The organism is Clostridium sulfidigenes, assembly GCF_000732635.1.
GTDB lineage: Bacteria > Bacillota > Clostridia > Clostridiales > Clostridiaceae > Clostridium_J > Clostridium_J sulfidigenes.
This window is the reverse complement of sequence record NZ_JPMD01000014.1, coordinates 1-57,671: the sequence shown is the minus strand read 5'-3', so window position 1 is coordinate 57,671 and position 57,671 is coordinate 1. Positions and strand designations below refer to the sequence as shown.

Here is a 57,671-nt window from a genome sequence, read left to right as displayed (position 1 = left end):
TAATATTGAGAACTTATCTACTCTTTTAATAGATAATATAGAAGCCTCAAAGAAAGAAGTTAAGGAGCAGGTGCAAGAGTCATTAAGTAAACTTATCAGAGAAACTCTGGTTGAAAAAAATGGTGATGAATTTGTATTTTTAACAATTCAGGAACAAGAGGTAAATAAAGAGATAAAAAATATGACAATTGATAGTGGAGAGATTGCTCAAAGGATAGGTGAGATAGTTTTTGAACATATATATGAAAATTCTAAGTTTGTCTATTCTAAAATTTATTCTTTTAGTTTTAATAAGCTAATAGATGAAAAGGTAAGAGGGTCTAAAAAAAATCCTATAGGAATTAGGATTATAACTGCTAATTATAATTTAGTAGAAGGGGTTAATAAAAATTATCTTAAAGAATTATCTGATAGGGAAAATAATGTGATAATTGATATAGCAAACCAGGATAATTATATAGAGGAAATTGAAAATATACTTAAAATAGAGGGATATTTAAGGCTTAAAGGTACCCTAATATCAACTATTCACATGGAGGATATTAAGACTAAAAAAACTAAGGAAAGAGAACTAAGGTTAAAAAGGGCTAAATTCTTAGTAGAAGAAGCTTTAAGGTGGTCAGATATATATGTAAGTGGCTCCCTCATAAATATTAAGGTAAAAGCTGTGGTGAGTAGAATCAATGAGGGATTAAGAGCCCTTATAGATTCAAGGTTTAACAAAATAAACTATATTACAGAGTTTATAGATAATAGTATTGAACTATATAATATAGTGGAAGCTGATACTCGTCAAAGAACTATAGAAGATAATGAGGTAAATAAATTAGCCTTGGAGGAAGTAAATAATTATATATTAACTAGTAACATGAGAAGTATTAAATTAACTGTGAAAAGCATATTAGCTAGATTTACAAGTCCCCCCTATGGTTGGAAGGAGCTAGATATTCAAGGTATACTCCTGAAGCTATTTAAAAAGCAATATATAAGTATTATATATGCTAAGGAGGTAGTGTCTTCTAATAACAAAGATATAGTAGATTATCTAGTTAAGGGAGAGTATGAAGAAAAGGTTATAGTTATTAGTAGAGAAAAGGTACCTAGTAAATATATAGATTCAGCTAGGGAGTTAATTAAAGAACTCTTTGGAGGAGGCTCTATACCTAATGATGAAGAACTTCTAATGAAGTATTTCAAAGAATTAGGCAAAGAAGAACTTAAGAAAATTAAGGATATGACTTTTAATTATTCAATAAATAAAGGTTATCCTGGAAAAGAAATAGTATTTCTAGGTGAAAAGTTATTTCAAAGTATACTTAATATAGATGATATCCAAGAATTTTTTAAGTATGTCTATGATTTAGGAGAAGAATTCCTAGACTATATAGATTATATTGATAATATAAAGGGATTTTTTTATAGAAAAGAAAACAATACAGTTGACTTAAATGAAAAGGGAGAGCAGAGAATAATCTTTGATGCTGCTATAGACATCCTTAATTCCTTTGAAGAAAATAAGGAATTTATATATGATTCTGAAATAGAAGGACTAGTAGAAGAACTATATGGTATTTTAAGGATGAAAGAGCCTTATAACAGGATTCCTCAGCTACCACCACTTATAGAAAAGTATAATAATAGGGTGTTAGATCTATTAAATAAAGATATAACTCCAGCAATAGAATTTATTAAAGCTTGTAAGGATGAAGTGATAGAAAACTTGAAGGGCTATGATTTCTATAATGAATTTGAAGGTAAAATCAATGAAAGCTTCGAAAACCTTACTAAGAAAACTCTATGTTCAAAGAGTTTTTCAGTTATATTATCAATGTATAAACTTGGAGAGAAACTAAAGTTAAGGTGGTTAAATGAAATTACTTTAGAAACTGGAATAGGAAATGTTGCTAAAGTACTTAGTGTTAGGGAATTGGTTAAGGATGAAAAGAGTATAAAAAATCATGAGGACATAGAATTATTATTAGAAAACTTAAGAAAGCGATTAAATGAAGAGTTAAAGGAAGATATAACAATAAGATTAGTTTAAACCATAAGAAAAGCTGAGGAAATTTCCTCAGCTTTATTTTATCTATGACACTTATTAGCCTGTGAGCAGCCTGAGCAGCCACAGCCACAACCGTCACCTTGAGATTGTTTCTTAAATTGTTTTACTGATACTAATATCATAGCACCTATAACTACAGCACCGATTAAAAATGTTGCCATAGTAACACCTCCTTTATAAAAAGATTAAGCGTCCAACTTGATATATAATTAAGGAAACCACATAGGCTAAACCTGTTTGATATCCTATAGCGATAAATGTCCATTCCCAAGAACCCATTTCACGTTTAATAGCGCCTATAGCCGCAAAGCATGGAGCAGCTAGTAGGGTGAATGCCATGAAAGAGTAAGCACTAACTACATTAAATAGTTGTCCCATAGTTGAAACTAGGTTAGGGTCACTTTCTGTTAGTTCAGCACCAAGTCCGAATAGGACACCAAAGGTAGCAACTACATTTTCTTTAGCTAAGAATCCTGTTACAGTAGCAACGGCAGATTGCCAGTTACCAAAGCCTAGAGGTGCAAATATCGGAGCTATTACATTTCCAATGGAAGCTAATATACTATCTTGTGCGTCTACCATTTGTAAAGACCAGCTAAAGGATTGTAAAAACCAGATAAGACCTGAAGCTACAAATATAATAGTACCAGCTTTTATGATAAAGGCTTTTCCTCTGTCCCACATGTGGATAAGAAGTCCTTTTAAGCTAGGTATTCTGTATTGTGGCAGTTCCATAACAAAAGGAGCTGGATCACCTTTAAATAGCTTAGTTTTCTTAAGGATTATTCCTGAAAGTATAACCATGGCTATACCTAAGAAGTACATTGATGGTGCTGCCCAAGGTTGACTAGGGAAGAAGGCACCAGCTAGTAGTGCAAATACTGGTAGTTTAGCACTACATGGAATAAACGGAGTAAGCATTATAGTCATTTTTCTATCTCTATCATTTTCAATGGTTCTACTTGCCATAACAGCAGGAACACTACAACCAGAACCTATTAACATAGGTATGAAAGATTTTCCAGATAGACCAAATCTACGGAAGATTCTGTCCATGATAAAGGCTACACGAGCCATATAACCACAGTCTTCTAGTAAAGATATTAAGAAGAATAAAACCATTATTTGTGGTACAAATCCAAGAACGGCACCAACACCACCGATAATACCATCTACAATTAGTCCATGTAACCAGTCAGCTACCTGCATATTCATTAACCAATCAGAAACATTTCCTTGAATGAGCTCAGCAAAAAGGGTGTCATTAACCCAATCAGTGGCTATGGTTCCAATGGTAGTAACAGCAATATAATATATACCTAGCATTACTAGTGCAAAAATTGGAAGGGCAAGCCATCTGTTAGTCACAACTTTATCTATTTTATCTGAAGTAGATAAATTAGAATTATTTTTCTTCTTAACACAGGAGGTAATTATTTTACCTATGTAGTCATAACGTTCAGTAGTAATAATACTTTCTGCATCGTCATCAAGAGATTCCTCATAGTTATTAATTAAATTATCTAATTTATCTTTTGTATTGTTATCTAGTTTTAAATATTCTAGAACTTTTTCATCTCTTTCAAAGAGTTTAATATAAAACCAACGTGGATTTTTTATTAAAGAATTTCCTTTTAATAGTTTTTCTATGTTACTTATAACTTCTTCTGTATCCTTACTAAAGGTATTTAATAAGGTAACCTTTGGAGTACTTTTACCAATTTCTACAGCCTTATCAGATAATTCCTTTAGACCTTTTCCCTTAAGGGCAGAGGTTTCTAATACTTCACATCCAAGTGACTTAGAAAGCTTTGAAGTGTTTATTATGTCTCCATTTTTATTTACTACGTCCATCATATTTAAGGCTATAACTACAGGAATTCCAAGTTCTACGAGTTGAGTTGTTAAATAAAGATTTCTTTCAATATTTGATCCATCAACTATATTAATAATCACATCTGGTCTTTCCTCAATTAAGAAGTTACGAGTAACAACTTCTTCTAAGGTATAAGGTGATAATGAATAAATCCCTGGTAAATCAACGATAGTTACATCCTTATGTCCTTTTAATTTTCCTTCTTTCTTTTCTACAGTTACTCCAGGCCAGTTTCCTACATATTGGGAACTCCCTGTAAGTTCATTGAAAATTGTGGTCTTACCACAGTTTGGGTTTCCAGCAAGAGCTATTTTTATACCCATTTTAATCCCCCCTAAATGTTAGCCAATGCTAACTTGCTAATGAAAAATATACAGAGATTTAACTCTGTGGAAATTTTAGATTTAAAAACTATTCAACTAATATTTTTTCAGCATCAGATTTTCTAATAGAAAGTTCATATCCTCGAATAGTTATCTCAATAGGATCTCCTAAGGGAGCTATCTTCCTAAGATGAATAGAAGAGCCTTTAGTAACTCCCATGTCCATAATCCTACGTTTTACAGCACCTTCACCTTGAATTTTAAGTACTGTAACAGTCTGTCCTGGCTTTACATCCTTTAATGTATTCATAATTACCTCCTAAAATAATTCCTATATAATAATCCTATTTGCCATAGATTTATCTATAGCAATACGGCTATCTTTAACATTAATAATTATATTTCCACCTAACTCTGAAATAAGAGTTATACTTTCGCCTACAATAAATCCTAGGCTTTTTAAAAATCTCACCGTTTCTTCTTTACCATTAATTTTCTTTATAAAAACTTTTTCTCCAGATTTGGCCATAGTAAGTGGCATATAAATCCCTCCTTTAAGTATGCACAAGCTAACTAATATTGAAAACGTAAGTTAGCTTTAACTAACCTATATTTTGAGTTTACTATAAATGATTTATGATGTCAACTGAAAATGAGAATAATTTTCATATATTGGGTTATTTTAAATAAGTAAAGAATAATTTTGGAAAGTTGAATGAAAATTTAACCTATGATAAAATAGGTTAAAAGAAACTATACAGGAGATTATTATGAAAATACATGAATCCGGAGAAAATTATTTAGAAACTATTTTATTGCTTCAGAGAAAAAAGGGCTCTGTACGTTCTATAGATATAGCAAATGAATTAGGTTATACAAAGGCTAGCATTAGCAGAGCCATGGGCATACTGAAAAAAGCTGAGTTTATAACCATGGAACAAGGAGGGGAGATAACTCTCACAGAAAAAGGCATGAAAAAGGCCAGTGAAATATATGAAAGACATACTCTCATCACTAAATATCTCATGGACACTTTAAAAGTATCTAAAGAAGTAGCTGATGGAGATGCCTGCCGCATAGAACACATTCTAAGTAATGAAGCCTTTGAAAAAATGAAGGAATTATATAAATAAAAAAATTGAGCATCCACTTATATTAAAGTGCATGCTCAATTTTTGTGAGAGATAAATTAATCTAGTAGGAAGTTTCATAGAGATAGTGTTTTTAAAAGTCTCTATGAAATATTTCAGTTTTGTTTTCATCTTTGTAATCTTCTATGGTGAATATGCCAATGGCATCTAAGATTCCATTCATTACTGGGCTATCGTAGGCAACTTTATATTTAGAGTTATCTGCAAAGGTATCTACGGCTATTTTAGAATTATCTTTAGGGACAATAGCTTTTGGCCCACCAACGCATCCACCTACACATCCCATCCCTTCAATGAAGTTTCCTTTTATAATACCTTTTTGAAGGTCTTGTAATATTTCCTTACATTCTTTTATTCCGTTACCTTGAATAGGAGTTACAAGTTTATATTTTTCAGGGAACATTCTTTCTATGCAATCTTCAATGGCAATTGAAACTCCACCGGTACGTGCATAAAGCCTTCCACCTCGTGAGGCATATTCCATGGAGGTTGTGCCTTCAAGGGTTTCTGGAACTACATTAAAGGCTTCAAAAATTTCTTGTAATTCTGCAAAAGTAAGAACAAAATCAATGTCACCAATCAAGTCAGGAGATTTAACTTCTGCCTTTTTTGCTACACATGGTCCTATAAATACTACCTTTACATCTGGGTTTAATTTTTTTAACACCCTACCAGCTGCAATCATTGGAGATACAGTAGGAGATGTATGTGGCAATAAATCCTTATATACTTTTTTTATCATGCCAACCCACATAGGACAGCAGCAAGATGTAATCATAAAATCTGATTTAGTTTTAACGTGAGCATCAAATTCAATGGTTTCTTTAAGGGTAAGCATATCTGCAAAGAATGCTACTTCCACCATATCAGTAAATCCAAGAGATTTAAAAGCAGTTCTAAGTTGTTCAATGGTACTATCTCCAAATTGACCCATTATAGCAGGGGCTACTGCAGCTACTACAGGAGTGTTTTCCTTTAAAAGTTTAGCAAGAGGCATAAATTCAACAGTATCTAGAATGCTTCCAGTTGGACATCCTTCTACACAGAATCCACAATCGGTACATTTATCATTATCTATATAAGTACACTTAGTTTTTTCATCATATAAAATGGCATCAAAGGGGCAGCTTTCTTGACATTTTGTCTTTCCATCACAATCTACCTTACACTCCATTTTACATAGTTTAATTTTATTAACAATTTTATGATCTGATTCATAATTATTTATGGCTTTTTTTAAATCTTCTATGTAATTATTACTAAAGGACAAATTCACTCCACAGAGAGAAGAAATTTCTGCAGCTAAGACTTCTTTATCAACTGTGTTATCCTTTAATAATTCTTCAATAACATTCTCTAATTTATCATTATAGTAGGCATTGATAAGGGTTTTAAATAATTCACTATGTTGTTTTTTCATAACAGCACATCCAATCTTAAAATATTTTATCCGATGACTACCAGCTCTAATACTCCCATCTTATTTAAATTGTGAGTGTAAGAGCTGTTACGTTCCTGGATAACGATTTCTAAAGCTTCATAGAAGCTAAGAACTCTGTTTAGTCTTCATATATTTTATAATAATCATCACCCCAATATTTTGCTATAAACTCATCTCTTCCAGATATACTTCTATCCTTTTTATATTCTGTTGGATGGGTTTTATAAAATTCTTGATGATATTCTTCTGCTTCATAGAAGTTTGATGCTGGAAGAATCCTAGTAACTACTTCTTTAGGGAATCTACCTGAATGGTTTAGAGCTTTTTTAGATTTTTCGGCAATTATTCTTTGATTCTCATCCATGTAGAAGATAGCAGCAATGTAGGAAGAGCCTCTATCTTGAAATTGACCTTCATCATCCGTTGGATCTATCTGTCTCCAAAAGGCATCTAGGAGCTTTTCATAGGAGATGATAGTAGAATCATATATAATTTTAATAGCTTCATAATGACCTGTACCTTGAGATTTTACATCTTTATAGGTAGGGCTTTTAAGTTCACCTCCAGTATACCCAGAAGTAACACTTATAATTCCATCTAATACATCAAAAGGGGATACCATGCACCAAAAGCAGCCACCAGCAAATATAGCAGTTTTGTAATTTTCACTATTAATATTCTGCATTTTCAATTGCCTCCTAAATTTTGTTTTTAATTATATATTACCATATTTTAAAGAAATATATAGTAATTATAATCCATATGAAATATAAATAATATGACAATATATGAAAGTTAATCATTTATTAATTTAGATTTATACCCATATATGGTAAAATTGAATATGGATGCGTAGGGCTTATCTTATGTTTAGGAGGAAATATGGATTACAACAAATTTAACATAGAAGAAAAGTATGACAATTATAATAATATAACCAAGGTAGAAGCTGAAAAGATACTGTTAAAATTAGATAGTGTGATAGATCATGATAAAGGATATGATTATTACATATTAAAGGGAAAGATGCTCCTTAAGCTGGATAGAATGAAGGATGCTTTTCATGCTTTAGAAAAGGCTATGACCTTTAATAAAACTGATGAAGTATATGACCTTTTATCCTTTGCCTATTATGAGGAAGAAGATTATGAAAAAGCACTTTATTATATAAATTTATCCTTTGGAATAACAGTAGATGAATATATTTATAATCATAAAGGAAAAACTTTAGAAAGATTAGACAGGTTTGAAGAAGCTTTTGAAGCCTATTATGAAGGACTTAATTATGCTCTCTCTAGTTATAGTAGTTATGGAGATGTAGAGATATTTGGTGAAAACTTAGCTAGACTAGGTGGAATTTTAAAAAATCAATATTTAGATAACATAAAGAAATTTATAAATTTAAGAGATTATTATAATCTTTATGAAAACTATATGAAACTTCTTCAAGTTATTCTTAAGGAAGAAGAAAACGATCACTATCATAGTAGTTCTGAATATGTAAGTGTAAAATATCTAGAGTTAGTTGAAGAAGGAAAATATATTTTAATTGATAATGATTACTTTTTAGAGATGATTAATATTTATAAAATTCTATATCAAATAGAAAATAATTCAGAGTATGAGGATAGGGAGTATATTAATAAAATCTATATAGACAATAAGGTGAGGGACTTTATTGATGCTGTTATGGAAAGAACTTCACTTACTAAGGATGTAGATATAATTTTAAAAGTTTTAAATGAAGTTATAGGCATTAAAAATAGAGATTACTATGACTACTTGTATCATAAAGGTTTTATTTTTATGAAACTAAAAAGATATGATGAGGCATTAGAGGTATTAAGTAGCATAACTAGTGATAAGAAATCACCTTATAATATAAAAGTTCAAAGCTATGAGTGTATAATTAAAAAAATGTATGAAGCTGAAGATATATATAAGGGAAATTATAATGAGTATAAAAAAAGTATGTCAGATCTCCTTAGAGATGAAATTCATAGGATAAAGGAAGATGAATATTTAACTTTAGATGATAGATGTGACAGAATAATACACAACTGCAAGAGGGCTATTAATTTAGAACTAGATAATGATTTTTGGTATGATTATATAGAAGTGTTATCTTTGGAACTAGGTGAGGAGTATGAAGTTATTGTAAAAAACCAATCAGTATACAAAGTGATACAAAATTATAATAAAGCTATAAATATATATGATAGGCTCATTGAGGTGAAAAGTGATGGTCCCCATGGGTATTATAGAAAAGGAAGGGCAATTGTATTAGTATTGAGACTTTTAAATAGCTCTAAGACATCCTTAAAGGATTTAGTTGGAGTTCATAATTTAGATTGTTTTTCTTATTCAGAGGTTATATACAATCTTAATAAGGCTATTAGTTTGAAAAGTGACAATGGTAAATACTTTAACCTTTTAGCAAGAACCCATTTTGAGATTGGGGAATATGAGAAATCCATGGGATATATTGAACAAGCACTTACCCTAGCACCTAATGATTTATATATGAATTTAAATAAGGTGTGTATTTATATTAGAAGATATAAGTACACAGAAGCAGTGGATTATTTATTTAAGATGTCCTATAAAGATATGAATAGAGGTACCGTAAGAAAAACTTTTCTTTCAAGAAAGGAAATTCTTAGTTTCTTAATGGGTATATTTAATTTATATACAAGGCAAGATAAAATTTACTATATAATAGCTTATTATTTTTATGCTATAGTTGATTTTCAATATGATAAAGCCTTAACCTTTATTAATAATGCTATAGAGATGTCTGATGATGAAAGATACTACTTGCTTAAAGCTAAAATATATTTTAAAGATGGAAAGTTTAAAGAAGCATTAAAGTGTGCAGAAGAAGCTATAGTTATTGACGATCATTATGATGAAGCTTTTCTTATAAAAGAAAAATGTAATGAAAAATTAACTGATAATTAGTATGTAAATATTGTAAACACCCAGGATTAAAATAAAGCCTAGGTGTTTTTATTTATGAAGAAAATATTTTATGAAGAAAATATATATAAAGTTATAGAAAAAAATAGGAATTATTGTATAGTTATGTATTTAATGGATAACATAGTTTATGTGCATAAATTGTAACATAAATTCTTAAATCAAATAGGAAAGGAGGAATAGTGTGAATAAGAAAATTAATAGAACTAAGAAAAAGGGGTTTACCTTAATTGAGTTACTAGTAGTTTTAGGGATAATAGGTGTATTAGCCTTAGCAGTAGCACCAACAATGGTATCTAAGGTGGATGAAGCTAAAGAAAAGACAGATGTTTCAAGCGCTAAGGCCATAGCTATGGCAGTTAAAACTGAGATCATAGAAGGAAAATCAACGATTTCAGGAAAGATATCAGATACAGAATTACCAAACCTAATTAATAAATATTTTGATGGTAAAATTCCAACACCTCAATCTAAGGATGGAAATTTTATTGTAAACGTAGCTGATAATAAAGTTACTGTTACAGCTGACGGAAAAGAATTTTATCCTAATTATGTTGAAGACGATACAGTACCAGCAAGTACGCCAGTTGTAGAAGGCGGAGGCGACGGAAACTAGGAACCAGATAAATAAACAACACCTGTGGAACTTAATTACTTCTAGATAATACATAATTAATCATCTGAAACCTAATGATGAGGAAGGTTTTTATAACTTTCTATAAGATATAAATATATAAAATATAAGAGAGTGGAATTTAAACATTTTTCCTATTAACTATTCCTGAAAGTAGTTCATAGGAAGGTGAATGCAATTATTTTCTGCTCTTTTTTTATTGGCATAAGTTACGAAATTAAATCTTTATATTAAAATTTACTTATCTAATATATGTTATAATAGAATATATATTCTATTATATACTAAATTAAACTTAAGGAGAGCATACAACCTATTTGTAATTGAACTTAAGCACAGAGGAGGAATAAAAATGAATGTTATTAAAGCAGAAGATTATGAAAGTATGAGTAGAAAAGCTGCCAATATAATTTCTGCTCAAGTTATACTTTACCCAAACTCTGTATTAGGACTTGCCACTGGTTCTACTCCATTAGGAGTATACAAGCAGTTAATTGATATATACAATGATAGAGAATTGGATTTTTCAAAGGTACATAGTGTAAATTTAGATGAATACTATGGTTTGTCACCAGACCATAATCAAAGTTACCATTCTTATATGAAGGAAAATTTCTTTAAGAATATTAATATGCCGTCAAAAAATATTAATATACCTAATGGACTCGCTTCTAATATTGATTTAGAGTGTAGTAGATATGATAAATTAATTTCAGATTTTGGAGGCATTGATCTTCAGCTTTTAGGTATAGGTCATAATGGACATATAGGCTTTAATGAACCGGGAGAAGTCTTTGAAAAGAACACTCATAAGGTTAAGTTAAATAAAAGTACTATTGATGCTAATTCAAGATTCTTTAATAGTATTGAAGAAGTGCCTAAGTATGCTATTACTATGGGAATAAAGGCTATTATGCAGTCAAAACGAATTCTTTTAGTAGTAAATGGAATTAGTAAGGCGGACATTTTGTATGAAGCTCTTTTAGGAGCAATTACACCAAAAATTCCTGCTTCAATATTACAATTACATCCTAATTTAACTATTATCGCAGATAAAGATGCTCTTTCTATCATTGAAAAAAAGGCGAAAATTTAATTTATAAAAGGAGTGATTTCTTGTTTTAAATCACTCCTTTTAATATAAAAAAATGTAATATTGATTCTACTATTTTGTTATGAAAGCGTATTTTGGAAGACCATTTTCGTATTGAATTTTTGGTTCTCCCATAATTAGAGGTAGTGTATACTCATAAGCTTCTTTAGTTACATTGTTACCTTCTTCATTGATCCATTCCTTAGGGAAATATTTTATTGAGTTTGCTACTTTTGAAGTGTGCACTGCAAAGGTTTCTGATTTATATGGAGCATTAGAAACTCTCTTAATACCTATCATATAACCACTTTCACCTTCTGCAGAGTATTTTAATGCAGCAAATCCACAATTAAAGGCTTCATCAATATCAGTTTGAGAAGCAAAGTGCATTGCGCAACGTTGCATAGTTGAAAGTTCTATGGCTCTTACTTTTTTGCAAACTCCATTTTCAGTGATTACATTTTTGATATAACTACAAACCCCACCTAATTGAGCGTGACCAAATTTATCTAGACCAGTACCACCCATTTCACCAAGGAAAGTACCATCTGCTGTTCTTATTCCTTCAGAAACTACTACAATTACAGAATTTTTTTCTTCTAATTTTTTAGCCACATCTTTTAAAAACTTAGCTTCATCAAAGGCAACTTCAGGAAGATAAATTAAATCTACCACTGGTTCTCCATTTAATGTAGCAATACAAGAACTAGCAGCTAGCCATCCTGTATCACGGCCCATTGCCTCTATAACAAATACATTTTTTGCAGTATAAACACTAGCATCTAGTTTGTTTTCTAGGGCTATAGTTGATATAAACTTAGCAGCACTTCCAAAACCAGGAGTATGATCCATTACTGGAAGGTCATTATCTATGGTTTTAGGAACTCCAAAGAATTTTACAGGAAGGTTATGCTCCTTTGCATAGTTACTAAGTTTATGAACTGTATCCATGGAATCATTTCCACCAATGTAGAAGAAAGTATCAATTTCATGCTTCTTAAAAATCTCAAAAAGTTTTATGTATTCTTCTTTGTTATCTTCATAGGTTTTTAATTTGTATCTACAAGATCCAAGTCCTGAAGATGGTGTATAAATTAATCTGTTAATAACTTCACTGTCAATATGAGAAAGATTTATTATATTTTCATTTAAAATTCCCTCAATACCGTTAATTCCTGCATATACATTGTCAAAATAGTGTAGTTCTTCATTTGCTTTAAATACTCCCATTGCGCTAGCATTTATTACAGATGTAGGACCACCAGATTGAGCTACTATACAATTTTTCATATATTTAACACTCCTTTGTATTGTGTAGAGATATCTACACTTATTATTACATCTTTTTAATTATAATATAAATTATAATTACTAACAATTAGTATAATTAAATAGACATTGTATTAATAATATATAAGGTATGAGATAATAGTTTTTAAATAGTTAAATATATAGAATAGGTTATCTTTAATTAGGTTAATATAAGACTTTTTATTCGTATAAATGGTATAATATTCATATATTTAAAAAGCAAAGGAGAAAAGATTATGAAAATGTATCCCGTTGAATTAGATAATAAATATGGTTATATAGATGAAAATGGAAAAACTATAGTTCCTTTTATTTTTGATTATGCCGATGACTTTGAGGATGAAATGGGCTTTGTAGAGGTAGATGGATTATGTGGTTTTATCAATAGACAAGGAGATTACATAATAGCTCCTAAATATGATGATATAAATTATTTTAATGAAGGCATGGCTTTAGTTGAGTTAGACCATAGATATGGATATATAGACTTACAGGGCAATGAGGTAATAAAAGTAAAATATGAAGAAGGAAAAGGATTCACTGAAGGACTTGCAGCAGTGAAAATATTAGGAAAGTGGGGATATATCAATGGCCATGGCAAGATGATTATATCACCTACTTTTGATGAAGCTAATGAGTTTGAAGAGAATGGTTTGGCTATAGTTAGAAAAGGTGAGAACTATGGATATATAAATGGGGAAGGTCAGTGTATTAGTAGTTTTATATATGAATATGCTAACAACTTTAATGAAGGTTTAGCCAATGTGGGATTAGAGGGTAAAAATGTATATGTGGATGAAAACTTTAATATAAAGATAGACGGAAATTTTGATTTTACTAACGAATTTCTTAATGGCCTTGCAGCTGTATCCCAAGATAATATATGGGGATATATTAATAATGCTGGTGACTTTGTTATTGAAAAAAGATATAGCTGGGCAGATAATTTTAATACAGAATATGCAGCAGTTTCCATAGAAGATAAATATGGATTTATAGATAGAAGTGGGAACATAATAATACCTATAGAGTATGATAATGTTCTTGAGTATAGTGAAGGTCTATTTTCTGTTGAAATTAACGAGAAGTGGGGCTTTGTAGATTTAAAAGGTCATGTAGTTATAGAACCTAAATTTCATGAAGTAGATAACTTTTACAATGGAATATGTAAGGTTATAATAGATGAAAAAGAAGGATATATAAATAAAGAAGGAGAATTTATAATATAGATAATAGGGATAGAATTTTAATATTTATGGTAATGAATAATTTGTAAATTCGTAATTTAATAGAAGATATAGTCTTAGAATTAAGGGGGATATAATATGAGTATAATTGATTTGCATTGTGATACAATTTGTCATTTAATAGATAATAAGGATATGGAATTAAAGAGAAATCATCTAGCTATTGATTTAGAAAAGTTAACAAAAGGTAATTCCTTAGCACAATTTTTTGCCTTGTTTATTGATCTTAATGAGCATCCTAAGGCATTTAATAGAGCCATGGATATGCTTAATAAATTTTATGAAGAGTTAGAAAAAAATAATCATAAAATATCTGTAGCAAAAAATTATGATGATTTTGAAGTGAATAAGGAGGAGGATAAAATATCAGCTTTCTTGACCATTGAAGAAGGTGAAGCTATAGAAGGCTCTCTTAAGAATTTAAGAAATTTTTATGACCTAGGAGTTAGACTTATGACATTAACCTGGAATTATGAAAATAGTATAGGTTATCCAAATTGCAGAGAAGAGTTTCGAAATAAAGGGTTAAAAACCTTTGGATTAGAAACCCTTGAAGAAATGAATAGGCTAGGCATGATTATTGACGTTTCACACCTATCCGATGGAGGGTTCTATGATGTGGCAAGATATAGTAAGAAACCTTTTGTAGCATCACATTCAAACAGTAGAGCTGTATGTAATCACAGCAGAAATTTAACTGATGATATGATTAGAACTCTCAGTGAAAAGGGGGGCATAACTGGCATCAACTTTGAAAAATCTTTCTTAATAGAAGGCGGAAGTAAAAGTGCTGTTACAGATATGGTTAAACATATAAATCATATCTGTAATGTTGGGGGTATAGATGTATTATCCCTTGGTAGTGATTTTGATGGAATAAATCCTAAAAATCTAGAAATTAGTAATATGGGAGAGATAGATAAACTCATTACAGCATTACAAAAAGAAGGATATCATGAAAGTCATATAGAAAAAATATTATATAAGAATGCTTTGAGAGTAATAAAAGAAGTTATGTAGTACAATATAATTTATAGAAACTTTTATATTAAATTATATGACTATGGCTAAGTCCCTAGATAATAATTTATCCTTCAGAGGGAGGAAAAACTCCTTCTGAAGGAAATGTAGATAACATAAAAGGAGTGAGGTTATGGAATATGAAAAGTTACAGAACAATATTTCTAAGGGCGAAATATTGTTAAAAAAGGTAGATATAGAAGGTAATATTTGTGGAGAATTTGTTGAATTTACAATTAGCCATGTTTATGAAAATATTGGTGAAGATGATGTAAAAGGAATTTATACCTTCCCTATACCAGAAACTGCTGTTATTTCAGGTTTTGAAGCTAATATAGGTGGCATGGTTATAAAAGGTAAAGTAGAAGATAAAAAAGAAATAGAGAAAATTTATGAAAATATTGGAGAAGATTCAGGAAGTAAACTTATATTAGAAGAACTAAATAATAACTATTTTAAAATGTCAATTGGAACAATTTTAAAAGGTGAAACTGTAGTTATAAAGATCTCTTATATTGAAGAGCTAGTATATGAACATTCCAAGCTTAAGTTAATTATTCCTAAGATTGTACTTCCAGAAAATCCATATAATGAAGAACAAAGTCAACAAGAAGACTATAAATTATCTTTAAATCTATTAGTAGAGACCTTTGAAAGTGCTAAATTTTCTTGTAATACTCATAAAATCCAGGTAGAAGAAGAAGAGGATGATGATTGCAATTTATACAAAATAACACTTCATGGTGAAGATCAGATTCTGGATAGTGCTATGACAATTTATTTAGAGGAAAATTCCAGTGAAACAAGTGGAATTATATATGAGAATTATAGTGAAGACAATGGAATTGTTTATTTGAGATTTCTACCTGAAATTGAAGAGGATGTAGAAGAGAAAAATGGAAACTATATATTCCTTATAGACATATCAGAATCCATGGAAGGAGATAAGTTAAAAGAGGCTAAAACTGCTTTACACTTATGTCTTAGAAATTTATATAAAGGTGATACCTTTAACATAGTTGCTATGGGTGACACCCTAAAGCATTTTTCAGAGAGTAGAAGAGTTGAATTTAATGATGAAAATTTAAAGGAAGCATCTAAGTGGATAGATAAGTTAGCTTGTGAAAATGATGCTAATATATTTGATGGAATAAAATATGCCTTTTTAAATGAAGATAAGGGAGAAGAAAATACTATCATTTTATTTACTGATGACGTAGTGGATGATGAGAAAGATATCCTTGATTATGTAGAAAAAACTTGCGTAGGAAGCAGAATTTTTCCTTTTGGAATAGATGCCTCTGTTAATACCTATTTCATCAATAAAATAGCAAGAATTACCTTTGGAAAAGCAGAATTTATTAATAGAAGTATTAGAATAGAAGATGTAATCTTAAATCAGTTCAATAGAATAAGAGGACTACAAATAACAGATATTGAAATTGATTGGGGTGGAATGAAGGTTGAGAAAACTTACCCTAGAACCATAGAATATATGTATGATGGAGAACCATTTTCAATATTTGCTAAGATGGATGGGAATCTAGAAGGTATTGTTACTCTTAATGGTATGGTTGGAGATAGAAGAATACAACGAAGAATAGTTCTAACTAAATTAGACTTAGAGGTTAATGCAAATTTAATTGAAAAGGTTTGGTATAAGAAAAGAATAGAATCTTTAGAGAATAGAATCGTCTATGAACGTGGAGAAGTTCATGAGGCTATGAAAAATAAGATTATAGAGTTATCTACTGACATTGGAATTATAAGTGATGAAACATCCTTTATTTTAATAGAAGAAATTTATGAACCTGTACTGGGAGGAGTTATGAGAAAATTCTTACCAGTTAACATAGATTTCAATAAGGGTGATACAAATATAATTTCTCCGAAGTTCTACTATAGTCAAAGTCTAGATGAATTGCAGTTAGAAAATTTAATGGATGAGGGTATAGATAAATCAGAATTCCTACGTGTGTTAGCAACACAACAATTAGCAAGTGGTGCCTTTGGTAAATCTGTAGAGGATAATAAAATAGATAAGGTTATATATACTGCTAGAAGTATAGTAGCTTTTACTCACCACGGTGAAGGTATAGAAATATATAAAAATCTACTAACTAAAGCTGTAGTATATCTTGTGGAAAATTATGAAGAATTTGTAGAGAATGAAGATGTACTAATCTTGACATATGTTGCTCTTAAATCTTTTGCAGATAAGGTAATAGTTAAAGATAATAAAAAGACAAGGCTTTTAAATGCAATAAATTCCTTAGAAAGTCATATTGAAGAATTAAATATTGATATAAGTAAGATTAATGAGGAAATATTAAGAAGTATAGAAGGTGCAAAAGAAAAAGATCAATTAAGCAGACTTATATATAAATCAATAAAATATTAAGTTAGTCTGTGTTAAAATGCTCTAAATATTAGATAAGGGCTGAGCATGTAATATAATTATAATGCATGCTCAGTATTTTTATAGAAAAAATCTATTTAAGGAAGGTAGTACATACTTAATGATTGACACTGAAGTTAACAAAAATGATAAAGTGAATATGAGAGATTTTATAAAGAAAGATTTTTGCAGAAGACGTAAACTTAATGTGCTAAATTCTATAGATATTTTGACATTAGAAAATATTTCTAACCTTATAAATATATACGATGGTTATGTATTAAAGGGGTATTTAGTAAATGCTATACCAAAGGGTATTAAAGTATCCTTATCCAATAGGATGACTTCAAGTGCTGGAAAGACTATCTTTTCAAAAAGAGGAAGAGAATGTACCTATGAGATTAGAATAAGTAATAGAGTCATAAAAGAATATATAGAAGATAATAGAAGTAAATTTGTATGTGGAATAGAAGCTAAGGATGCACTAGAAGCTCTTATGCTTATTTTAGAGCATGAGCTTTGCCATGTCATAGAATTTAGTGAGTATGGAAGCTCTAATTGTAAAGGTGAAAGATTTAAAAATATAGCCTTTAATTTATTTGGACATACAAGTAGTTATCATGAAATATTAAAGAGTAAAGATGTCTTAAATAAGACCATAAATAACTCATTTGTTAAAGGACAAGTTGTTCAATTTAAATACAAAGGTATATTTTATGAAGGAATAATTAGCAATATTAATAAAAGAGCTACAGTGATGGTGAAGGATATAAAGGGTACATATAGAGATAACCATGGATTGAGTTATTCAAAGTGGTACATTCCGCTAAAATTACTTATAAATAAGGAGTAGAAAGATATGATTAAAGCAATACTGTTTGACCTAGATGGTACAATAATAGATACCAATGAATTAATATTAACTTCCTTTAATTATGTATTAAATAATTATTTAGGATTAAATATAGGAAAGGAGGAAATTGTAGAATCCTTTGGTATACCACTTAAAGATGTATTGAGTGAATATGATAAAGAGAGAGCTGATGAATTAGTTGATGAATACATAAGATACTGTCTTAATTGCCATGATAAATACATAAAATCTTATGATCACGTGGAAGATGGACTATTAAAGCTAAAAGATAAAGGATTAAAATTAGCAATAGTTACATCTAAAAAAAGGGGAACGGCTTTAAGAGGACTTAATTGTTTTGACTTAGAGAAATATTTTGATGTAATAATTACTCCAGAAGATAGTAGGAAACATAAGCCAGATGGTGAACCAGTGTTAAAAGCTTGTGAAGTCTTAAAGGTGAACCCTAGTGAAACTATAATGGTAGGAGATAGCCATAATGATATATTATGCGGAAAGAATGCAGGAGCAAAAACTTGCCTAGTAAATTATACTGCACTAAATATAGAAAAGATTAAAACACATAATCCTGATTATATAATAGATAAAATTGAAGACATTATAAAGTTTATTTAGTATTTTAGGTGTTTACCGCAAAAATAATCATAAGTATCATTGTCATAATTGAGAATGATAAAATAAAATAGTTTAAAATTTAAATTTAACTTATTATAATATATAAAATTAATTAGTAAATAGAAAAAAACTATTAATGTAGAATTACAAATATTTACACAAAAAAAGATTCCCTATGATTAATATTAACATAGGGAATCTTTAAAACTATCTATATATACGATTTCTTTTTTTTTCTACGTTTTTTGTTTATTTTAGATATTATTAGTATTACTAAAGATGCTATTATTATTAATACTAATAGAGCTAATACATAATAAAGGATATTACTTTTTATTATATCCATATTGGATAGTCCAGAATATATATCATATTGTTTTTCATATCCCTTTATATTAACAGTAGCTTTACCAATAGATTTATCTTTACTTAAAGTCCAAATATTTATCTTACCTACTTCAGAATTAAATTCTGGTTCTAAGTCTGTTGAATATAATGAAATATCCTCATGAATAGTAACTGGAACTTTAATCGCTTTTTTAGGTCCTATAAGAGGTAAAATTTTATATTCCATAGTAACTTCTGAAATTTCAGTGTTCTTAGCTTTGAAGACTTCTTTTTCTGCATTGAAGCCATAATTGGCTAGGTTTGTAGTATCTTCAAAAACCTGAGTGTCTACTGGAAAATTATAATCTGAGCCTAATACCACCGTTGCTAAAGTATGTCCATTCCTTTGATATAAAGCTGCTAAGCATCTTCCAGACTTTTCTGTATAACCAGTTTTTCCACCAATGTTTCCGTCTACACCTATAAGTTTATTTCTATTTTCAACTATTGATGATGGTCCATTAGTAGATTTTACTTCTGATTCCTTTTTAGACATAGTTTCTCTAATCCACTCATTACCGTAAGCTGCATTTAATAATAGGGATAAATCATATGCTGTAGTATAGTGATCATCAGTGTTATCATCAAGGCCATTAGGTGTTACAAAATTAGTATTGGTCATACCTAAAGCTTTAGCTTTTTCATTCATCATTGTAATGAACTTTTCCTTTGTTCCACCAACATTTTCAGCAACCATATAAGCAATATCATTACCTGAATAAAGAAGTAGTATGTCCATAGCATCTTTACCGGTAAATGTATCTCCAGGAGTTACTGGATGAACATTAAGTCCATAAGAATAAGGCTCTTCTTTTAAGGCTGCAGCTGGATAAGTAAGTAAATCGGTTTTACTTTTATTTTCAGCTAATAGTAAAGCAGTCATCAGCTTAGTAATACTCGCTGGTTGTTTCTTTTCATCGATATTTTTAGAATAGATTATTTCCTTTGTTTCTAAGTCCATAACAATAGCAGAAGTACCAACGATTTCAGGTTGAGTTTCTGCAATGGCTATAGTTGAGAAAGAAAAGGTAAATACTAAAGTAAAAAATACCCATAATGATAAAATTCTCTTTTTCACAAGTCATCTCTCCAATTTTATATTTTAGAATTAAATAAGTCCTATCTAGTATAACATTTACTGTAATTTTCAACAAGGACAAAGAAAAAATATGTTATTAATAATATGTTATATTTTTATTATCTAATATTGTGGTATGCTATATATAAGATATTTAGAAGGAGCAGTGAACTGATGACAAATATAAATATTGATAGAATAAATGATATTTTTAAAGATAGGGAGTCCACATCTATACAACCTATGAAAAAAGCAGCAGTGATGATTCTTTTACAGGTTATAGACGATGAGGTTTATATAATTTTTCAAGTTAGAGCTAAAAAATTAAATAGTCAGCCTGGAGATGTTTGTCTACCTGGTGGAAAGGTTGAAGAAGGAGAGTCTTTTAGAGATGCTGCAATAAGAGAAACCATGGAAGAGATGAATATTAAAAAAGAAGATTTTGAAGTTATTGGTGAAATGGATTATTTCTTATCACCATACCTCATGATAATGCGTCCCTATATCGCTAAACTTAATACAAATAATATTAAGTTTAATACAAGTGAAGTTGATCATATATTTAAGGTACCAATAAAATTTTTTATTGATACAGAACCATTACTATATAAAATGGATATTGGCCCAATAAATCAAGATGGATTTCCCTTTCATTTAATAAACGGAGGTAAGGATTATAAATTTTCAAAGGGGGTATTAGATGAATACTTTTATCAGTGGAATAATTATGTAATTTGGGGTTTTACAGCTCATATTATAAAATCTTTCATTGATATCATAAAATAGTAATTACATCCATATAAATAAGTAAAGAAAATATTTAACTGCCTTAGGAGGTGTAATATGTATGGTAAATAGAACTTCTGTAAGCATATTAATACAAGATATGATGAATAAACTTGAGGAAATTGGTATTCACAGTATTCTTGTCAGATCTAAGGAAGAAGCTAAAAATTTTATTATGTATCATATAGATATTGGAACTCAAGTAAGAATAGATGATTGTTTAGAGTTAAATGATTTAAACTTAGAAAAAGCTGTCATAGAAAAAGGTGGTACCATATTAAACAAAGAAGTAGGGGCTTTAGATTTCAAAGAGGGCAAAAAAAGATCCTCAACTATATCCCAACTAGATTTATATGGTTGTAGCCACTTATTGGACGAGTTTACTGAATTTTCTCATTATATCACTGACAATGAAGATTTGTTAAGTTGTATTTATGGAATAAAAAAAATAGCAGTCATTAATATAGGCTTAAATAATAAGATTCCTAATGAGCTACTTCCTATATATGAAAAAATAATGAATATTGATAGTGAAAAGATTATTAACCTTAAAAATCATATAGCAAAAAAAGAAAATAATAGCTTGGATATCCATAATACTCAAAGAAATGTAGGACATAAAAATATAAGTATTGACATAAGTGTAGTTTTCATAGGATAAATTTATATATATATTTTAGTAATTGTAGTACAACTCCATCATTTTTTAAAATATTATAATTATATTTTAAATATATTCGAAAATTCTTAAATATAGAAAACCTCTCAATAAATCCACTAAAAATACTTTATTTTGTGAAAATTCTCATTTATAATTTAGGGTATTAAATGTGTATTTATTGGGGGTGGTATGCTTGGTTAAGTGTGATTTTTTATCAACTTATGATGAGTATGTAGAGTGTTCAAAGGACTGTGCCCTTTATAATTGGGCTGAAAATAATAATAAGTGCCCCTTTAAAGAGCTTAGCAGCAAGGGGAGCAAAATAAAAAATCTCTATGATTATGATTTGTACAAGGAGGATAAGTCGTTGCCTATATCTCTTTTATACAAAGACAGCTACTTATAATTAAATTGTTTTTAATATGGATTTTTTATAACATAATATCTATATTAAACTCCAACCAAATTAAACTAATCCAAGTGTGTTATTTAGTATATTTCAGTAAACATATAAATCTCCTAGCCTAGGCTAGGAGATTTTTTATTAACTATTTTGATTTCATGCTACATCCTGAACATGATGTGCAATCCTTTGACTTTGATCCACATCCACCGCATCCCTTAGATTTATTAGTAAACGAAGGTGTTGCCTTTAGGTAGAGAGAATCTTTCTTCAGTACAATAATTATTTCATTAAAGTTACTAGATAAATCTTCACTATAAGCAATATTTAACCCCTGTATATCTTCAATAACATTGTAGTTAATGGTATTATCTAAAATTATATCAACCTTAGAATTTTTACAACATCCACCATTTTCAGGTTCTTTTAATGCTATACAATCATATTCATCATGAAATTCCAGTAGTTTAATAATAAAATCAAAGGCATCATTAGAAATTTTTATTTTAAGTTTCTTATTCAATAGATATCATACCCTTCATAGATAGTATATTAATATTATTCTTCATATATTGAAGAGTATTCGTGTAATAATGATTCTTTTAAATTCCATAAGTTTTTAGATAAGTCTATATAGTATTGATGAGGATTTTGTAATCTTCTTATCTCTGACCATAGACTAGCTTTTTCCTTACCACAAAATTCTCTTATCTCCATTACAGAAGGACTTTCGTAAGTACATTTACCCTTATCAAATATTTGTACCATGAGATTTTTTATATTATAATTTTTAATTCTTTTTTTCTTCCAAGTGTAGTTAGGGTCAAACAACTGCAAAGGCTTGTTATTATCAAAATTCTCATCATTTAAAGCAATTAAATCTGCAATAGCTTTATTTGTTTTCTTATCATAAACTCTATAAAGAGATTTAAACCCTGGATTTGTGATTTTTTCTACATTTTCACTTATCTTAATTTTAGGGATAATGGTTCCATTTTTTTCTATAGCAACAAGCTTATAAACGCCACCAAATACAGGCTCACTTCTTGCAGTGATCAATCTTTCACCAACACCAAAACTATCTATTTTAGCACCATTTTCAAGAACAGCTTTAATTATAAATTCATCTAAGGAATTTGAAATTGTGATTTTTACATCCTCATAGCCAGCTTCATCTAGCATTTTTCTAGTTTCTATAGAAAGATATGCAATATCGCCACTATCAATTCTTACAGCCTTAGGTCTTTTACCCATAGGTTTTAAGATTTCATCAAAAACCTTTATAGCATTTGGAATACCTGATTTTAGAACATTATATGTATCTACTAAAAGTACAGTATTATCTGGATAAGTTTTAGCCCATGCAGCAAAAGCTTCATATTCACTATCAAAAAGCTGAATCCAAGAGTGTGCCATAGTTCCAGTTACAGGCACATTGAATAATTCATCTGCCATAGTACAAGCAGTAGCATTACATCCACCAATAATTGCAGCTCTAGCTCCATACAAGGCACCATCATAGCCTTGAGCTCGTCTAGAACCAAACTCCATTACAGGTCTACCACTAGCAGCTTCACAAATTCTTGCAGCTTTAGTAGCAATTAGAGTTTGATGATTTATTGTTAGTAGTATCATAGTTTCTATAAACTGAGCTTCCATCACTGGACCCCTTACAGTTACAAGTGGTTCATTAGGGAATACTGGGGTACCTTCTGGAATAGCCCATACATCACAACTAAACTTAAAGTTAGCTAAATAATTTAAAAATTCTTTACTAAATATAGCTTTACTTCTTAGATATTCTATATCTTCATCAGTAAACTTAAGATTAGTTAAATATTCAATCAATTGTTGAACTCCTGCCATTATGCAGTAGCCACCACCATCAGGAATTTTCCTAAAAAACATGTCAAAATAAGCTATGGTATCATCTGCTTCCGTATTTAAATAACCATTAGCCATTGTAAGCTCATAAAAATCTACTAACATGGTAAGATTTCTTTGGCTTCTTAGGTCAAGTCTAGTAATTGTATCCATTTTTAGTTCTCCTCACTTATATAAACCATAAACAGAGTTATTTGCTTCAGGGGGAGTTTTTTACTCCCACTGAAGCTTAGAAATCGTTATCCAGGGACGTATCAGCTCTTTACTCCCACTTTAAAGAAGATGAGAGTATTAGAGCTGGTAGTCATCGGATAAAATTTTATAAAATCTCCATAGGTTAACATTTACATCCTATATATCGTACCATAAGAAAACTTTCATTTCTATAGTATATGGACAAATAATATGGTAATATTATTAAATTGAAAGTATGTAAAAGGAAAGATTTATATTATGATAAGAAACAAAAATAACACTTTAAGTGAAGAACAGTTAACAGCCATTAACTGTACAAATGAAAATATAATAGTCAGTGCAGGTCCCGGAAGTGGGAAAACTGTAGTTATTGTAAATAGAGTTTATGAGCTTATAAATCATAAAAACATATCACCTAAAAATATAGTTATAATAACCTTCACCAAGGCAGCAGCAACTAATATGAGAAATAGGTTCCTAGCCATAGATAAAAATAAGGTAAGTCCTTTCTTTGGAACCTTTCATGGACTTTGCTATAAAATACTAAAATCCTATTATGGAGAAATTAATATAATAGAGCCCTTTGAAAGTTATAAAGTAGTAAAAAACTTTTTAACTGCCTATGTGGAGGATGTTAGTGAAGATAGAGTTAAGGAATATGTAAATGCCATATCTATCTATAAATGCAAGGGAGAATATAATAGAGATGGAAATAATCAAATCGATAAAGAACTTTTAAAAAACTGTGTAAATTTCTATGAATCCTATAAAAAGGAAAAATCCCTCCTTGACTTTGAAGATCTACAGTTAATGTGTAGAGATTTATTTATTAAGAATAGTGCCATATTAAATTCATATCAAAATCAATTTAAACATATATTAGTTGATGAATTTCAAGATAGTGATGATGTACAAGTGGACATATTAAAGCTTTTAAATAAGGGAAATAACTTATTTGTAGTAGGGGATGAGGACCAATGCATATATAGTTTTAGAGGAGCTAATCCAACCTATATAGTAAACTTTAAAGATATATTTAAACAAGGTAAAACCTTATATCTATCTACAAATTATAGGTCAAAGCAGAATATAGTAAGATTATCAATGAAGTCTATAAAAAATAATAAGATTAGAACCTCAAAGGATATCAGAGCCAACAAAACTGATGATGGAATAATAAAAGCTCAAGGGGTTCGTGATGAAACAGCTCAAGGTACATATATAAGTGATTATATTCTCAAGGTAAAGGAAAGTGAAGATAATAACTTTAATAACTTTGCAGTGCTTTATAGAACTAATATAGAAAGTAGAAGTATAATTGATAGTTTTATTAGAAAGAAAATTCCCTTTACCTTGCTAGATAGACAATATAATTTTTTCTCTCACTTCATATGCCAAGACATATTAGCTTATCTAAAGTTAAGCATATATCCTCTAAGCATGGATAGCTTTACTAGAATAATAAATAAACCCTATAGGTATATAAGTAAAAATAGTATAGAAGAAGTTAAAAAGAGCAATAGCTTAGGCAGTATCTTTACTAAATTAAAAAACTTAGATAGTACTCCAGTGTTTCAATTAAAAATATTAGATAAACTTGAAAGGGATATTTCTAGCTTAAATAGAATTTCACTACCTTCTGCCGTAGAATTTATTATAGGAGACTTGATGTATCATAAACATCTAGTGGAATATGCACAGAAATATAAATTTTCCATAGAAGATCTAGAAAATGTGTTAAATGAGTTTAAAGAAAGCGTGAAGGGGTTTAAAACTATTAAAGACTTCTTAGAACATGTAAATACTGTAGAAGAGGAGACAAAGAAAGCTAGCTCTAGAAATAAGGATAAAAATGAAGGCGTAATTCTTAGTACTATTCACGGTGTTAAAGGAATGGAATTTGATACGGTATTTATGATTAACACAGTAGATGGAGCTATTCCCTATAAGAATAATGATATAGAGGAAGAGAGACGACTATTCTATGTGGGCGTTACTAGAGCTATTAACAACTTAATATTTCTTTTCCCCCAATTTATAAGAGGTGAAAAGAAAAATAAATCTCAATTTCTATGTGAGTGCCAGTTAGAAGAAGAGATACTAGAAAGAGTTAAATTTAAGGTTGGAACAACTGTAACCCATAAATTCTATGGAACAGGAACAATAACAGCCTTAGAAGAAAGTAATATCTCTATTAAATTCTCTGATTTGGAGAGAAAATTTGACTTTGATGTCCTTGTAACCAATGGGCTTATAGAGGTTTTTAAGGAATAGTTCATCCTTTTCTAGTGTATATAGACATAGTTTCAGTGAAAAAAATAAATTATAGTAATAATATATTTTTTTGTAATTTCATGTATGTAATATGAACTTTTAGGAATTTTAATATATTTTGCATGATAAAATATATTAAATATATCAGGAGGTATTTCATGCAAAACAAATATGAGCCCTTAAACTTTATTCAGACCTGTATTATAGCTTTTTTTTCTTATTTTCTATCCAATAAAATAATTAGTTTTATAGAATCAATATGTAAATCTAGTATCAATTATACCCTCATGTCTTATATAGTTACAATTGCAACATTTGTTATTATGTTTCAATTAGGTACAGTGATTATAAGAAAATTTAAGAGAGATAAAAGCAATGACTAAATATATATAAATTTACTTTAAAATAATTTTACTGTTGTTAAGAATTTTAGCTTATAGCTAAATAATAGCTTTAGATATAACAGATTATACCATATAAGGAGTGATGTATTATATGAATATGAAAAAAGATTATAAGGATTACCTAAAGATATTTCTTGTATTTGTTTTAGTAATTATGATAAGAGTCTTTGTCATTGATGTAATAACAGTAGAAGGAATATCAATGTACCCAACATTAAATGAATACCATGATAAGGTTATATTAGAAAAATACAAACAATTTACTGATAATTATGACAGAGGTGATATTGTAGTTGTAAAATTGGAGAACAGAAATATTATTAAGAGAGTAATCGGATTGCCTAATGAAACAATTGAGATTAAGAATAGTGATGTATATATAAATGGTGACCTATTTGAAGAACCTTATTTAGATGATAGTATAAAAACATATCCTGATATGACTATTAAAATACCTAGTGATTCTATATTTGTCATGGGAGACAATAGAGAAAATAGTTTAGATAGCAGAAGTATTGGAGCTATTAAAATAGATGATATTATGGGTAAGAGTGTTTATAGATTTAATTTAAAGAAAATGATATTTAATGACTTAAATTAAACCTTTTTAAAAACTTAATAAACCCCAAAGCCTGACTATGAGTACAACTAGTTAACTAGTTAAATAGTTCTATAGTTTAATATTAATATAGGTATATATTTAACTAGTTTCCTAGTGATAATTATTCATAGGCATATATATATAATGTTACATATATTCATAGTTATAGACTATAAGAAGGATTACAAATTAATTGACATATATTGTTGAGAATGACCCATAAGATTTTACTTAGCTGAAACATATTTTACTACAATATTGAAAGGAAAGCTTTTCTGTTATATAATGGTTTGAAGTACAATATAGTTAAGACTTCTCTTAAATAGACTTCAAGTCTATTATTTTTTTGTATATTTGTATATAATATATAATTATCAGTAAGGAGGTTTCAGATGAACTTTATCCATGAAGCTAAACAAATAAGTGAAGAATTAATTTATATAAGAAGAGAATTCCATGAAAATCCAGAGTTAGATTTTGATTTATATAAAACTTCTGATAGAATAAAAAATTTCTTGAGGAATGAGAATATAGAATTTTATTCTTGCGCAGGTACAGGTGTTGTAGCTACTATATATGGGGAAGCAGGTAATAGTAATGGAAAAACTATAGCTATAAGATGTGATATGGATGCACTACCTCTCCATGAAAAAAATAGTCACTGCTATGCTTCTAAAATTCATGGAAAAATGCATGCCTGTGGCCATGATGCTCATATGACAATGGTACTTGGAGCAGCTAAACTTTTAAATAACCGTAGAAAAGAGTTAAAAGGAAACGTAAAGTTTATTTTTGAACCTGCAGAAGAAACTACTGGTGGAGCTAAGATTATGATAGAAGAAGGAGCATTAGAAGCTCCTCATGTGGATGCAATAATTGGATGTCACGTAGATGAAAGTCTTGAGGTGGGAACTATTGGACTTAAGCAAGGAGTAGCTTATGCTGCTTCAAATCCTTTTACCATTACTATTTGTGGTAAAAGTTCTCATGGTGCAAGTCCTCATAAAGGTATAGACCCTATAGTAATTGCAGCTCAGGTTATAAATTCTTTACAATTATTGGTAAGTAGAGAGACTAGTCCAGTATCACCAGGTGTAATAACTATAGGAACTATAAATGGAGGTACAGCAGCCAATATTATACCAGATAAGGTCACTATAACTGGTATAATTAGAACTATGAACCTAGAGGATAGGGAATACATGAAAAAAAGATTAAAAGAATTGGTAACCATGCAGGTAGAAAGTTTAAGAGGCGCCTGTGAAATTGCTATTGATGAAAGTTATCCATGTTTATATAATGACGACGCTATGTATAATATATTTTACGATAATAGTGTAGCTCTATTAGGAAAAGATAAGGTAAAAATATTAAGAGAACCTACTATGGGTGTAGAAAGTTTTGCATACTTTTCCCTTAAGGTTCCAGCTATGTTTTATCAATTAGGATGTGGAAACCTTGAAAAAGGAATAATATATCCTCTGCATAGTAGTAAATTTAATATAGATGAGGAATGTCTACAAATAGGAGTAGCAGTTCATTGTAATATGGCTGTAAACTATCTTAACAAACTATAAGAAAGAAATATTGGAGGACAATATGAATAATATACAAATAGGTTCAAATGAAGCCGGTCAAAGATGCGATAAATTCCTTAGAAAGTTACTGAAGGATGTACCTTTAAGTGCTATATATAAGGCATTTAGAAAAGGTGATATTAGAGTAAATGGTAAAAAAATAAAAGAACAATATGTTTTAGAAGAGGGAGACACCATAGAAATAAGATATATAAAAACTAGTGGTGAAAAAAAGAAATTTGAAAGAATAGAAAATAATCTTAAAATTACCTATGAAGATGAAAATATACTTATGGTAGAAAAGTGGCCTAATTTATTAGTTCATAGTGATACAAAAAATGGAGAACCAACTTTAACAGACTATGCCTTATCTTATCTCTATGACAAGGGTGATTATGAACCCGAAAAAGAAGTAACTTTTACTCCTGCTCCATGCAATAGGTTGGATAGAAATACCTCTGGGGTAGTTATATTCGGAAAAAACTTCAAATATCTAAAGGCTCTTAATGAAGCTATAAGAGAAAGAAGTATTGAAAAATACTATATGGCTCTAGTACAAGGAAGAATAAAGGACGGAACCTATACAGGATATATCTTAAAAAATGAAGATGCAAATATTTCTAAGGTATATAGGACTGAAGTTCCAAACAGTAAAGAAATTGCTATGGAAGTTAAAACTATTCAAAGTTGTGGTACTTTTTCCCTAATAGAAATTAACTTACTTACTGGAAGAAGTCATCAATTAAGAGCTCACTTATCAGAACTAGGAAATCCTATAGTTGGAGATTCTAAATATGGAGATAAAAAGCTTAACAGCTTCTTTGTAAATAGGTATGGTTTAGATTATCAATTCTTATATGCGTATAAAGTAATATTTAAATCAAACTCAGAGGAGCTTGAATATATGAAAAATAAAACTATAGCAGAATCTTTACCACCAGTATTAAAGAAGATAAAGAATGATGTGTTTAAGTTTTAATGGAGGGGTAATATGAATGACAGAACTGAGGGGGCTCAGCACTCTGTAGCTAAAGGCTTTATGGTACTCACCATATCTATGATGTCAGTAAAGGTGTTATCTGTAGTTTATACACCTTTACTTAGGCAGATTTTAGGATCAACGGGTTGGTCAGTATACTATTCTACATATACAATTTTTTCTTATATATACATTATAGCTAATGCGGGTATACCTGTAGCCATTGCAAAGTTAGTATCGGAACTTGAAGCAAAGGGAAACTACAAAGATGCAATAAAAACCTTTAGAGCATCTAGGACTTTGCTTTTACTCTTGGGGCTTATCCTATCGGTATTTATGTTTATATGGGCAAAACCCTTAAGTATGGCTTTTAATAGTCCTGAATCAATATTAGCTACTAGATGGCTTGCACCGGCATTATTATTTACATCAATAATGGGTGCATACAAAGGTTATTTTCAGGGTATTGGAAATATGACTACCACTGCTGTATCCCAAGTAGGCGAACAAATTCTAAATATAATATTTAGTTTATTATTTGCTTACTTACTCATGGGAAAAGGTGTATCCTATGGAGCTGCTGGAGGAACTATAGGTACAGTGGTAGGAGCTATTGGAGCATCTTTATACTTTATATTAGCATATAAAATGTATGGATCTAATCACGCCCCCAAAAAGAACAAACCGGGGGTAAGTAGATTAAGCAATAAAACTATTATTAAATCCATATTAAAATATGCATTTCCAATTACTATAGCTTCTGCACTGCAAAACTCAGGAACTATAGTAGACTTAAAAATTGTAAAGTCTAGACTTTTATCTACAGGATTAAGTCAGAAAACTGTTGATATTCAATGGGGATATTTAGGTCTTTACAACACTCTTATGTCAATTCCTATGGCAATTATTGGAGCTTTAGCTATTGCTCTTGTTCCTGCCATATCTAGAATCCATGCCCTAGATAATAAAAAAGGTCTTAGATTTAATATTAAATCTTCCTATAGGGTTACTTTTATGATAGCTATACCTTGTGCTGTGGGATTAGGAGTTCTATCTATGCCTATTTTAAGAATCCTAGGCTATGATAAAGAGGTATCACCCTTATTAATATGGGGAGCTTGGGTTTTAATCTTATATGCTATCACATTAGTTCAAACTTCTATTTTACAGGGAATGGGTAAGGTAAACGTAGTAACTATATTTTCTGTAGTTGGAATTTTAGCTAAAGTTGTTGTGAATTATATATTAATAGCAATGCCTTCCTTTGGAATCCTTGGAGCTATTTGGGGTAATGCAGCCTGTTATTTAGTAATGCTTATATTATTCCAGTGGCAAATAAATGACTCTATTGATGGAAGGATACACTTGATTCCTTGTTATATAAAACCTTTAATAGCTGGATTAGCTATGGGGATAGTAACATTTTTCTCATATAAGATATTTAATGGAATTCTAGGATTAATTTTCGGTGGTTACATATTAAACTTATTTGCATCATTAATAAGTATAGCATTATCTGCTGGAGCCTACGGATTAGTGCTAGTAACTATAGGTGGTGTTAAAAAGTCCGATTTAAATTCACTGCCAAATAAAATTACAAAACTTATACCTAGAAGAATATATAAAAAGTTAAAATAAATATTATTAATTTATTTTAAAATAGAACCTAGAACTTAGTATCTAAAAAACTAAGTCCTAGGTTCTATTTTATGAGCTTTTTCGTATTAAAAAACTTGATACAAAGAATAATGAAAAAGCAACTACAATGATAGTTATAATTTTAGGAATGATAAAGGTATTAGGAATTATAGAACTTATGATGGTTGTTACTAAGTATACTAAAACTGTTAGTAACACTAGGATTAATATTTCCCAAATAGGAAAAGATAGCTCTATCACTTGTCCAATATAATACAGATTTATTAAAAGGCCTATAATAGAGGTTACAATTAAGGAAATTCCATATCCATAGATATTTATGCTAGGAATACCTATAAGTATAAATATTAGAACTAATTCAATCAAAGCTGTAGCAATGGAGCTTAAAAGGATAACTTTTTGTTTCCCTATACCATTTAAAATACTATAGGTACAGTAGTGACAATACATAAATGGAGCCGCAAGGGAAGCTATCTTTATAAAGCTACCTAAGTCACTTCTATCAAAAAATACTTCACCTAATAAATTAGGACATACATAGCAAATAATTACTGTAGAAACCCCTAACATAAAACAAATTTTAATTACTTCATTTACTCTAGAATTTATATTAGAAAAATCCTTTTGACTTATTTTTTTAGATATATCTGGAATTATTACTGTAGACAAAGATACAACTATAACTAATGGGAAGTATACGATAGCAAGAGCCATACCATTAAATTTACCTATTATCTCAAGAGCACCTATGTGATCAAAACCAGCAGCCACTAACCTTATGGGTACTAAAAGTGTAGATACACTTTGAAGCGCTGTAGTTAAAAAACCATTTATAGCTAAAGGGACAGCAATAATTAGTATGTTAAATAACAATTGAAAGCTGTTATCTGTTCTTACACTATTGGTATAGGGAATCTTTTTAATACTTCTTTTATAGAAAATATATAGAAATACGAAACTTATTATTTCACCAATAGTAAATGAAAGATAGGTTGCCGCTACTGTATTTTCTATGGTTTTAAGAGATAAATAGTAGATTACTCCTACTAATATCACCATTCTAACAGCTTTTTCTAATATATCTATAACTGACGGGGTTATTACCTGACTTACTCCATAGAAATAACCTTTATATACGCAGGATATAGCAATAAAAACAATAGCAGGAGAAGCTATCCATAAGGAACGTATCGCTCTAGGGTCTTTAATAATATAATTACAGATTATCGGACTAAGTATAAACATAATACCTGCTATAAAAATTGACCAAAGTACTATAAAAACTAGGGAAGCATTAACAGTTTTATGTAAATCTTCAAATCTACTAGTACCCAGATAAGCAGAAGTTTCTCTTGAAATTGCAGCAATTATTCCTCCACATACTAAACAACAAAATAAATCATATATAGGCATTATCAAACCATAAAGTCCAACTCCCTCTGGACCTAACTGTCTTGATAGTATAATAGAAAACATAAATCTCAATACACCCATGGCTAAATTAGAAAGAGTTAACACAAAGGTATCTCTATAAAAAGTATCTTTACTCATCTTTATTACCTCCAATTAGGCATCTGAAAATAAATAACAAGTCAAAGATGAGAAGTATATTTTGAGTTAGACAAGGAAACAGGTTCCGCAGATAGTAGCACTATCTAAGGGTTCTGTTGACACAGTATAACACAAAATTAACAGATTTCTTAGCTTCTTCGAAGCTTAGAAATCGTTATCCAGGGACATAGCAGCTCTTTACTCCCACTTTGAAGAAGATGGGAATATTAGAGCTGGTAGTCATCGGATAAACGAGCATTCTGACTTATTTATTTTTTGAAGATGCCTTAATATAATAATACTTATGAAGGTAGATTAAAGATTATTCTCTAACCATATATTTTTATCTTATATTTCATTTAATGTAATTTAATTAAGAATATTTAAATATATATTAGTGTAAATAATATTTAAATGGAGGAACTATGAAAAAAATAATTGGATGGATTCTGCTTATAATATTAGCTATTAGTTCTTTATTAATAGTAAAAGATAAAAATAATATATATAACATAGGGGTTAAAGACTCAGAAGTTGAGATGAAAATTAGATATAAAGGATTAAAGAATGCCATAGATTTTACTAGTAATGATAGAGGATTATATGTTGCTTTTGAAAATAAAATAATTGCTATTCCATCAACTGGAAAGCCCTATACTTTAATTGAAGACAAAAACTATAACATTACCACCCTTGAATGTAATGGAGATAAACTATACTTCCTTACTAATAATGAAATACTCAGCTTGGATATAAACAATGGGAAGTTAGAACAATGCTTATCAAACCTACCTAATAAAGGAGATTATAGTAAGGTTTTAATAAGAGGATATAAGGACTATTTATTTATTTCAATTGGAGCTGCAACTAATTCAGCTGTAGTTGGAAGTGATAACCAATGGATAGATAAAAATTCAACTGGTTATGATATATCACCTTTTAATATAGTGTTAAATAAAAATGAAAAAGGAGCCTTTGTACCACAGGGAACTTCTAATGAAGACAACGAGATTATAAAGGGTGAGTCCATAGGTAATTCATCTCTGCTAATTTATAATATTAACACCAAAGCTATTGAAACCTATGCATGGGGAATAAGAAATATTGAGGGACTAGATATAACTCTTGATGGTAGAATCTTTGCTACCGTAGGAGGCTATGAAAACAGAGGATTAAGACCAGTAGAAAATGACAGTGATTATATCTATGAGCTAAAAAAAGGTTATTGGTATGGGTTCCCAGATTTTTCTGGAGGGGATCCTCTAGATTCACCAAGATTTCAAGGAGAATCTAATGTAAAAAACCCTCCATTGTTAAAAAAACATCCTATGTCACCACCAGCACCTGCTTATCAACATAATGATTTAAATAGCTTAAAATGGATAGCAATATATGATACAGGGAAAATTAATGGACAAAATACCTTGCAACTATATTTTTATGATTGTAATAAAAATAATATAATGTGTAGCTCTGTAAATGGTGTTCCAAATAAATTAATAACTTTAAAGGATAATTGCACTGTATCTAATATGAAGATTTTTAAGGATGAGCTATATATATTAGATGGTAACCATGGATTTATATTTACCTTAGCTATTAGAAAATAGGCTCCTATATATATAATTTCCATATAAATACTACATTAAATTTAATAGATAATAAAATAATATGGTTAAATTGGAGTATAATAATATATATCTCAATGATTATTTTATTATCCTTAAAGAATCGTAGGTGTATTACATGAAGAGATTGGAAAGAACTTATAATAGAACTATGACAGCATTTATAAAAGTTGCAAACCCTATAAAAAAGAGAATAAAAAAGACAGAATGTATAGTCCATAAATTTATAAATAAAGAAGCTCTTCGTTTATTAAAGCAGGAGGGTTATACTGAAGAGTATCATTTCTTTGTTAAACATTTGTTAGATTTGAATAAAGGTGTAAAATGGGCTGATGCAGATTTGAAAAGTACTAATCATTTCTATCATCATGAGAAGGGAATCGGTCTATATGGATTTTCAAATGCTAAAGTAGAATGTGTAAAGTATTATAAGGCATCTGTATTTTACGGTGCAAATTCTGATATGAATAAAGCTCTATTTTTATTAGGTGCTGCTTGTCATTTAGTACAAGACTCCACAGTGCCAGCTCATGCTATGAAAAACTTGAAAAAACATAAACCTCTGGAAAGTTTCATAATAGATAAAGTTATTAATGGATATAAAATTCCTTTAAAAGATCCTATAATCACTTATGGAAGTCCTGAAAAATATGTTATTGAAAACACAAAGTTTGCTGTTAAAACCGCTAAGTCCTTTGAAAGTATAAGAATTAAAGAAAATCGGTTTAATGAAATTGCAGATGTGATATTACTTAGAGCTTGCACAACAACAGCAGGATTACTCATTGATTTTTATAATACCTTAAAGATTATAGAATCTAAAAGTGAAGATTAGAGCTATATATAATGTAAGAACTACCACGAAAATATATTGGTAGTTCTTTTTTTTAGGTACTATAACTGTAATTTTCAACATAATCTTATTTTTTCTTATGCAATAGTAAAAATAAAGGAATTTACAAAATTAAAAAGAATATTATCAATAATATATAAATATGGAGGTGTGAAATGGAGAGCTTATTTGTAAGTTTAGAAAAAGAGGTTTTTAGAGGTAACGTATTGGATATTACTTATGGAAACCAGGGTATAATATATAAGGCTAATAAATATTATGATAATTTTATAGATGTTAATTATTTGGAGAATGAACCTTCTAAATCCTGTGATAATGAAGGGTATTATGATAGCTGTATAGTATTTTTTACCTTAAATAAAATTAAAACCCATAGACAAAAGATAAAGCTTTTTGATAATATATATAGATTAATGAAAAATAATGGATATGTTTATATTTGGGATGTGGAAAAGGAGCTATTAAAGACATTACAAAAAAATATAAGGGTATCATTGCCTGATAAAAGTATGAGGAATTTTCAAATAAACTTACTTAACCTATTTACTGATAATACTTCATCAAAAATTATGGAGGGACTAAAGAATTATTTTGATATTGTAGAAGCAGTATCTTCCAATGGTACCTTTAGGATTGTGGGCAGAAAGAAAGGATGTTAATAAAAAATGAAAGTAGTTTTAGTTGCAGTAAATTCAAAGTATATACACAGCAATTTAGCAGTAAGATATTTAAAAGCATATACAAAGGATTTAGATTATAATTGTCACACTATGGAGTTTTCTATAAATGATAGAGAAGAAAGAATAGTTGAAGAAATACTATATGAAAAACCAAATATAATAGGATTTTCCTGTTATATTTGGAATATTGAGTTTGTTAAAAAGGTATCAACTTTAATAAAGCTTATAGACAGTAATATTGAAATTATATATGGAGGCCCAGAAACTTCTTATAATCCTATTGAGTTTTTAACAGAAAATATAGGTGAATATTTAATTGAAGGAGAAGGTGAAGATACCTATAGAGAATTAATTAATTTTAAAATAAATATTGAAGTTAATGGAGATAATAATAATTGTGAAAATATTAAGGGATTATACTACAAAAGTAAGGAAGGCATCATATATGGAGGTAATAGACCATTAATGGATATGAACAATATAGTATTTCCTTATGAAGCTGAAGACGACTTAAAAAATAAAATTGTATATTATGAAGCTTCTAGAGGATGTCCTTTTAATTGTAAGTACTGTTTATCTTCAACTACCCATGGAGTAAGATTCTTAAACATAGATAGAGTGTTAAAAGAACTACAATATTTTATAGATAAAAAAGTTAAATTAGTTAAATTTGTTGATAGAACCTTTAATTGTAATAAAACTTTTGCAAATGCTATTTGGAGTTATCTAATTGAAAATGGAGAGAATACCTGTTTTCACTTTGAAGTATCTGCTGATCTATTTAGTAGTGAATCAATAAATATACTTAGTAAAGCACCTAGTGGCATGTTTCAATTTGAAGTAGGTGTTCAAACCACCAATAACGAGATATTAAGAAATATTAATAGAACTATAGAATTTTCAACTATTAAAGAAAAAGTATTAGAGCTAAATAAACTAAAGAATATTAAGCAACATCTAGATTTAATTGCAGGGTTACCTGGTGAAGACTTTAACTCCTTCAGAAAATCCTTTAATGAAGTATATGAGATTAGTCCAGAGGAGTTACAATTAGGATTTTTAAAGCTTTTAAAAGGTTCTCAAATGAGGGAAGAAAGTGAAAAATGGGGAATGGTTTATTCACCTTATCCACCTTATGAAATTCTAAAAACAAAAAATATAAGTTATGATGAATTAATTATACTAAAGAAAATTGAGCATATGGTCGATAAGTATTTAAATAGTGGTAAGTTTTATACTATATTAAATTTCTTTAAAAAAAGTAATAAATTCAAAGATATATTCGAATTCTACTATGAACTATCTAAATTTTATGATGGCAAGGGATACTTTAGACGCAGCATAGCATCTGTAGATTATTACTCTCTCTTTGTTGAATTTAATGACTTTATCAAAGCTGGTGAGAAAGAATTATTATTAGACATAATAAGATATGAGTATTTCTCATATAATAACACAAAGTGGATACCTGACTTTCTAAGAATAGAAATGAGTAAAGCTGAGGAGAGAAATATAAAAGAATACATTATGAATAAAAATTCTATAGATAATATAAATAAAATAAGTGTGTTTAAATTTAATCATAGTATACAAAGTTTTATTGAATGTGGAGAAATAAAGAAAACCTTAAATTATATTGCCTTTATAAATAATCCCATTAAGGAAAGAATATTTATACAGGAAAGTGAATTAAAAGTTCAATAAAATGTCAAGTAAAATCTTTGTTATTTTAAAAAGTACAATATATTAATTTTTTGTATTGGTATATTGTACTTTTTAAGAAAACTGATATAATAGATTTTAATATATCTTTTAAAGAGTTGAACTAACCCATGTTATAAGTTATCCAATACCACTTAATTATTATGTTTACATAAGTACAGAAAGCAGACTTAATGCAAGTGGTTATATATATAATTAATACTTAAAAGGTGGTGATATTTTGGCGCTAGAAGCAATTAGTAAAATTCAACAGGCCGAATCTACTGCAAAGGATATATTAGAGAAAGCAGTAGAAAATAGCAAACAAATAATTAGTGATGCTCAAGTTAAAGGCAATGAAGAGTACCATGCTATCATTGAAGATGCTACAGAAAAAGCAAAAAAAATGAAAGAAGATGCTCTTAATAAAGGAAATGAGGAGTCACAACCAACCTTAGCTAAAGGGGATGAAGAAGTTAAAAATATAATTAATACTTCTAAGGAAAAGATTGATTTAGCTATTAATTTAGTAATTGAGAGGATAGTGAAGTTCAATGGCAATAGTTAAAATGAATAAATTTATGCTCTTAGCCTTTGAAAATCAAAAAAAATCTTTGCTTGAGAAACTGCAATCCTTCCAAAATGTACAATTCCTAGATTTAAGTAAAAATGAAAGTAGTGAATTGAATCAATTAAAAAGTGATAGTGCAAGCAGTGAAATTTCTGAAGTAGAAGGTGAATTATCAAAAGTAAAATTTATCATTGAGCTTTTGAGCACATTTAGTGAAAAGCCTAAACTACTAAAAGACCTAAAGGAAGGAAAAAAGAGCTATAGCTATGATGTGTTAGAGCAAATTACAAGTACCTCTCATTGGCATGAGGTATATAGTGACCTAAAACAAAAAGATAATAAAATAAACATGAATCATAATTATATAACTAAATTAAAGGCCAATATAGAAGAGCTAAAACCATGGGAATCTTTAGACACCTCAGTAGAAAGCATAAATGTACTAAAAAAATCTAAGGCTATACTAGGTGAAATTCCACAAGGGAATGTAGATTCTTTAAGGCTTAAGTTAGAGGAAACAACTAAAAACTACTACTTTGAAGTTATTAGCAGCATAGGTAGAAACAGCTACATAATGGTGATAGCTCACAATGATGACTTAGCTGATATAGAACAACTGCTCAAATCTTCAAGTTTCAGTAAGATTGATATTCAATGTGATGGGGTACCTAAAGAAGTTATAAAAGAGTACAAAAAAACCATTGAATCAATAAATACAGAAAATAATTTTATTCAAGAAGGTATGAAAGAACATGTTAATAAACTAGAAGAATATAAAGTAGTTTACGAATACTACAGTTCTTTATTATTAAGATTAAAATCTACCGAAAATTTCCTGAAGAGTAAAAACATTGTGGCTATAGAAGGATACTATCCTTCCGAATTGCATAATGACTTTCAAAGCACATTGAAAAGTATTTTAGGTGATGATTATTATTTAGAATCAGAATCCGCAGAAGGTGACGATGTACCTGTTAAATTAAAAAACAATAAAGTCTTTGAATCCTTTGAAAATATTACTTCTATGTACAGTGTACCTAAGTATAAGGAGATTGATCCAACACCACTGTTAGCACCTTTTTACATATTCTTCTTTGGAATGATGCTATCAGATGCTGGATATGGCCTTGTGATGTTTGTAGGTACTTTAATTGCACTTACTACTTTTAATTTAGATGGGGACACGAGAAAATCTATAAAGATGTTTTTCTTATTAAGTATTTCTACTATATTCTGGGGCATCATGTATGGTAGTTATTTTGGGGATTTTATCAAGATAGCTCCTCTATGGATGAAACCGGATAGTAATGTTGGATTACTAATGATTGTCTCTGTAGTAATGGGACTAATTCAAATTTATGTAGGTCTTGGAATTAAAGCATACATGCAAATAAGAGATAAAGATTACTTTGGAGCCTTTGCAGACGTTGGATTATGGTATATTACCCTAACTGGTGCAATTATTTGGGCATTAAGTGCTTTTGTAGATTTAGCTTCTCTTGGAGTTCCAGCTGTAATAATTGCTATAGCAAAATATGGTACTATTGCTGGAATGGTAGGAATTGTACTTACTAACGGACGCCAAGAAAGTTCTATAGGTGGTAAGTTAGGTCAAGGATTCTATGCTCTATATGGAATAACATCCTATGTAGGTGATTTAGTTTCTTATACTAGACTTGCAGCTTTAGGACTTGCAACAGGATTTATCGCTTATGCATTTAATATTATGGTAAGTATGGTATCAACTTCATGGGCTACAATTATATTTGGTGTAGCAATATTCGTAGTAGGCCATGTATTTAACTTATTTATCAACGCATTAGGTGCCTATGTTCACACATGTAGATTACAATACCTTGAATATTTCGGAAAATTTTATGAAGGTGGAGGTACATCCTTTAAGCCTTTAAAATATAATTCTAAATATTTTAAAATATCAAAATAGATAAATTAGGAGGAAAAAATATTATGATGGATTTTTTAATGGGAAACGGTGGAATAATTATAGCAGCTATAGGAGTTGCTCTTGCAGCAGCATTACCAGGGATAGGATCAGCAAAGGGTGTTGGTATAGTTGGTGAAGCAGCAAGTGGACTTTTAGCAGAAGAACCAGAGAAGTTTGGTAAAGCCTTAATTCTTGAATTACTTCCAGGTACTCAAGGATTATATGGATTTGTTATAGCACTTTTAGTATCTTTACAATTATCACCAGATATGTCTTTTGGTCAAGGGTTTTATCTATTTGCAGCTTGTCTTCCAATAGCTATAGCAGGATGGAAATCAGCTATATCTCAAGCGAAAACAGCAGCTTCAGCAGTTCAAATTTTAGCTAAGAGACCAGAGCACAACACAAAAGGTATTATATTAACTGTTATGGTTGAAACTTATGCACTTTTAGGATTTGTAATGTCTCTTCTACTAGTAATGAGTGGTAACTTTTAATTAAGGAAGTGAATAATATGTCTAATTTGGATAATCTTACTTCTAAAATTATAAAGGATGCAGAAGTAAAAAAAATTGAAATTTTAAATGAAGCTACCGTTAAAGCTGATGAAATAATTAAAAAGAAAACAGAAGAGGCCAATAAAAAAGCTTCTTCTATTTTACAAAAAGCTGAAATGGAAAGCAAAACTATAAAAGAAAGAATTATCTCAAAAACTGATTTAGAAATAAGAAATAAAAAATTATTAGCAAAGCAACAAGTTATTGAGAAAGTGTTTGAAGCAGCTAAGGAAAAACTAAAAGCTATGAATGCAGAAGAATTCACTAAATTCATAAAGAACTCTATTATGGCTATAGACATCCATGGAGATGAAGAAATAATTATAAACCCAGTAGATAGAGATAAGCTTCCTGAAAAGTTCTTAGCCGAGGTAAATAAGGCCTTAATATCTAAGGGCAAATTAGGAAATTTAAAATTCAACGTTAAAACTCATGAAATTGATGGTGGGTTTATCCTTAGTAAAAATGGAATTGAGATAAATAATTCCTTTGATGAACTTGTGAATTCACTTAAATATGAATTAGAGTATGAAGTTGGGAAAATATTGTTTACAGAATAGTGAGGAGGTATTTAAATGGACAGAATGGATTTTACCCATGCTGTAGCTCGATTAAGGGTAATGGAAAAAAGACTCCTTGATAAAAATAAAATTGAAAGATTATTGGATAGTGATGGACCACAGGAAGTTTTAAAGATATTACAAGAAACTACTTATGGTGAACTTATTAATAATATAGATTCAGTTTATGATTATGAAAAAATCCTTAAGGAAGAGCTAGTGAATCTTTACAGCACTTTATATAAAATATCTCCTGTAAAAGAAATTATAGATATTATGAGTTTAAGATATGATTATCATAATATTAAAGTTTTATTAAAGGCAAAAGCCTTGGGCAAGGATTTATCTAATATTTTAATACCAATAGGAACAATTCCTTTAGATACTCTTAAAAACTGTATTTTATCTGATGAGCTAAAATCCTTAGATAAGCAAATTCAAAAGGTTATAACTAAGGTAGAAAAAGAGTTTGAGGTTAATTCAGATCCTCAAGTAATAGACACTCTTTTAGATAAATACATGTTTGAAGGTATGATAGAAAAAGCAAGGAATATAGATGTTCAGTATATAACTAGATATGTAAATGAATCTATAGATATTACTAATATAAAGACTATGCTTAGAGTTAAAAAGCAAAATAAAGATGGTAGATTCCTTGAAGGTGTATTAATACCTAATGGAACTATAAAGCATAACTTTTTTATAGAAGGAATAAATGAATCCCTAGAAATCTTTACTAGTAAAATATCTAGAACCCCTTACTCAAAGGTACTACATACCATCTTAGAAGAATACATGGCTACAGGTAGCATTTCATCCTTAGATGTACTCTATGATAATTATATTATGGATCATGCAAAGGAAGCTAAGAGAGTTAACTTCGGACCAGAGCCTATCATTGCATATATAATTGCTAAAGAAACTGAAATTAAAATAATTAGAATTATTATGGTAGGAAAGATTAATAAGGTTGCTACTGAAGTTATCAGAGAAAGGTTGCGTGAACTATATGTATAAGATAGGTGTAGTTGGAGATAAAGATTCAATACTAGCATTTAAGGCCTTAGGAATTGATGTTTATCCAGCAGTTGAAGCTGAAGAAGCAAGAAAAATTGTAGATAAAATGGCTTTTGAAAATTATGCTGTAATATTTTTAACTGAGCAATTAGCTCAGCATTTAGAAGAAACTATTGAAAGGTATAATAAAAAGCTTATACCTGCAATTATACTTATACCAAGCAATCAAGGCACACTAAATATTGGTAAACAAAAAATCAGCGATTATGTAGAAAAAGCTGTTGGAGTAAATATCTTATAGAAAGGTAGGTAAAAAACTTGAAGAATGGTACTATTGTTAAAGTTTCAGGTCCATTAGTAGTTGCTAAGGACATGGATAATGCTAATATATTTGACGTTGTAAAAGTTGGTGAAAAGGGACTTATTGGTGAAATCATTGAAATGAGAGGCGATAAAGCTTCCATTCAGGTTTATGAGGAAACCTCTGGTATAGGACCTGGAGACCCAGTAATTACAACAGGAGAGCCACTAAGTATAGAACTTGGACCAGGATTAATCGAAGCTATGTTTGATGGTATTCAAAGACCACTTAATGCTTTGCAAGAAGCTGCAAATTCTCATTTCCTAAAAAAAGGTGTTGCAGTTAAGTCTCTAGACAGAACAAGGGTTTGGGAATTTAATGCTACAGCAAAGGTTGGAGATGAGGTAGAAGCTGGAGATATTATTGGAACAGTTCAAGAAACTGCCGTAGTACTTCACAAGATAATGGTTCCTTATGGAGTAAAAGGAAAGATTAAAGAAATAAAATCAGGTAACTTTACTATAGTTGAAACTGTTTGTATCGTAGAAACCGAAAAGGGTGATAAAGAGTTAACCCTAATGCAAAAATGGCCAGCTAGAAAAGGAAGACCTTATGCTAGCAAGTTAAAACCTATTGAGCCAATGATTACAGGACAAAGAGTTATAGATACATTTTTCCCAGTAGCTAAAGGTGGAGCTGCAGCGGTACCAGGACCTTTCGGAGCTGGTAAAACAGTAGTTCAACACCAGATAGCTAAATGGGGAGATACTGAAATTGTTGTTTATGTTGGATGTGGTGAACGTGGTAATGAAATGACAGACGTTCTTAATGAATTCCCAGAACTTAAAGACCCAAAAACTGGTGAAAGCTTAATGAAGAGAACAGTACTTATTGCTAATACTTCAAATATGCCAGTTGCAGCCCGTGAAGCTTGTATCTACACTGGTATAACTATAGCAGAATACTTTAGAGATATGGGATACTCAGTTTCTATAATGGCAGACTCTACTTCAAGATGGGCTGAGGCTCTAAGAGAAATGTCCGGTAGACTTGAAGAGATGCCTGGTGATGAAGGATATCCAGCTTACCTAGGATCAAGACTTGCAGATTATTATGAAAGAGCTGGTAAGGTTGTATGTTTAGGAAAAGATGGTAGACAAGGAGCAGTTACTGCTATTGGAGCCGTATCTCCTCCAGGTGGAGACTTATCTGAACCAGTTACTCAATCTACTTTAAGAATAGTTAAGGTTTTCTGGGGACTAGATGCTCAATTAGCTTATAAGCGTCACTTCCCTTCAATAAACTGGTTAAGTTCATACTCATTATACTTAGATAGTATAGGTCAATGGATGGATGATGAAGTAGCATCAGATTGGTCTCAATTAAGAATTGAAGCTATGACACTACTACAAGAAGAAGCTAGCCTTGATGAAATTGTTAGATTAGTAGGTATAGATGCACTATCTGAAAAAGATAGATTAAAATTAGAAGTTGCAAAGTCTCTTAGAGAAGACTATTTACAACAAAATGCTTTCCATGAAATAGACACTTATGCTTCACTTGGCAAACAACATAAAATGCTAAAATTAATTCTATTATTTAGAAAAGAAGCTGAACGTGCTTTAGAAGCTGGAGTTTATCTAAACAATATATTAAATTTACCTATGAGAGATAAAATTGCAAGAAGTAAATATATTGCCGAAGATAATATTGACACTATCAATAACATCGCTGAGGAATTAGTAGTAGAAATTAATAGATTAATTAGCGAAGGAGGGGTTCTAGATGCTTAAAGAATACAGAACTGTTACAGAAGTTGTAGGACCTTTGATGGTTGTTGAAGGTGTTGAAGGCGTTAAATATGACGAATTAGTTGAAATAGAATTACAAACTGGAGAAAAGAGAAGAGGTAAAGTTCTAGAAGTTAATGGTTCTAAAGCAATGGTTCAACTTTTCGAAGGTTCATCTGGAATAAACTTAAAAGGTACTAAAGCTAAATTTCTAGGAAGACCTCTAGAACTTGGTGTATCTGAGGATATGTTAGGAAGAATATTTGATGGTATGGGAAATCCAAACGATGATGGTCCTAGTATTATAGCTGAAAAAAGAGTAGATATAAACGGTGAGCCAATTAACCCAGTATCAAGGGATTATCCATCTGAATTTATTCAAACTGGAATTTCTGCTATAGATGGGCTTAATACATTAGTTAGAGGTCAAAAACTACCTGTATTTTCAGGTTCAGGACTTCCACATGCACAATTGGCTGCTCAAATAGCACGTCAAGCTCAAGTTCTTAACTCAGATTCTAAGTTTGCCGTTGTATTTGGAGCTATAGGTATAACTTTTGAAGAAGCTCAATTCTTCGTAGATGAGTTTAAAAAGACTGGTGCTATAGATAAATCAGTACTATTCATGAACTTAGCTTCTGACCCAGCTATCGAGAGAATAGCTACCCCAAGAATGGCTCTTACTACAGCTGAGTATTTAGCTTATGAAAAAGGAATGCACGTACTTGTTATATTGACTGATATAACAAACTATGCAGAAGCTTTAAGAGAAGTATCCGCTGCTAGAAAGGAAGTTCCAGGTAGACGTGGATATCCAGGATATCTTTATACGGACCTATCTACTCTTTATGAAAGAGCTGGAAGATTAAAAGGTATAGAAGGATCTATCACTCAAATTCCGATTCTTACAATGCCAGAGGATGATAAAACTCACCCAATTCCAGACTTAACTGGATATATAACAGAAGGACAAATTATTCTATCTAGAGAATTATATCAAAAGGGTATAATGCCTCCAATAGATGTATTACCTTCACTATCAAGACTTAAAGATAAAGGAATAGGTAAGGGTAAAACTAGAGAAGACCATGCAGATACTATGAACCAATTATTTTCAGCATATGCACAAGGTAAGCAAGCAAAAGAATTATCAGCAATTCTAGGTGAATCTGCTCTTTCAGATGCAGATAAAAAATATGCTAAGTTTGCTGAGGCTTTTGAAAATGAATATGTTTCTCAAGGATTTAATACAAATAGAAGCATAGAAGAAACTTTATCTCTTGGATGGAAGCTTCTAACCATACTTCCTACTACAGAGCTTAAGAGAATTAGAGATGAATACCTTGAAAAGTATATGCCTAAGGGAGATGAGGCATAGCATATGGCAAGATTAAATGTCAATCCTACTAGAATGGAGCTATCCAAATTAAAGAAAAGACTAGCTACAGCAACTAGAGGGCATAAACTTCTTAAAGATAAACAAGATGAATTAATGAGAAGGTTCATAGATTTAATAAAATATAACAATAAGTTACGTGGTGAAGTTGAAGATAAGCTTCAAGGTGCCTTTAAGGATTTCCTCATGGCATCAGCAGCTATATCACCTGAGTTCTTGGAAGAAGCTATTTCTTATCCTAAGGAAAGCATATCTTTAGAGCTAGCAGAAAAAAACATAATGAGTGTAAATGTACCTGTTATGAACTTCGTACGTAAGCTAGAAGGTGATTCAGGTAGTATATATCCTTATGGATTTTACAGTACTTCCTCAGAACTTGATAATTCAATTGAACAGCTTTATTTAATTCTTCCTAAGCTTCTAGAACTTGCAGAAGTAGAAAAGTCTTGTCAGCTTATGGCCGATGAGATTGAGAAGACAAGAAGAAGGGTAAACGCTCTAGAATATATGACGATTCCTCAGCTTCAAGAAACAATTAAGTATATTAAAATGAAGCTGGATGAAAATGAAAGAGGTGCTTTAAGCCGTCTAATGAAGGTAAAAGATATGATGGAAAAAGCACAGGCTGCAGCTGAGCAGATGTAAAAGAGGTAACCTCCGGGTTACCTCTTATTTTAATTTCTGTTTACTTAAATTCACTCACATAAAAATTTGTTAGTCTCACTAAGGATTCTTCGCCCACTTTCATAGGTTAATAAGCTCTTAGCTTCCTCATAATTACACCATCTATAATCCTCAATTTCTTCTACTTGAATTTTAATTAAACTATTATCAGCTTCTCCTAAAAACAATACCACTTCTTTTTCAATAAAATTATCAATATTATATTTATCTGTAGCTCGAAATCCATCTATTAAGTTAACTTTCAGTCCACATTCCTCAAAAACTTCTCTTAAAGCTGTTTCTTCTTCTGTTTCTGAATATTCCATATGACCTTTAGGGAATCCCCAATAACTATCAAGGCCAATACTTTTTAAAAGCAAATATTTAATTCCTTTATTTGAGGTTTTATATACTACTGCTCCACATGATTTTTCATAGCTCATATTCTCATCCATATTATTAATTAAAATATCCATTATTTTATCTCCTTAATTAACTTTTCTTAATATACCTAAAGGTTTTTTAAAAAATCACACCTTCTATGAAAATAATTAAATTCAAAATATATGAATATTATACACTAACTTCAATATTATTATTATAAATTTATGAATTATATTTATATAAATGGTATAATATAACTACTATTTTAAAATACATTCAATAAAAAATATGATTAAAAGGAAATAAGTTATGAATATTGTTAAATGCCAAAAACAAGATCTATCAAGTATTTTTGATATAATTTCTAAGTGTAAAACTCATATGGAAAGCCATAACATCTATCAATGGAATGAATTTTATCCTAGCTTAGATATTATAGAAACTGATATTATTAGTGGTAATTGCTATTTGTTAAAAGACAACGGACTATCTATAGCATATTTCGCCATAGATGAAGAGCAACCCTCAGAGTACAATAACATAAATTGGATTACTCAAGGTGAAAAAGTATTGGTTATTCATAGGTTAGCTGTACTTCCTGAATATCAAGGTATGGGAATTGCAAAGAAAATATTAAGATTCATTGAAGAGTTTGCTGATGAAAATAAATACACATCTATTAGATTAGATGCTTATAGCGAAAATAGAAAAGCACTTAAATTATACGATAATCATGGATATAAAAGAGTAGGTAAATTATATTTTCCTAATAGAGAAATTCACTTTTATTGCTATGAGAAGAAAGTAAAAACCACACCCATTCCAGAGATTTTAATTCCTATGTTAAATGAATATGATAAATCCCTAAGAGAAAACTTTCCTAATAAGATATTTGGTATATATGTTTATAATTCAGTAGCACTAGGTTGTTTTAGTGAGAAAACAAGCGATATAGATTTTATAACAATATTAAATGAGGAATTTGAAAATGAAGATATTGGTACCGTAGAAAAAGTCCATAGGAAAATAAGTAAAACTTTTGAATATGGTAATAGGATGGAAGGCATGTATATAACTAAGGATAAAGTAGGTAAGCTTAATTCAGAAATAAGCCCTTATATATACTTTTGTGATAATATTCTTCATTACTATGGCTATTACGATATTAATTATATTACTTGGTGGACATTAAAGTATTTTGGCATACCTATAAATTGCCCTGATGTTAACAGTTTATCTATAGAAGTAGATTGGTGTAGTATTATACAGAATATGAACTACAATTTAAATAATTATTGGGAAGATAAATTAAGTGAAAATCATATATTTCTCCAGGATGAATGGATTGAATTTTCAGTTGTAACCCTATGCAGGATACTGTATACCTTAGAAAATAAAGCTATAACCTCTAAAGATAGCGCTTTAGAATATGCAATAACTACTATACCTAAGAAGTACAGTTTAATCATAAAAGAATGTTTAAGACTTAGGAAGAGAAATTCTGATTCATCCTTTTACAGATCAACATTTGAAAGAGAACATTCAGCTAAAGGCTTCATCAAATTTATCATAGATATTTGTAATGAAAAGTATAAGTTACAGGAAAGGAATTATATAAAATGAAAAATATAAAAACCATATTAGATAGTATAGTAGAAAGCTATAAAACCATATTAGATGATAACCTAATAGGAATCTATATCCATGGTTCTTTAGCTATGGATTGTTTTAATCCTGATATAAGTGATATAGATTTTTTAGTAGTAGTAAAAGAAAACCTAAATGCCAATGATAAAAGAAAGCTTGTAGATATTTTATTAGGACTATCTAAAGATGGACCAGGAAAAGGTTTGGAAATGAGTGTGCTTTTAGAAAAGGATGTTAAGAACTTTAAGCATCCAACTCCATATATACTTCACTATTCTAATGCATATAAAGCAACTTATGAAGCTAATCATAGCTATTTATGTGAAGATGGAGAAGATCCAGATTTAGCTGCTCATATTACAATAACAAGAGCTAGAGGGATTTGTATATATGGTAGCTCCATAGAAGATATATTTTCACCTGTACCAAGAAAAGACTATTTAAAATCAATTTATTTTGACATAGCAAATTCTAGAGAAGAAATTATAGAGTTGCCTATGTATACTATTCTTAATCTTTGTAGAGTTTTATATTATCTTAAAGAAGATGTTATTTGTTCCAAAAAAGAGGGGGGACAATGGGCATGCTCTAATCTTCCGAAGGAGTATATAAAGACTGTAGAAAAAGCTTTAAACTGCTATGAAGAGGGAGAAGAAGCTAATTTTAATGAGAAAGGTCTAGTGAACTTTGCAGATTTTATTATGAACAATATAGATAACTATTTTAATAGTGAGGTGAAATAATGAATTATATCAAAGAACATATATTAGAATTAGAGAATAATTTACTAAAATCAGAAGTAAGAAAATCAGCACAAAAGATAAATGATATATTAGCAGATGATTTTATCGAATTTTGTAGTTCAGGAATAGAATATCATTATGAAAAAGGAGATATACATCAAGATCAAGATGATGATACTACATTACAGTGTGAAATTTTAGATTTTAATATAAAAGAATTATCAAAGGATTGTATATTAGCCATGTATAAAGTAATAAAGCATAATGAAATTGATGAAAATAAAAAATATTCTCTTCGTAGTTCCATATGGAAATATTGCGATGGAAAATGGAAAATGTTTTTTCATCAAGGAACTTTATCATGTAAATTTGAAATTGAAAATAAATTATTACACAATTAAAATAGTGAGTGAGGCGAAATAATGAATTATTTAAATCGTGCTATAGAATTACATAAAGAAGCTGAAGATATAATTTATAAAGAAGGTATTGACTCTATTCTAAAGAAATATGGACAAGTTAATTATACCGGTAGTTATAGATTTAATTTAATGGCCTGGGAAGATATTGATATGAACATGGTAATGTATGGAGAAGAATTTTCTTTAGATAACTTCTTTAAAATGGGGAGTGAACTTGCAAAGATAAAGAATATTAAACTAATGAAATTTCAAGACTTTGTTAATTACCCTAAGAAAGGACTTCCAAAGGGATTTTATTGGGGAATCCAATATGAAAGTAAGATCACCGATAAAACTTGGAAAATGGATTTGTGGATTGTAGATAAAGAAAGTTTTGAATTTAATAAAAACTATGTCTCTAAAGTAATTAAAAATTTAAATGAAGAAAACAGGAGTTTAATCTTAAATGTAAAAAACTCCATTATAAATGAAGAAGGAAGAACTCCATTTACCAGTGGATATTACATTTATGAGGCAATATTATTCAAAGGATTAAAAGATAAAGAACGTATAATTAATTATTTAAAGGAGAAGGGCATTAAAATATAGATTAAAGCTTTGATAAATATATAATATGACAAGGAGTGAGATAGTTGTTTAAATTAGTTAAACCCACATTATCTATGGAGAAAGAATATGTAGACTATATTACTGAATGGGAAGCTACTGAAGAGAAGATTGTTCCAAATGCAGCTAAACGAGATAGCATGAGTTTCAAAGAGTTAGTAAATAAGTGGGAAGAATATGAGTCAGAAAGGATGTATGAGAAAGGACTAGTTCCTTCTTCTATGTATTTTTTAATGGATGAAGACAAAAAAATTTATGGAGCTATAGATATTAGGCATGAGCTAAATGATTACTTATTACGATATGGAGGACATATTGGATATGGAATAAGACCTTCTCAGAGGAGAAAAGGTTATGCTTCTCAAATGTTAACTCTAGCACTACCTATAGTAAAAGAATTAGGTATAAGTAAAGCCTTAATTACTTGTGATAAAAATAATACAGGTTCAGCTAAAACCATTATGAATAATGGTGGAATTTTAGAAAATGAAGTTATAAATGGAGATGAAATAACTCAAAGGTATTGGATAGAGCTTAGGTAATTTGATACCTAATAGAAAATAATTACTTCTTTAAATATCATTTACAAACCTCTCCTAATACGGTGCATTAAAAGAGCTGTTGCGGTATAAATGTTGCAACAACTCTTTTGAATTTAATTAACTAATTTAATTTTATATTTAGTTTACTTAATATTCTATTTACAATAAATGTAGGTCCGCTTAGAATATATTTATCAATTTTTTCTATTGCCATTTATCAAATTAGATAGTTCAGGTTCTAGTGTTATTGAATTTGAAAAAATACAAATGAGTTATTTATATAAAAATGACAAATGATGCAATAATGATACAATTATGATATAAAATAAAGAAATAAGGGTATTTTATATTCCATAAGGAGATGAATGTATGATTAAAATATTAACAGTTGAAGATGAAAAACCAATTTCTAATTTAATAAGGATAAATCTTTTAGATGCTGGCTATGATTGCGAATGTGCCTTTGATGGAGAACAAGCTATTGAAATGATTGAAAAAAATAATTATGATTTAATTCTTTTAGATATTATGCTACCTAAGGTAGATGGCTATGAACTATTTGAATATATAAAACCACTAGAAATTCCAGTTATATTTTTAACGGCAAAATCTAATGTAAAAGATACGGTAAAAGGCTTAAAGCTTGGAGCCGAAGATTATCTTACAAAGCCCTTTGAAATAATGGAATTACTTGCTAGAGTGGAGAGGGTACTTAGACGTTTTAATAGGCTCCAAGATCACCTTCAACTATTTGATATAGAGATTGATACTTTATCTAGAATAGTAAAAAAAAAGGGTGAAATTATAAATCTAACTGCTAAAGAGTATGATTTATTATTACTTTTCATCCAAAACAAAAATATCGCTCTATTTAGAAAGCAAATATATATGAGAGTTTGGGGCGACGATTATATGGGAAACACTCGAACTGTAGATTTACACGTGCAAAGAATGAGAAAAAAATTAGATTTAGAAGATAAAATCGTGGCAGTATACAAAATAGGATATAGACTGGAGGTATAGTCTTTGAAGATATTTTGTAAAATTTTTTTTGCAACTATCATAATATCTATTAGCTGTTTTAGTATTGGAAGCTATATTTTAATTAACAGCAATTTTAAGTCTTCACTAAAAAGAGAAATTGATACAACTTATATAGAAAATGATATTTTAAATTTTACTTTATCCCAAGAACTTGATGATATCAGTGAATCGTTTATTGAATTTTCAAATAGTAATAGTGATGAGGCAAATTACACTAAATCCCAATGGATAGCTCAAATTGCCCCTACAGTGAATATTGGTACTGTTCAAGGCAAGATGAATTTTCGAATAAGCAATGATAACGGTAAAGTTATTTATGAAAACTTGGAAGACAAGTTTGGTAATGAAATTATAAAAAAGCTTGATAAAAACACAAAAGCTCATGAAATCGTACATATAAATAATAAATACTACATACATGCTATAGTTCCAATGCAAACTTTGGAAGAAACCTTCTATGTACAAAATTTTACTGATATCTCTCACGTATTTGATAGTCTAAACAACCAATACAAAACCTTTATATATATAGTTATTATAATGATAGCTGTAAGCGGAATGGTATCATTTTTTGTTTCATGGCTAATTTTAAAACCTATATATAGGTTATCAAAGGCAACTCAAGAAATTGCAAGGGGGAATTTTGAACAAAGAGTATATACAAAAGCTAAGGATGAAACTGGAGACCTTGCAGATAATTTTAATTTAATGGCGGAGAACTTAGATACAACAGTCAAAGAACTTAAGGATTTAAATGTTAGACAAGAATCATTTATAGGAAGCTTTGCCCATGAAACAAAAACTCCTTTAACATCTATGATTGGATATGCAGATATGCTTCGCTCAAAAAAATTGCCACAAGAAGAAATAATGATTTCAGCTAATTATATCTTTGAGGAGGGTAAAAGAATTGAAGCTTTATCTATGAAACTTTTAGATTTAATTATTTTAAAGAAGAGAGAATTTAAAATGTACTACATATCAACAGGTGAATTTTTTGAAGAAATAAATGGAATTGTGCATCCTTCCTTAAGAAAACATAATATAGAATTTTCACTTGGTGTAGATGAAGAAAAAATATATGTAGAGCCTGATTTCCTAAAGACGGTTTTTATAAATTTAATAGACAATTCTATTAAGGCTATTAATGCTGGACAGCATAATGAATTTGGAAAAATATCTTTATTCGGGAGAAGACAAGGTGAAGATTATATAGTTACCATAGAAGACAATGGTAAGGGCATGGAAGAAAGTGAGCTATCAAGAATTACAGAGGCCTTTTATATGGTAGATAAATCAAGGGCAAGAAGTCAAGGTGGAGCTGGTCTTGGACTTGCAATATGCGTTGAAATTATAAAGCTTCATAATGGGGAAATTCTATTTCATAGTAAGTTAAATGAAGGAACTAAAGTTATAGTAAAGTTAAGGGGTGAAATATAATATGAAAAAAGATAAAATTAAATACGAAAATATTATAATTGGTATAATATTATTCAGCATTATAGCAGCCTTTGCTTTTCTGCCTATAATTTTATCTTACATTCAACAGAATTACCTTATAGGCAAAGTTGAGACTACTATTATAAATAGTGATAATAGTATCAACAGTTCTGAAACATCTATTGTTGACAAATTATCTATGATATGTGGCTATGGAAAGATGAACAAAGACATTATTCTCATTGATAAAAAACAACTATTTCAACCTAAAATGAACAATATAAGCTTACCTGACTCAATAATTAATGAAATTAAGAAGCTACAAGATATAGATATTATTCCAAAGGTTAATTTAGATAATAACTTAAGGATTATAGATTTTACTCTTAAAACATATATAGATTCAAAGAATTTAGAAAACAAAGTTAAAGTCTGGGATATTAGCTTAAGTACTGATGAGTGTGCCCTTAACATAGTAATTGATATAGAAACCAATATAATTTATGGATTTAGTATTTCGTCTTTTATGAATAATAGTGATATTAAATTAGTAACTAATCCCAATGAATTCGCTAGTTATTTAGGTATCAAATGGTCGAAAGTGGAAGACTATGGATATTCTAATGGTACAACTTATTCAATAGTAGAAAAACAAATATTTTATATATATAGTGTATCAGATAGCTATATAGGATTTAATATAATAAATTATTAAAAAAACTATAATCATGATAAATATCATGATTATAGTTTTTTTACAAAGTATGCAACTTTGATGGAAAAATGATATAGTTTTTAAACATTCCTTTTATATTATAAATTCATAGAAGGAGTGATTTAAATGAAGAAAACATCAAAAGATAAAAAAATATCAATAAATAGAAAGAGAAAAAGAAATTTAGTTTTAATATATTGCATAGTTTTTTTCACATTTTCTACTTTGGTCTTTAAAATTACAAAAGATGCTGTTACTAAAGTATGGGAAGCCTCTACCTCTAGTATGTCATCACTTGGAAATAAAACTCAATCTAATTTACCTAATCAAGAAAATTTAAAAGAAAAAAACAATCTATCTTCACAAGATAAAAAAAGTTGGAACTTAATTTTAGCAAATCCTTCAACCGTTTTACCAGAAGACTTTAGTGTAGATTTGGCACAACTTAGCAATGGCCACCAGATTGACAGTCGTGCATATAATGACTTACAAAATATGATGGATGATGCACGTAAGGAAGGCTTAGCTCCTATGATTTGCTCTTCTTATAGAACCATGGATTTTCAACAACAGATATTTAATCAAGAGGTTAGTAAATATATGGGACAAAATTATTCTCAAGAAGAAGCTAAAAAGAAGGCTGCTCAATGGGTAGCAATACCAGGAACAAGTGAACACCAAACTGGACTTGCATTAGATATTGTTTCATCTAGTTATCAGTTACTAAATAAGGAACAGGAAAATACACCGGAGCAAAAGTGGTTAATAGAAAACTCTTATAAATATGGATTTATATTAAGATATCCCTCTGATAAAACTAATATTACTGGAATAGAGTATGAACCTTGGCATTATAGATATGTAGGAAAAGAAACAGCAAAAGAAATTACTGAAAGAGGAATTTGTCTAGAGGAATATTTAAAATAAAGATTGATTAGAGGTGTATTTATGGGAGAAAAAAATGTGAAAAGTGAATATACATATAAAGTTAATATTGGTAAATATAAAAAGAATAGAAAGAAACGTAATTTTAAAGTCATAGGTATTATCCTAATAGTTTTTGTTGTCATTGGAATTAAACAGTTAAACATCTTCAAAAGTGATGCTATCACATTAGTCGGAAGTAAAGACACTGAAACACAAGAAGTCCTAAAGTATCCTGATAGACCTATAGTCTGTATTGATGCTGGTCATGGAGGCTATGACGTTGGAACTATGACAGACTCTAGTATATATGAAAAAGATATTACAATAAAGGTAGCCCTTGAAGTCGGTAAAATATTAGAGGAAAATCAGATAAATGTTGTTTACACAAGAACCAGTGATGAAGTTCCATGGCCCAGTAATGAAAGTGATGATCTTCTTAAACGTATAGATATATCAAATTCAAAAAATGCCGATGTATTTGTATCTATACATTGTAATTCCTTTGAAGATTCAAGTGTTAAAGGTGTAGAAAGCTGGTGTAGATTTCCAAATAGTGAAGGGGAATCCTTAGCAAAAAATATTCAAAATAAATTAGCAAGTGTTAACTATACTACAGATAGAAGAATAAAATATGAGTCTGACAGTGAAATTAAGGTAATTAGACTAAATAATGCTGTTTCCACATTAGTTGAGCTAGGATACTTAACTAATGACTCTGATACTGAATTTCTCTTGTCAACACAAGGACAAGCTAAGTGTGCAAAAGCCATCGCTGATGGAATTCTAGAGTATATTTCTTAAACTTTTATATTATATAAGTCTCTGTTTTGTTATGTGTTTATAAATTTATAAAGAAATGGTAGGTGATGAAATGAATAAGAAGGTAAACATAATAATTTTAATAGCTCTATTAATTATAGTATTTATTGGAATACTTGAGTATGAAATAAGTGAAAATGCATCAATAAAAAGTGATTATACAACTGAGGAAGAAATTAATCAAGAAACTACTACTGCTAATGAGAAAAAGGAGTCTTTAAATAAAATAATTAATACCTCATCTTTAAATAATGAGAAAACAGCTTGGTGGTTTAATCCAAATAAAGATCATACAACACCTGGAATAAATGACAATTTAAATTATGACTTACATGAATATGATGCTCATTATGTTATGGATACAGATAGAAAAGTATTGCATTTAACTTTTGATGTAGGTTACGAAAATGGATATACTTCTCAAATATTAGATATTCTTAAAGTTAATGATGTAAAGGCAACATTTTTTGCTACACTTCCTTATCTAAATGAAAATCCTGAAATTATTAAAAGGATGGTAGATGAAGGTCATAGGGTAGGAAATCATACAAGTAGTCATTTATCTATGCCATCCTTAGCTGATAACGAAAAAAAATTTAACAAAGAAATTAAGGATGTTGAAAACAAATTTAAGGACATTACTGGTAAGGATATTACACCATATTTTAGACCGCCTATGGGCGAATATTCCCAAAAATCTTTAGCTATGACTAAAAATTTAGGTATAAGTCTATATTTTGGAGTTTTGCTTATGCTGATTGGGATCCTAATAATCAACCTAACCCAATAGAAGCAAAGAAAATAATTCTAAATGGACTCCATAATGGAGCAATATTGCTTATTCATGCAGTCTCTAAAACTAATACTGAAATACTAGACTCAGTTATAAAAGACGTCAAAAATCAAGGGTACAAGTTTGAATTATTAGATTAATTTAACTGTTGATAATTAATGAGATTTTCTTTATTTAATTAGTGAATAATACCTTAAAGAAAAGTGAGAGTGTGAAATTATTTCTGTAAATAGCTTTCTATGATAATTATTTTAAAGGCATGGAGGTCATGATGTAGCTACCATGCCTTAATTTTAATATAATAGTAAATAAATTACATGTCAAGAACACCCTTAAACCGGGTGTATTTTTTTATATATTAGCCGTAGGCTTTAAGGAAGTCTTCCTTCATACATTATGGACAGTTCTCCATAAACTTTGCCCCAGTTTCTAAGTGGTAAACTCCATTTTTTTGTGGCTTCAAA

At 29.6% G+C, this 57,671-nt stretch carries 54 protein-coding genes (1 of these 54 running past the window's edge); 42 read left to right on the top strand and 12 right to left on the bottom strand.

Going from position 1 to position 57,671, the window contains the following annotated elements; translation table 11 throughout:
- Window positions 1-2,044 carry the 3' portion of a BREX system P-loop protein BrxC gene (brxC, locus tag IO99_RS06165; RefSeq protein WP_035131431.1) on the top strand. 1,487 nt of this gene lie to the left of the window's left edge, so 2,044 of the gene's 3,531 nt are visible here — the last part of the coding sequence; the start codon falls outside the window, past its left edge; it ends in the stop codon at window positions 2,042-2,044.
- Window positions 2,045-2,082: 38 nt separating this feature from the next.
- Here brxC and IO99_RS19815 read toward each other — a convergent pair whose 3' ends face one another.
- The 4 genes from IO99_RS19815 to IO99_RS06150 all read right to left on the bottom strand — a co-directional run bounded on the left by IO99_RS19815 (window position 2,083) and on the right by IO99_RS06150 (window position 4,802).
- Window positions 2,083-2,223, bottom strand: a complete 141-nt coding sequence (locus tag IO99_RS19815) for a FeoB-associated Cys-rich membrane protein (RefSeq protein ID WP_084178095.1) — start codon at window positions 2,221-2,223, stop codon at window positions 2,083-2,085.
- Window positions 2,224-2,236: 13 nt separating this feature from the next.
- On the bottom strand, window positions 2,237-4,261 hold the full coding sequence (feoB, locus tag IO99_RS06160) for a ferrous iron transport protein B (RefSeq protein ID WP_084178094.1): 2,025 nt from the start codon (window positions 4,259-4,261) through the stop codon (window positions 2,237-2,239).
- A gap of 88 nt (window positions 4,262-4,349) precedes the next feature.
- Window positions 4,350-4,571: a FeoA family protein gene (locus IO99_RS06155; RefSeq protein ID WP_035131429.1), complete on the bottom strand. Its 222-nt coding sequence runs from the start codon at window positions 4,569-4,571 to the stop codon at window positions 4,350-4,352.
- Between the two features lie 21 nt (window positions 4,572-4,592).
- Window positions 4,593-4,802, bottom strand: coding sequence for a FeoA family protein (locus IO99_RS06150; RefSeq protein ID WP_035131427.1), 210 nt, complete (start codon window positions 4,800-4,802; stop codon window positions 4,593-4,595).
- A 229-nt stretch (window positions 4,803-5,031) separates the two neighbouring features.
- On the opposite strand from IO99_RS06150, the gene IO99_RS06145 reads away from it, so the two are divergent.
- Window positions 5,032-5,394, top strand: coding sequence for a metal-dependent transcriptional regulator (locus tag IO99_RS06145; RefSeq protein ID WP_035131426.1), 363 nt, complete (start codon window positions 5,032-5,034; stop codon window positions 5,392-5,394).
- Between the two features lie 91 nt (window positions 5,395-5,485).
- On the opposite strand, the gene IO99_RS06140 is transcribed toward IO99_RS06145, so the two are convergent.
- Both IO99_RS06140 and msrA read right to left on the bottom strand, forming a co-directional pair.
- Window positions 5,486-6,832 carry a [Fe-Fe] hydrogenase large subunit C-terminal domain-containing protein gene (locus IO99_RS06140; RefSeq protein ID WP_035131424.1) on the bottom strand — a complete coding sequence of 449 codons (1,347 nt, stop codon included), beginning with the start codon at window positions 6,830-6,832 and terminating at the stop codon, window positions 5,486-5,488.
- Window positions 6,833-6,971: 139 nt separating this feature from the next.
- Window positions 6,972-7,538 (bottom strand): peptide-methionine (S)-S-oxide reductase MsrA, encoded by a 567-nt coding sequence (msrA, locus tag IO99_RS06135; RefSeq protein WP_035131422.1) that lies wholly within the window; start codon window positions 7,536-7,538, stop codon window positions 6,972-6,974.
- A gap of 197 nt (window positions 7,539-7,735) precedes the next feature.
- Between msrA and IO99_RS06130 the strand changes: the two genes are divergently transcribed.
- From IO99_RS06130 to nagB, 3 genes are all read left to right on the top strand, one after another.
- Window positions 7,736-9,814 (top strand): tetratricopeptide repeat protein, encoded by a 2,079-nt coding sequence (locus tag IO99_RS06130; RefSeq protein ID WP_035131419.1) that lies wholly within the window; start codon window positions 7,736-7,738, stop codon window positions 9,812-9,814.
- Between the two features lie 202 nt (window positions 9,815-10,016).
- Entirely contained in the window at window positions 10,017-10,448 is a 432-nt protein-coding gene (locus IO99_RS18325) for a type II secretion system protein (protein ID WP_051823958.1), read from the top strand.
- 370 nt (window positions 10,449-10,818) lie between these two features.
- On the top strand, window positions 10,819-11,562 hold the full coding sequence (gene nagB / locus IO99_RS06120) for a glucosamine-6-phosphate deaminase (protein ID WP_035131417.1): 744 nt from the start codon (window positions 10,819-10,821) through the stop codon (window positions 11,560-11,562).
- Window positions 11,563-11,631: 69 nt separating this feature from the next.
- Here the strand turns inward: nagB and IO99_RS06115 are convergent, their stop codons facing one another.
- On the bottom strand, window positions 11,632-12,849 hold the full coding sequence (locus tag IO99_RS06115) for a 6-phosphofructokinase (protein ID WP_035131415.1): 1,218 nt from the start codon (window positions 12,847-12,849) through the stop codon (window positions 11,632-11,634).
- 257 nt (window positions 12,850-13,106) lie between these two features.
- Here IO99_RS06115 and IO99_RS06110 point away from each other — a divergent pair, with 257 nt between their 5' ends.
- From IO99_RS06110 to ppaX, 5 genes are all read left to right on the top strand, one after another.
- The gene (locus IO99_RS06110) at window positions 13,107-14,099 is read left to right on the top strand and encodes a WG repeat-containing protein (RefSeq protein ID WP_035131413.1); all 993 of its coding nucleotides are present in this window, start codon (window positions 13,107-13,109) and stop codon (window positions 14,097-14,099) included.
- A gap of 96 nt (window positions 14,100-14,195) precedes the next feature.
- Window positions 14,196-15,137: a dipeptidase gene (locus IO99_RS06105; protein ID WP_035131411.1), complete on the top strand. Its 942-nt coding sequence runs from the start codon at window positions 14,196-14,198 to the stop codon at window positions 15,135-15,137.
- A gap of 133 nt (window positions 15,138-15,270) precedes the next feature.
- The gene (locus tag IO99_RS06100; protein ID WP_035131409.1) at window positions 15,271-17,538 is read left to right on the top strand and encodes a VIT and vWA domain-containing protein; all 2,268 of its coding nucleotides are present in this window, start codon (window positions 15,271-15,273) and stop codon (window positions 17,536-17,538) included.
- Window positions 17,539-17,656: 118 nt separating this feature from the next.
- Window positions 17,657-18,388 carry a SprT family zinc-dependent metalloprotease gene (locus IO99_RS06095; protein WP_035131406.1) on the top strand — a complete coding sequence of 244 codons (732 nt, stop codon included), beginning with the start codon at window positions 17,657-17,659 and terminating at the stop codon, window positions 18,386-18,388.
- Between the two features lie 6 nt (window positions 18,389-18,394).
- On the top strand, window positions 18,395-19,024 hold the full coding sequence (gene ppaX / locus IO99_RS06090) for a pyrophosphatase PpaX (protein WP_035131404.1): 630 nt from the start codon (window positions 18,395-18,397) through the stop codon (window positions 19,022-19,024).
- 211 nt (window positions 19,025-19,235) lie between these two features.
- Here ppaX and IO99_RS06085 read toward each other — a convergent pair whose 3' ends face one another.
- A complete protein-coding gene (locus tag IO99_RS06085) occupies window positions 19,236-20,489 on the bottom strand; it encodes a D-alanyl-D-alanine carboxypeptidase family protein (protein ID WP_035131401.1) in 1,254 nt (417 codons plus the stop codon).
- Window positions 20,490-20,663: 174 nt separating this feature from the next.
- Between IO99_RS06085 and IO99_RS06080 the strand changes: the two genes are divergently transcribed.
- From IO99_RS06080 to IO99_RS06070, 3 genes are all read left to right on the top strand, one after another.
- Entirely contained in the window at window positions 20,664-21,275 is a 612-nt protein-coding gene (locus IO99_RS06080; RefSeq protein WP_035131399.1) for an NUDIX hydrolase, read from the top strand.
- A gap of 61 nt (window positions 21,276-21,336) precedes the next feature.
- The gene (locus tag IO99_RS18320; RefSeq protein ID WP_051823957.1) at window positions 21,337-21,936 is read left to right on the top strand and encodes a hypothetical protein; all 600 of its coding nucleotides are present in this window, start codon (window positions 21,337-21,339) and stop codon (window positions 21,934-21,936) included.
- Between the two features lie 193 nt (window positions 21,937-22,129).
- Window positions 22,130-22,342 (top strand): hypothetical protein, encoded by a 213-nt coding sequence (locus IO99_RS06070; protein ID WP_035131397.1) that lies wholly within the window; start codon window positions 22,130-22,132, stop codon window positions 22,340-22,342.
- A 142-nt stretch (window positions 22,343-22,484) separates the two neighbouring features.
- Here IO99_RS06070 and IO99_RS06065 read toward each other — a convergent pair whose 3' ends face one another.
- Together IO99_RS06065 and IO99_RS06060 are read right to left on the bottom strand one after the other, a co-directional pair.
- Window positions 22,485-22,862 carry a hypothetical protein gene (locus IO99_RS06065; protein WP_035131395.1) on the bottom strand — a complete coding sequence of 126 codons (378 nt, stop codon included), beginning with the start codon at window positions 22,860-22,862 and terminating at the stop codon, window positions 22,485-22,487.
- A gap of 35 nt (window positions 22,863-22,897) precedes the next feature.
- Window positions 22,898-24,376 carry a nicotinate phosphoribosyltransferase gene (locus tag IO99_RS06060; RefSeq protein WP_035131393.1) on the bottom strand — a complete coding sequence of 493 codons (1,479 nt, stop codon included), beginning with the start codon at window positions 24,374-24,376 and terminating at the stop codon, window positions 22,898-22,900.
- A 300-nt stretch (window positions 24,377-24,676) separates the two neighbouring features.
- On the opposite strand from IO99_RS06060, the gene IO99_RS06055 reads away from it, so the two are divergent.
- The 5 genes from IO99_RS06055 to IO99_RS06030 all read left to right on the top strand — a co-directional run bounded on the left by IO99_RS06055 (window position 24,677) and on the right by IO99_RS06030 (window position 31,891).
- A complete protein-coding gene (locus IO99_RS06055; RefSeq protein ID WP_035131391.1) occupies window positions 24,677-26,692 on the top strand; it encodes an ATP-dependent helicase in 2,016 nt (671 codons plus the stop codon).
- Between the two features lie 495 nt (window positions 26,693-27,187).
- Entirely contained in the window at window positions 27,188-27,697 is a 510-nt protein-coding gene (gene lepB / locus IO99_RS06045) for a signal peptidase I (protein ID WP_051823956.1), read from the top strand.
- 392 nt (window positions 27,698-28,089) lie between these two features.
- Window positions 28,090-29,274 carry a M20 metallopeptidase family protein gene (locus IO99_RS06040; RefSeq protein ID WP_035131383.1) on the top strand — a complete coding sequence of 395 codons (1,185 nt, stop codon included), beginning with the start codon at window positions 28,090-28,092 and terminating at the stop codon, window positions 29,272-29,274.
- Window positions 29,275-29,296: 22 nt separating this feature from the next.
- Entirely contained in the window at window positions 29,297-30,253 is a 957-nt protein-coding gene (locus IO99_RS06035) for an RluA family pseudouridine synthase (RefSeq protein ID WP_035131382.1), read from the top strand.
- A gap of 12 nt (window positions 30,254-30,265) precedes the next feature.
- On the top strand, window positions 30,266-31,891 hold the full coding sequence (locus tag IO99_RS06030; RefSeq protein ID WP_035131381.1) for a putative polysaccharide biosynthesis protein: 1,626 nt from the start codon (window positions 30,266-30,268) through the stop codon (window positions 31,889-31,891).
- 69 nt (window positions 31,892-31,960) lie between these two features.
- On the opposite strand, the gene spoVB is transcribed toward IO99_RS06030, so the two are convergent.
- Window positions 31,961-33,463, bottom strand: coding sequence for a stage V sporulation protein B (gene spoVB, locus IO99_RS06025; RefSeq protein WP_035131380.1), 1,503 nt, complete (start codon window positions 33,461-33,463; stop codon window positions 31,961-31,963).
- A gap of 425 nt (window positions 33,464-33,888) precedes the next feature.
- Between spoVB and IO99_RS06020 the strand changes: the two genes are divergently transcribed.
- The 13 genes from IO99_RS06020 to IO99_RS05960 all read left to right on the top strand — a co-directional run bounded on the left by IO99_RS06020 (window position 33,889) and on the right by IO99_RS05960 (window position 47,107).
- The gene (locus tag IO99_RS06020) at window positions 33,889-35,073 is read left to right on the top strand and encodes a PQQ-dependent sugar dehydrogenase family protein (RefSeq protein WP_035131379.1); all 1,185 of its coding nucleotides are present in this window, start codon (window positions 33,889-33,891) and stop codon (window positions 35,071-35,073) included.
- 136 nt (window positions 35,074-35,209) lie between these two features.
- The gene (locus IO99_RS06015) at window positions 35,210-35,926 is read left to right on the top strand and encodes a zinc dependent phospholipase C family protein (protein WP_035131377.1); all 717 of its coding nucleotides are present in this window, start codon (window positions 35,210-35,212) and stop codon (window positions 35,924-35,926) included.
- A gap of 173 nt (window positions 35,927-36,099) precedes the next feature.
- Window positions 36,100-36,603 carry a hypothetical protein gene (locus IO99_RS06010; RefSeq protein WP_035131375.1) on the top strand — a complete coding sequence of 168 codons (504 nt, stop codon included), beginning with the start codon at window positions 36,100-36,102 and terminating at the stop codon, window positions 36,601-36,603.
- Between the two features lie 6 nt (window positions 36,604-36,609).
- Complete coding sequence (locus IO99_RS06005) at window positions 36,610-38,328, top strand: B12-binding domain-containing radical SAM protein (RefSeq protein ID WP_035131373.1); 1,719 nt, start codon at window positions 36,610-36,612, stop codon at window positions 38,326-38,328.
- A gap of 238 nt (window positions 38,329-38,566) precedes the next feature.
- On the top strand, window positions 38,567-38,893 hold the full coding sequence (locus tag IO99_RS06000; RefSeq protein WP_035131371.1) for a hypothetical protein: 327 nt from the start codon (window positions 38,567-38,569) through the stop codon (window positions 38,891-38,893).
- On the top strand, window positions 38,880-40,841 hold the full coding sequence (locus IO99_RS05995) for a V-type ATP synthase subunit I (RefSeq protein ID WP_035131369.1): 1,962 nt from the start codon (window positions 38,880-38,882) through the stop codon (window positions 40,839-40,841). Before IO99_RS06000 ends, IO99_RS05995 begins: the two co-directional genes overlap by 14 nt.
- Before the next feature lie 23 nt (window positions 40,842-40,864).
- Window positions 40,865-41,338 carry a V-type ATP synthase subunit K gene (locus IO99_RS05990; protein WP_156964299.1) on the top strand — a complete coding sequence of 158 codons (474 nt, stop codon included), beginning with the start codon at window positions 40,865-40,867 and terminating at the stop codon, window positions 41,336-41,338.
- 17 nt (window positions 41,339-41,355) lie between these two features.
- Window positions 41,356-41,958 (top strand): V-type ATP synthase subunit E, encoded by a 603-nt coding sequence (locus IO99_RS05985; RefSeq protein ID WP_035131367.1) that lies wholly within the window; start codon window positions 41,356-41,358, stop codon window positions 41,956-41,958.
- A 15-nt stretch (window positions 41,959-41,973) separates the two neighbouring features.
- A complete protein-coding gene (locus IO99_RS05980) occupies window positions 41,974-42,975 on the top strand; it encodes a V-type ATP synthase subunit C (RefSeq protein WP_035131365.1) in 1,002 nt (333 codons plus the stop codon).
- Window positions 42,968-43,276, top strand: coding sequence for a V-type ATP synthase subunit F (locus tag IO99_RS05975; RefSeq protein ID WP_035131363.1), 309 nt, complete (start codon window positions 42,968-42,970; stop codon window positions 43,274-43,276). Before IO99_RS05980 ends, IO99_RS05975 begins: the two co-directional genes overlap by 8 nt.
- Before the next feature lie 17 nt (window positions 43,277-43,293).
- Complete coding sequence (locus IO99_RS05970; RefSeq protein WP_035131361.1) at window positions 43,294-45,069, top strand: V-type ATP synthase subunit A; 1,776 nt, start codon at window positions 43,294-43,296, stop codon at window positions 45,067-45,069.
- On the top strand, window positions 45,062-46,444 hold the full coding sequence (locus IO99_RS05965) for a V-type ATP synthase subunit B (RefSeq protein ID WP_035131359.1): 1,383 nt from the start codon (window positions 45,062-45,064) through the stop codon (window positions 46,442-46,444). Before IO99_RS05970 ends, IO99_RS05965 begins: the two co-directional genes overlap by 8 nt.
- Window positions 46,445-46,447: 3 nt before the next feature.
- Window positions 46,448-47,107 carry a V-type ATP synthase subunit D gene (locus tag IO99_RS05960; protein WP_035131357.1) on the top strand — a complete coding sequence of 220 codons (660 nt, stop codon included), beginning with the start codon at window positions 46,448-46,450 and terminating at the stop codon, window positions 47,105-47,107.
- 50 nt (window positions 47,108-47,157) lie between these two features.
- Here the strand turns inward: IO99_RS05960 and IO99_RS05955 are convergent, their stop codons facing one another.
- Window positions 47,158-47,601: a bis(5'-nucleosyl)-tetraphosphatase gene (locus tag IO99_RS05955; RefSeq protein ID WP_198028562.1), complete on the bottom strand. Its 444-nt coding sequence runs from the start codon at window positions 47,599-47,601 to the stop codon at window positions 47,158-47,160.
- A gap of 217 nt (window positions 47,602-47,818) precedes the next feature.
- Here IO99_RS05955 and IO99_RS18675 point away from each other — a divergent pair, with 217 nt between their 5' ends.
- From IO99_RS18675 to IO99_RS05895, 11 genes are all read left to right on the top strand, one after another.
- Complete coding sequence (locus IO99_RS18675; RefSeq protein ID WP_084178092.1) at window positions 47,819-49,132, top strand: GNAT family N-acetyltransferase; 1,314 nt, start codon at window positions 47,819-47,821, stop codon at window positions 49,130-49,132.
- Window positions 49,129-49,899: an aminoglycoside adenylyltransferase domain-containing protein gene (locus IO99_RS05940; protein WP_035131355.1), complete on the top strand. Its 771-nt coding sequence runs from the start codon at window positions 49,129-49,131 to the stop codon at window positions 49,897-49,899. Before IO99_RS18675 ends, IO99_RS05940 begins: the two co-directional genes overlap by 4 nt.
- Entirely contained in the window at window positions 49,899-50,300 is a 402-nt protein-coding gene (locus IO99_RS05935) for a nuclear transport factor 2 family protein (protein WP_035131353.1), read from the top strand. Before IO99_RS05940 ends, IO99_RS05935 begins: the two co-directional genes overlap by 1 nt.
- A gap of 21 nt (window positions 50,301-50,321) precedes the next feature.
- Window positions 50,322-50,909 carry a hypothetical protein gene (locus IO99_RS05930; RefSeq protein WP_035131351.1) on the top strand — a complete coding sequence of 196 codons (588 nt, stop codon included), beginning with the start codon at window positions 50,322-50,324 and terminating at the stop codon, window positions 50,907-50,909.
- Window positions 50,910-50,953: 44 nt separating this feature from the next.
- Window positions 50,954-51,469 carry a GNAT family N-acetyltransferase gene (locus IO99_RS05925; protein WP_423219421.1) on the top strand — a complete coding sequence of 172 codons (516 nt, stop codon included), beginning with the start codon at window positions 50,954-50,956 and terminating at the stop codon, window positions 51,467-51,469.
- Window positions 51,470-51,838: 369 nt separating this feature from the next.
- Entirely contained in the window at window positions 51,839-52,492 is a 654-nt protein-coding gene (locus tag IO99_RS05920; RefSeq protein WP_035131349.1) for a response regulator transcription factor, read from the top strand.
- Window positions 52,493-52,495: 3 nt separating this feature from the next.
- Window positions 52,496-53,953: a sensor histidine kinase gene (locus IO99_RS05915; protein ID WP_035131347.1), complete on the top strand. Its 1,458-nt coding sequence runs from the start codon at window positions 52,496-52,498 to the stop codon at window positions 53,951-53,953.
- A gap of 1 nt (window position 53,954) precedes the next feature.
- Window positions 53,955-54,668, top strand: coding sequence for a hypothetical protein (locus tag IO99_RS05910; protein WP_035131345.1), 714 nt, complete (start codon window positions 53,955-53,957; stop codon window positions 54,666-54,668).
- A gap of 126 nt (window positions 54,669-54,794) precedes the next feature.
- The gene (locus tag IO99_RS05905) at window positions 54,795-55,595 is read left to right on the top strand and encodes a M15 family metallopeptidase (protein WP_051823955.1); all 801 of its coding nucleotides are present in this window, start codon (window positions 54,795-54,797) and stop codon (window positions 55,593-55,595) included.
- A gap of 21 nt (window positions 55,596-55,616) precedes the next feature.
- The gene (locus IO99_RS05900; protein ID WP_051823954.1) at window positions 55,617-56,396 is read left to right on the top strand and encodes an N-acetylmuramoyl-L-alanine amidase family protein; all 780 of its coding nucleotides are present in this window, start codon (window positions 55,617-55,619) and stop codon (window positions 56,394-56,396) included.
- A gap of 70 nt (window positions 56,397-56,466) precedes the next feature.
- Complete coding sequence (locus tag IO99_RS05895; RefSeq protein WP_051823953.1) at window positions 56,467-57,204, top strand: polysaccharide deacetylase family protein; 738 nt, start codon at window positions 56,467-56,469, stop codon at window positions 57,202-57,204.
- Window positions 57,205-57,671 lie beyond the last annotated feature (467 nt).

Coding starts and splice junctions, on each gene's coding strand:
- IO99_RS19815 (WP_084178095.1), bottom strand. CDS start 2,223: ATGGCAACATTTTTAATCGGTGCTGTAGTTATAGGTGCTATGATATTA.
- feoB (WP_084178094.1), bottom strand. CDS start 4,261: ATGGGTATAAAAATAGCTCTTGCTGGAAACCCAAACTGTGGTAAGACC.
- IO99_RS06155 (WP_035131429.1), bottom strand. CDS start 4,571: ATGAATACATTAAAGGATGTAAAGCCAGGACAGACTGTTACAGTACTT.
- IO99_RS06150 (WP_035131427.1), bottom strand. CDS start 4,802: ATGCCACTTACTATGGCCAAATCTGGAGAAAAAGTTTTTATAAAGAAA.
- IO99_RS06145 (WP_035131426.1), top strand. CDS start 5,032: ATGAAAATACATGAATCCGGAGAAAATTATTTAGAAACTATTTTATTG.
- IO99_RS06140 (WP_035131424.1), bottom strand. CDS start 6,832: ATGAAAAAACAACATAGTGAATTATTTAAAACCCTTATCAATGCCTAC.
- msrA (WP_035131422.1), bottom strand. CDS start 7,538: ATGCAGAATATTAATAGTGAAAATTACAAAACTGCTATATTTGCTGGT.
- IO99_RS06130 (WP_035131419.1), top strand. CDS start 7,736: ATGGATTACAACAAATTTAACATAGAAGAAAAGTATGACAATTATAAT.
- nagB (WP_035131417.1), top strand. CDS start 10,819: ATGAATGTTATTAAAGCAGAAGATTATGAAAGTATGAGTAGAAAAGCT.
- IO99_RS06115 (WP_035131415.1), bottom strand. CDS start 12,849: ATGAAAAATTGTATAGTAGCTCAATCTGGTGGTCCTACATCTGTAATA.
- IO99_RS06110 (WP_035131413.1), top strand. CDS start 13,107: ATGAAAATGTATCCCGTTGAATTAGATAATAAATATGGTTATATAGAT.
- IO99_RS06105 (WP_035131411.1), top strand. CDS start 14,196: ATGAGTATAATTGATTTGCATTGTGATACAATTTGTCATTTAATAGAT.
- IO99_RS06100 (WP_035131409.1), top strand. CDS start 15,271: ATGGAATATGAAAAGTTACAGAACAATATTTCTAAGGGCGAAATATTG.
- IO99_RS06095 (WP_035131406.1), top strand. CDS start 17,657: ATGATTGACACTGAAGTTAACAAAAATGATAAAGTGAATATGAGAGAT.
- ppaX (WP_035131404.1), top strand. CDS start 18,395: ATGATTAAAGCAATACTGTTTGACCTAGATGGTACAATAATAGATACC.
- IO99_RS06080 (WP_035131399.1), top strand. CDS start 20,664: ATGACAAATATAAATATTGATAGAATAAATGATATTTTTAAAGATAGG.
- IO99_RS18320 (WP_051823957.1), top strand. CDS start 21,337: ATGGTAAATAGAACTTCTGTAAGCATATTAATACAAGATATGATGAAT.
- IO99_RS06060 (WP_035131393.1), bottom strand. CDS start 24,376: ATGGATACAATTACTAGACTTGACCTAAGAAGCCAAAGAAATCTTACC.
- IO99_RS06055 (WP_035131391.1), top strand. CDS start 24,677: ATGATAAGAAACAAAAATAACACTTTAAGTGAAGAACAGTTAACAGCC.
- lepB (WP_051823956.1), top strand. CDS start 27,188: ATGAATATGAAAAAAGATTATAAGGATTACCTAAAGATATTTCTTGTA.
- IO99_RS06040 (WP_035131383.1), top strand. CDS start 28,090: ATGAACTTTATCCATGAAGCTAAACAAATAAGTGAAGAATTAATTTAT.
- IO99_RS06035 (WP_035131382.1), top strand. CDS start 29,297: ATGAATAATATACAAATAGGTTCAAATGAAGCCGGTCAAAGATGCGAT.
- IO99_RS06030 (WP_035131381.1), top strand. CDS start 30,266: ATGAATGACAGAACTGAGGGGGCTCAGCACTCTGTAGCTAAAGGCTTT.
- spoVB (WP_035131380.1), bottom strand. CDS start 33,463: ATGAGTAAAGATACTTTTTATAGAGATACCTTTGTGTTAACTCTTTCT.
- IO99_RS06020 (WP_035131379.1), top strand. CDS start 33,889: ATGAAAAAAATAATTGGATGGATTCTGCTTATAATATTAGCTATTAGT.
- IO99_RS06015 (WP_035131377.1), top strand. CDS start 35,210: ATGAAGAGATTGGAAAGAACTTATAATAGAACTATGACAGCATTTATA.
- IO99_RS06010 (WP_035131375.1), top strand. CDS start 36,100: ATGGAGAGCTTATTTGTAAGTTTAGAAAAAGAGGTTTTTAGAGGTAAC.
- IO99_RS06005 (WP_035131373.1), top strand. CDS start 36,610: ATGAAAGTAGTTTTAGTTGCAGTAAATTCAAAGTATATACACAGCAAT.
- IO99_RS05995 (WP_035131369.1), top strand. CDS start 38,880: ATGGCAATAGTTAAAATGAATAAATTTATGCTCTTAGCCTTTGAAAAT.
- IO99_RS05990 (WP_156964299.1), top strand. CDS start 40,865: ATGATGGATTTTTTAATGGGAAACGGTGGAATAATTATAGCAGCTATA.
- IO99_RS05985 (WP_035131367.1), top strand. CDS start 41,356: ATGTCTAATTTGGATAATCTTACTTCTAAAATTATAAAGGATGCAGAA.
- IO99_RS05980 (WP_035131365.1), top strand. CDS start 41,974: ATGGACAGAATGGATTTTACCCATGCTGTAGCTCGATTAAGGGTAATG.
- IO99_RS05975 (WP_035131363.1), top strand. CDS start 42,968: ATGTATAAGATAGGTGTAGTTGGAGATAAAGATTCAATACTAGCATTT.
- IO99_RS05965 (WP_035131359.1), top strand. CDS start 45,062: ATGCTTAAAGAATACAGAACTGTTACAGAAGTTGTAGGACCTTTGATG.
- IO99_RS05960 (WP_035131357.1), top strand. CDS start 46,448: ATGGCAAGATTAAATGTCAATCCTACTAGAATGGAGCTATCCAAATTA.
- IO99_RS05955 (WP_198028562.1), bottom strand. CDS start 47,601: ATGGATATTTTAATTAATAATATGGATGAGAATATGAGCTATGAAAAA.
- IO99_RS18675 (WP_084178092.1), top strand. CDS start 47,819: ATGAATATTGTTAAATGCCAAAAACAAGATCTATCAAGTATTTTTGAT.
- IO99_RS05940 (WP_035131355.1), top strand. CDS start 49,129: ATGAAAAATATAAAAACCATATTAGATAGTATAGTAGAAAGCTATAAA.
- IO99_RS05935 (WP_035131353.1), top strand. CDS start 49,899: ATGAATTATATCAAAGAACATATATTAGAATTAGAGAATAATTTACTA.
- IO99_RS05930 (WP_035131351.1), top strand. CDS start 50,322: ATGAATTATTTAAATCGTGCTATAGAATTACATAAAGAAGCTGAAGAT.
- IO99_RS05920 (WP_035131349.1), top strand. CDS start 51,839: ATGATTAAAATATTAACAGTTGAAGATGAAAAACCAATTTCTAATTTA.
- IO99_RS05910 (WP_035131345.1), top strand. CDS start 53,955: ATGAAAAAAGATAAAATTAAATACGAAAATATTATAATTGGTATAATA.
- IO99_RS05905 (WP_051823955.1), top strand. CDS start 54,795: ATGAAGAAAACATCAAAAGATAAAAAAATATCAATAAATAGAAAGAGA.
- IO99_RS05900 (WP_051823954.1), top strand. CDS start 55,617: ATGGGAGAAAAAAATGTGAAAAGTGAATATACATATAAAGTTAATATT.
- IO99_RS05895 (WP_051823953.1), top strand. CDS start 56,467: ATGAATAAGAAGGTAAACATAATAATTTTAATAGCTCTATTAATTATA.